The organism is Paenibacillus camerounensis, from assembly GCF_000723885.1.
Classification (GTDB): Bacteria; Bacillota; Bacilli; order Paenibacillales; family Paenibacillaceae; genus Paenibacillus_AQ; species Paenibacillus_AQ camerounensis.
In genome coordinates this window covers 1-46,981 of the sequence record NZ_CCDG010000058.1, presented here as the reverse complement: position 1 = coordinate 46,981, position 46,981 = coordinate 1, and the positions used below count along the sequence as shown (strand labels likewise).

Annotated in this window: 46 protein-coding genes, 1 tRNA gene, 1 rRNA gene, 1 other RNA gene and 2 riboswitches; of the genes, 35 read left to right on the top strand and 14 right to left on the bottom strand. The window is 50.7% G+C overall.

Annotation, left to right across the window (positions count from 1 at the left end):
• Positions 1-396 precede the first annotated feature (396 nt).
• The 9 genes from guaB (at position 397) to BN3772_RS21380 (ending at position 8,265) form a co-directional block, all read left to right on the top strand.
• On the top strand, positions 397-1,854 hold the full coding sequence (gene guaB, locus BN3772_RS21420; protein ID WP_042202105.1) for an IMP dehydrogenase: 1,458 nt from the start codon (positions 397-399) through the stop codon (positions 1,852-1,854).
• Between the two features lie 122 nt (positions 1,855-1,976).
• On the top strand, positions 1,977-3,380 hold the full coding sequence (locus BN3772_RS21415) for a D-alanyl-D-alanine carboxypeptidase family protein (RefSeq protein ID WP_042202103.1): 1,404 nt from the start codon (positions 1,977-1,979) through the stop codon (positions 3,378-3,380).
• A 40-nt stretch (positions 3,381-3,420) separates the two neighbouring features.
• Positions 3,421-4,302 (top strand): pyridoxal 5'-phosphate synthase lyase subunit PdxS, encoded by an 882-nt coding sequence (gene pdxS, locus BN3772_RS21410; RefSeq protein WP_042171909.1) that lies wholly within the window; start codon positions 3,421-3,423, stop codon positions 4,300-4,302.
• A 19-nt stretch (positions 4,303-4,321) separates the two neighbouring features.
• Complete coding sequence (gene pdxT, locus BN3772_RS21405) at positions 4,322-4,906, top strand: pyridoxal 5'-phosphate synthase glutaminase subunit PdxT (RefSeq protein ID WP_042202102.1); 585 nt, start codon at positions 4,322-4,324, stop codon at positions 4,904-4,906.
• 85 nt (positions 4,907-4,991) lie between these two features.
• Positions 4,992-6,281, top strand: coding sequence for a serine--tRNA ligase (serS, locus tag BN3772_RS21400; RefSeq protein ID WP_042202100.1), 1,290 nt, complete (start codon positions 4,992-4,994; stop codon positions 6,279-6,281).
• A 64-nt stretch (positions 6,282-6,345) separates the two neighbouring features.
• Positions 6,346-6,434: transfer RNA gene (locus BN3772_RS21395), tRNA-Ser, on the top strand.
• Between the two features lie 130 nt (positions 6,435-6,564).
• The gene (locus BN3772_RS21390; protein ID WP_042202099.1) at positions 6,565-6,906 is read left to right on the top strand and encodes a hypothetical protein; all 342 of its coding nucleotides are present in this window, start codon (positions 6,565-6,567) and stop codon (positions 6,904-6,906) included.
• A 13-nt stretch (positions 6,907-6,919) separates the two neighbouring features.
• Positions 6,920-7,069: a small acid-soluble spore protein P gene (locus tag BN3772_RS21385; protein ID WP_042202097.1), complete on the top strand. Its 150-nt coding sequence runs from the start codon at positions 6,920-6,922 to the stop codon at positions 7,067-7,069.
• 104 nt (positions 7,070-7,173) lie between these two features.
• A complete protein-coding gene (locus tag BN3772_RS21380; RefSeq protein WP_042202116.1) occupies positions 7,174-8,265 on the top strand; it encodes a hypothetical protein in 1,092 nt (363 codons plus the stop codon).
• Between the two features lie 69 nt (positions 8,266-8,334).
• Here the strand turns inward: BN3772_RS21380 and BN3772_RS21375 are convergent, their stop codons facing one another.
• Together BN3772_RS21375 and tadA are read right to left on the bottom strand one after the other, a co-directional pair.
• Positions 8,335-8,907: a GNAT family N-acetyltransferase gene (locus BN3772_RS21375; RefSeq protein WP_042202095.1), complete on the bottom strand. Its 573-nt coding sequence runs from the start codon at positions 8,905-8,907 to the stop codon at positions 8,335-8,337.
• Between the two features lie 81 nt (positions 8,908-8,988).
• Positions 8,989-9,498, bottom strand: a complete 510-nt coding sequence (tadA, locus tag BN3772_RS21370) for a tRNA adenosine(34) deaminase TadA (protein ID WP_042202093.1) — start codon at positions 9,496-9,498, stop codon at positions 8,989-8,991.
• Positions 9,499-9,816: 318 nt separating this feature from the next.
• Here tadA and BN3772_RS21365 point away from each other — a divergent pair, with 318 nt between their 5' ends.
• Together BN3772_RS21365 and BN3772_RS21360 are read left to right on the top strand one after the other, a co-directional pair.
• Complete coding sequence (locus BN3772_RS21365) at positions 9,817-12,096, top strand: ATP-binding protein (RefSeq protein WP_042202092.1); 2,280 nt, start codon at positions 9,817-9,819, stop codon at positions 12,094-12,096.
• A gap of 36 nt (positions 12,097-12,132) precedes the next feature.
• The gene (locus BN3772_RS21360; RefSeq protein WP_042202089.1) at positions 12,133-12,834 is read left to right on the top strand and encodes a pseudouridine synthase; all 702 of its coding nucleotides are present in this window, start codon (positions 12,133-12,135) and stop codon (positions 12,832-12,834) included.
• A 68-nt stretch (positions 12,835-12,902) separates the two neighbouring features.
• On the opposite strand, the gene motB is transcribed toward BN3772_RS21360, so the two are convergent.
• Positions 12,903-13,715, bottom strand: a complete 813-nt coding sequence (gene motB, locus BN3772_RS21355) for a flagellar motor protein MotB (protein ID WP_042202088.1) — start codon at positions 13,713-13,715, stop codon at positions 12,903-12,905.
• The gene (gene motA, locus BN3772_RS21350) at positions 13,699-14,496 is read right to left on the bottom strand and encodes a flagellar motor stator protein MotA (protein WP_042202086.1); all 798 of its coding nucleotides are present in this window, start codon (positions 14,494-14,496) and stop codon (positions 13,699-13,701) included. The genes motB and motA overlap by 17 nt, the downstream gene beginning before the upstream one ends.
• A 202-nt stretch (positions 14,497-14,698) precedes the next feature.
• On the opposite strand from motA, the gene BN3772_RS21345 reads away from it, so the two are divergent.
• Positions 14,699-14,992 (top strand): hypothetical protein, encoded by a 294-nt coding sequence (locus BN3772_RS21345; protein WP_039868947.1) that lies wholly within the window; start codon positions 14,699-14,701, stop codon positions 14,990-14,992.
• A 237-nt stretch (positions 14,993-15,229) separates the two neighbouring features.
• Positions 15,230-15,517, top strand: coding sequence for a 4a-hydroxytetrahydrobiopterin dehydratase (locus BN3772_RS21340; RefSeq protein WP_042202085.1), 288 nt, complete (start codon positions 15,230-15,232; stop codon positions 15,515-15,517).
• 94 nt (positions 15,518-15,611) lie between these two features.
• Here BN3772_RS21340 and BN3772_RS21335 read toward each other — a convergent pair whose 3' ends face one another.
• The 6 genes from BN3772_RS21335 to BN3772_RS21310 all read right to left on the bottom strand — a co-directional run bounded on the left by BN3772_RS21335 (position 15,612) and on the right by BN3772_RS21310 (position 21,589).
• Positions 15,612-15,968: a c-type cytochrome gene (locus BN3772_RS21335; protein WP_042202114.1), complete on the bottom strand. Its 357-nt coding sequence runs from the start codon at positions 15,966-15,968 to the stop codon at positions 15,612-15,614.
• A 127-nt stretch (positions 15,969-16,095) separates the two neighbouring features.
• Entirely contained in the window at positions 16,096-16,581 is a 486-nt protein-coding gene (locus tag BN3772_RS21330; protein WP_042202083.1) for a GNAT family N-acetyltransferase, read from the bottom strand.
• Positions 16,582-16,846: 265 nt separating this feature from the next.
• Entirely contained in the window at positions 16,847-17,338 is a 492-nt protein-coding gene (locus BN3772_RS21325; RefSeq protein WP_042202082.1) for a C40 family peptidase, read from the bottom strand.
• A 5-nt stretch (positions 17,339-17,343) separates the two neighbouring features.
• Positions 17,344-17,488, bottom strand: a riboswitch (cyclic di-AMP (ydaO/yuaA leader).
• 380 nt (positions 17,489-17,868) lie between these two features.
• Complete coding sequence (locus BN3772_RS21320; RefSeq protein WP_042202110.1) at positions 17,869-18,297, bottom strand: C40 family peptidase; 429 nt, start codon at positions 18,295-18,297, stop codon at positions 17,869-17,871.
• A gap of 72 nt (positions 18,298-18,369) precedes the next feature.
• Positions 18,370-18,508, bottom strand: a riboswitch (cyclic di-AMP (ydaO/yuaA leader).
• 223 nt (positions 18,509-18,731) lie between these two features.
• Positions 18,732-19,562, bottom strand: a complete 831-nt coding sequence (locus tag BN3772_RS21315; RefSeq protein ID WP_052380631.1) for a hypothetical protein — start codon at positions 19,560-19,562, stop codon at positions 18,732-18,734.
• 11 nt (positions 19,563-19,573) lie between these two features.
• Positions 19,574-21,589: a M1 family metallopeptidase gene (locus BN3772_RS21310; protein ID WP_042202080.1), complete on the bottom strand. Its 2,016-nt coding sequence runs from the start codon at positions 21,587-21,589 to the stop codon at positions 19,574-19,576.
• 158 nt (positions 21,590-21,747) lie between these two features.
• Here BN3772_RS21310 and BN3772_RS21305 point away from each other — a divergent pair, with 158 nt between their 5' ends.
• Positions 21,748-22,254, top strand: coding sequence for a YwhD family protein (locus BN3772_RS21305; RefSeq protein WP_042202077.1), 507 nt, complete (start codon positions 21,748-21,750; stop codon positions 22,252-22,254).
• A 103-nt stretch (positions 22,255-22,357) separates the two neighbouring features.
• On the opposite strand, the gene BN3772_RS21300 is transcribed toward BN3772_RS21305, so the two are convergent.
• From BN3772_RS21300 to BN3772_RS21290, 3 genes are all read right to left on the bottom strand, one after another.
• Entirely contained in the window at positions 22,358-22,825 is a 468-nt protein-coding gene (locus BN3772_RS21300) for an AbrB/MazE/SpoVT family DNA-binding domain-containing protein (protein ID WP_042202074.1), read from the bottom strand.
• 228 nt (positions 22,826-23,053) lie between these two features.
• Positions 23,054-23,722, bottom strand: a complete 669-nt coding sequence (locus BN3772_RS21295) for a DNA-3-methyladenine glycosylase (protein WP_042202073.1) — start codon at positions 23,720-23,722, stop codon at positions 23,054-23,056.
• 86 nt (positions 23,723-23,808) lie between these two features.
• A complete protein-coding gene (locus BN3772_RS21290) occupies positions 23,809-25,872 on the bottom strand; it encodes a transglycosylase domain-containing protein (protein WP_042202071.1) in 2,064 nt (687 codons plus the stop codon).
• A gap of 237 nt (positions 25,873-26,109) precedes the next feature.
• Here BN3772_RS21290 and BN3772_RS21285 point away from each other — a divergent pair, with 237 nt between their 5' ends.
• The 6 genes from BN3772_RS21285 (at position 26,110) to argS (ending at position 32,013) form a co-directional block, all read left to right on the top strand.
• Positions 26,110-27,276: a WD40/YVTN/BNR-like repeat-containing protein gene (locus BN3772_RS21285; RefSeq protein ID WP_042202069.1), complete on the top strand. Its 1,167-nt coding sequence runs from the start codon at positions 26,110-26,112 to the stop codon at positions 27,274-27,276.
• A 200-nt stretch (positions 27,277-27,476) separates the two neighbouring features.
• Complete coding sequence (locus BN3772_RS21280; RefSeq protein WP_042202067.1) at positions 27,477-28,334, top strand: carbon-nitrogen hydrolase family protein; 858 nt, start codon at positions 27,477-27,479, stop codon at positions 28,332-28,334.
• Between the two features lie 15 nt (positions 28,335-28,349).
• Complete coding sequence (locus BN3772_RS21275) at positions 28,350-29,018, top strand: GNAT family N-acetyltransferase (protein WP_042202065.1); 669 nt, start codon at positions 28,350-28,352, stop codon at positions 29,016-29,018.
• Between the two features lie 52 nt (positions 29,019-29,070).
• Positions 29,071-29,742 carry a hypothetical protein gene (locus tag BN3772_RS21270; protein ID WP_042202064.1) on the top strand — a complete coding sequence of 224 codons (672 nt, stop codon included), beginning with the start codon at positions 29,071-29,073 and terminating at the stop codon, positions 29,740-29,742.
• Positions 29,743-29,887: 145 nt separating this feature from the next.
• Positions 29,888-30,331, top strand: a complete 444-nt coding sequence (locus BN3772_RS21265) for a YwiB family protein (protein WP_042202063.1) — start codon at positions 29,888-29,890, stop codon at positions 30,329-30,331.
• Complete coding sequence (argS, locus tag BN3772_RS21260) at positions 30,328-32,013, top strand: arginine--tRNA ligase (RefSeq protein ID WP_042202062.1); 1,686 nt, start codon at positions 30,328-30,330, stop codon at positions 32,011-32,013. The genes BN3772_RS21265 and argS overlap by 4 nt, the downstream gene beginning before the upstream one ends.
• Positions 32,014-32,134: 121 nt before the next feature.
• On the opposite strand, the gene BN3772_RS21255 is transcribed toward argS, so the two are convergent.
• Entirely contained in the window at positions 32,135-33,310 is a 1,176-nt protein-coding gene (locus BN3772_RS21255; RefSeq protein WP_042202061.1) for a S8 family peptidase, read from the bottom strand.
• Positions 33,311-33,668: 358 nt separating this feature from the next.
• Here BN3772_RS21255 and rpoE point away from each other — a divergent pair, with 358 nt between their 5' ends.
• The 15 genes from rpoE to BN3772_RS21180 form a co-directional block, all read left to right on the top strand.
• Complete coding sequence (rpoE, locus tag BN3772_RS21250) at positions 33,669-34,226, top strand: DNA-directed RNA polymerase subunit delta (RefSeq protein ID WP_042202059.1); 558 nt, start codon at positions 33,669-33,671, stop codon at positions 34,224-34,226.
• A 293-nt stretch (positions 34,227-34,519) separates the two neighbouring features.
• Positions 34,520-36,127: a CTP synthase gene (locus BN3772_RS21245; RefSeq protein ID WP_042171957.1), complete on the top strand. Its 1,608-nt coding sequence runs from the start codon at positions 34,520-34,522 to the stop codon at positions 36,125-36,127.
• 279 nt (positions 36,128-36,406) lie between these two features.
• Positions 36,407-36,781: a response regulator gene (locus BN3772_RS21240; RefSeq protein WP_042171959.1), complete on the top strand. Its 375-nt coding sequence runs from the start codon at positions 36,407-36,409 to the stop codon at positions 36,779-36,781.
• A 220-nt stretch (positions 36,782-37,001) separates the two neighbouring features.
• On the top strand, positions 37,002-37,856 hold the full coding sequence (fba, locus tag BN3772_RS21235; RefSeq protein ID WP_042171962.1) for a class II fructose-1,6-bisphosphate aldolase: 855 nt from the start codon (positions 37,002-37,004) through the stop codon (positions 37,854-37,856).
• A gap of 187 nt (positions 37,857-38,043) precedes the next feature.
• On the top strand, positions 38,044-39,297 hold the full coding sequence (locus BN3772_RS21230) for a UDP-N-acetylglucosamine 1-carboxyvinyltransferase (protein WP_042202058.1): 1,254 nt from the start codon (positions 38,044-38,046) through the stop codon (positions 39,295-39,297).
• Between the two features lie 137 nt (positions 39,298-39,434).
• Positions 39,435-40,793 (top strand): transcription termination factor Rho, encoded by a 1,359-nt coding sequence (gene rho, locus BN3772_RS21225; RefSeq protein WP_042171967.1) that lies wholly within the window; start codon positions 39,435-39,437, stop codon positions 40,791-40,793.
• 25 nt (positions 40,794-40,818) lie between these two features.
• Positions 40,819-42,096 carry a radical SAM family protein gene (locus BN3772_RS21220; RefSeq protein WP_042202056.1) on the top strand — a complete coding sequence of 426 codons (1,278 nt, stop codon included), beginning with the start codon at positions 40,819-40,821 and terminating at the stop codon, positions 42,094-42,096.
• 114 nt (positions 42,097-42,210) lie between these two features.
• Positions 42,211-42,408, top strand: coding sequence for a 50S ribosomal protein L31 (rpmE, locus tag BN3772_RS21215; protein WP_042171971.1), 198 nt, complete (start codon positions 42,211-42,213; stop codon positions 42,406-42,408).
• A gap of 124 nt (positions 42,409-42,532) precedes the next feature.
• Positions 42,533-42,801: signal recognition particle sRNA large type (ffs, locus tag BN3772_RS21210), an RNA gene on the top strand.
• A 135-nt stretch (positions 42,802-42,936) separates the two neighbouring features.
• The gene (dnaX, locus tag BN3772_RS21205; RefSeq protein ID WP_042202055.1) at positions 42,937-44,709 is read left to right on the top strand and encodes a DNA polymerase III subunit gamma/tau; all 1,773 of its coding nucleotides are present in this window, start codon (positions 42,937-42,939) and stop codon (positions 44,707-44,709) included.
• Positions 44,710-44,755: 46 nt separating this feature from the next.
• Complete coding sequence (locus BN3772_RS21200; protein WP_042171975.1) at positions 44,756-45,067, top strand: YbaB/EbfC family nucleoid-associated protein; 312 nt, start codon at positions 44,756-44,758, stop codon at positions 45,065-45,067.
• A gap of 36 nt (positions 45,068-45,103) precedes the next feature.
• Positions 45,104-45,700, top strand: a complete 597-nt coding sequence (recR, locus tag BN3772_RS21195; protein WP_042171976.1) for a recombination mediator RecR — start codon at positions 45,104-45,106, stop codon at positions 45,698-45,700.
• Between the two features lie 234 nt (positions 45,701-45,934).
• The gene (locus BN3772_RS21190; RefSeq protein WP_052380630.1) at positions 45,935-46,192 is read left to right on the top strand and encodes a hypothetical protein; all 258 of its coding nucleotides are present in this window, start codon (positions 45,935-45,937) and stop codon (positions 46,190-46,192) included.
• A 38-nt stretch (positions 46,193-46,230) separates the two neighbouring features.
• Positions 46,231-46,494, top strand: coding sequence for a pro-sigmaK processing inhibitor BofA family protein (locus tag BN3772_RS21185; protein ID WP_042171978.1), 264 nt, complete (start codon positions 46,231-46,233; stop codon positions 46,492-46,494).
• A gap of 303 nt (positions 46,495-46,797) precedes the next feature.
• Positions 46,798-46,981, top strand: a 16S ribosomal RNA gene (locus tag BN3772_RS21180); the annotation flags it as partial.

The following is a 46,981-nucleotide window of genomic DNA, read 5'->3' as shown; positions in this document are numbered from 1 at the left end:
AGTAGGACGCTGCCAAGCACATGAAGTCATTGTTGAGTAATCAACAATGGCTTTTTTGTTGTTTTCTAAGGTGAGCTGATCGCAACGATACGAGTGATTTTATTAATGGGTGTCCACTCGATATGGACGTTCGTCCAAGAATTCGCTTACGCAGCGGGCTTTTTTGGAATACCTTCTATGATGATGTAATATTCTTGACAGTCCAAAAACCCTTTGCTAAGATGGCAATAATATATTTTTGGACAAGCATCTCAAACCTTAATTGAAGAGATATATTAATGCAGCTTCGATACTTACGCCGGTGTCTTTCGGATATGGACTCTGTCACTACCGAAGTTTCTTCATTTATAAAGTTTGCGGACGTCTAGAATGACAATTTGAGGAGGAATGACCCAGGTGTGGGAAGATAAGTTTGGCAAAGAAGGACTGACGTTTGATGATGTGCTGCTGGTACCGCGTAAATCCGAGGTACTGCCGAAGGAAGTCGATTTGTCCACGGTTTTGAGTAATAACGTTAAGCTCAATATTCCAGTTATCAGTGCCGGAATGGATACTGTTACAGAAGCTGCAATGGCCATTGCAATTGCCCGTGAAGGCGGGGTCGGCATCATTCACAAGAATATGTCTGTAGAGCAGCAGGCTGGTGAAGTAGACCGGGTTAAGCGTTCTGAAAGCGGCGTAATCACCAATCCTTTTTCTCTCACACCGGATCATCTCGTATCCGATGCGGAACTTCTAATGGGCAAATACCGTATCTCAGGCGTACCGGTTGTTGATGATAATAACAAGCTGGTCGGTATTATCACTAACCGTGATATGCGCTTTATTCATGATTACAGCGCTCCAATTAGCGATTATATGACTCGTGATAATCTGGTAACAGCCCCTGTAGGCACTACCCTTCAGGAAGCAGAGGTTATGCTGCAGCGCCATAAGATCGAGAAGCTGCCGCTGGTCGATGATAACAATATCCTCAAAGGCCTCATTACAATTAAAGACATTGAGAAGGCCATCCAGTTCCCTAACGGAGCCAAAGATGCGCAGGGCCGTCTTCTTGTAGGTGCGGCTATCGGTATATCTAAGGATGCAGCAGAACGCGCCCAGGCATTAGTTGAAGCTGGTGTTGATCTATTGGTCGTGGATTCCGCACACGGACACCACATTAATATTATTGAAGCAGTACGCAAACTGCGTGGACAGTACCCGGATCTAACCATCGTAGCCGGCAATGTGGCAACTGGTGAAGCAACCCGTGATCTGATTGAAGCAGGCGCTTCTATTGTTAAAGTAGGTATCGGGCCAGGCTCCATCTGTACAACCCGCGTTATTGCCGGTATTGGTGTACCGCAAATTACAGCAATCTATGACTGTGCAACAGTCGCACGCGAATATGGAGTGCCTATTATTGCAGACGGCGGGATCAAGTATTCTGGCGAGATTACAAAGGCGATTGCTGCCGGAGCCTCTGCCGTTATGATGGGAAGCCTGTTCGCGGGAACGGAAGAAAGCCCGGGAGAATCGGAGCTGTACCAGGGACGTAAGTTCAAAGTATACCGCGGTATGGGCAGTATGAGTGCTATGAAGCAGGGCAGTAAGGACCGCTACTTCCAGGATGATGATAAGAAGCTTGTTCCGGAAGGCATTGAAGGAAGAGTCGCATTCAAAGGGCCTCTTTCCGATACGGTTCACCAGCTGATTGGCGGACTCCGTTCAGGCATGGGGTATTGCGGAACCAAGAATTTGACTGAACTGCGTAATGATACCAGCTTTATCCGGATTACCGGAGCTGGGCTGCGCGAAAGTCATCCCCATGATGTGCAGATTACTAAGGAAGCACCTAACTATTCCTTATAATCGGGCTAATTTGCTAAAATACGGGCAGGCAGGGCGAAATTCGCACTGTCTGTCTTTTTTTGCAGATACCCCTGTGTTAGAATAGAACAAGCAATGGATATGAGGATTAAAGGAGAGTAGTAATTTTGAAGCACAAGCGTAAATTCAGCAGCAAGCAATTTGTGATCAAGACAGCGACAGTAGGTCTGCTTTTAAATATGTTAGCTTCTCCAGTAAGTTCCGCAGTTTTTGCATCCGAGGTACAGACTCCGGTAACCACCGAATCAGGCACGGCAGCAACAAGTACTCCCGCAGCAAATACGGCAGCTGTAAAGATTCCAACCGTAGAATCACTTGGACTGAACGTCAAATCTGCTGTGTTGATTGAGCCTACTACAGGTGAAGTCCTGCTCTCACTCAATGCAGATCAGGCTATGCCTCCGGCGAGTATGACCAAGATGATGACAGAATATCTTGTTACCGAAGCCGTTAATAATGGCCAAATTTCCTGGGACCAGGTCGTAACGGTTCAGGAGAATGCGGCTAAGCAGATCGGCTCAAGAATTTTCTTGGCGCAGGGGGACCAACATACGGTTAAAGAGCTTTACATAGCAATGGCAGTAGGTTCCGCTAATGATGCTACAGTTGCTCTGGCAGAGCTGGTGTCCGGCTCGGAGCAGCAATTCGTGGCATTGATGAACGAGACTGCCCAGAAGATGGGGATGAAGACAGCCTATTTCATTAATTCCACCGGTCTGGACCGGGCTGATATGCCTGCCAAGTACCGGCCGGAAATAGACCGGGAAACAGTGATGTCTGCAATGGATGCGGCTATTCTTGCTAAATTTATTGTAACGGAACATCCTGATTTTAATGAATTTACAACGATTCAATCCTATAAGTTCCGTGAGCGTGATGCCAAGCCGATGATTAACTACAACTGGATGCTCGAAGCCAATAAGGATATTGCGAACTTTAAGGCATATGCCTATCCGGGCCTTGACGGACTAAAGACAGGACATACTACCAATGCAGGTAACTGCTTCACCGGTACGGCTGTACGCGATGGCATGCGCCTGATCAGTGTGGTAATGGGGGCAGACTCTGAGGCGCACCGTTTCACAGAGACAAAGAAGGTGCTTGACTTTGGCTTTAATAATTTTGAAATCAAGCAGGTTGTAGCTGCAAAATCTGTTATCGCCGGGAATGAAACCGTGCCTGTGCAAAAGGGGAAAAGCGAAAGCGTACCGGTAGTCACAGATGCGGGTGTAACCTTCATGGTGCCAAAAGGAACAGTGAACCCGGCAGTGGAAACGGCGGTTGCTGTTAATGATGCCTCCACACTCGTTGCTCCTATTGCCAATGCTACTGCTGTTGGTAAAGTAACCTATACCTATAAAATTGAAGGCATGGAAAGTGTGCAGCAAAAAACAGTTAATCTGATTACAGCAGAGGAAGCAGAGAAGGCCGGCTGGTTCAAGCTGCTGATGAGAGCAATTGGTGATTTTTTCGGTGATCTGTTTACAGGGATTAAGGATCTGTTCTAAAATTAACTAGATACAGTTAGATAATCGGGGGGCTGGGGACATGGAAACAGGAACATCGCGGGTCAAAAGAGGTATGGCAGAAATGCAAAAGGGCGGCGTCATTATGGACGTCATGAATGCTGAGCAGGCGAAAATTGCCGAAGCTGCAGGTGCAGTAGCTGTAATGGCGCTGGAACGTGTTCCTTCTGATATCCGCGCAGCAGGCGGTGTAGCCCGGATGGCTGACCCAACCATTGTGGAAGAAGTACTCAAGGTTGTTAGCATCCCTGTGATGGCAAAGGCACGTATCGGTCATTATGTTGAGGCTAAGGTGCTTGAATCACTCGGTGTGGACTACCTTGATGAGAGCGAAGTGCTTACCCCTGCTGATGAGGTATTCCATATCGACAAGCGCGAGTTCACTGTTCCCTTTGTATGCGGAGCCAAAGACCTCGGAGAGGCGTTGCGCCGTATTAATGAAGGAGCTTCCATGATCCGTACCAAGGGTGAGCCGGGAACTGGCAACATCGTCGAAGCTGTGCGGCATATGCGCTTTATTAACAGCCAGATCCGCAAAGTCACCGGCCTGTCTAAGGACGAGCTGTACAACGAAGCCAAGACCCTTGGTGTACCTTATGAGCTGCTGCTCGAGGTTCATGAGCTTGGTAAGCTCCCGGTGGTTAACTTTGCCGCAGGCGGAGTTGCCACACCGGCAGATGCTGCACTGATGATGCATCTGGGTGCAGACGGCGTATTTGTCGGTTCCGGTATTTTTAAATCGGACAACCCTGAGAAATTTGCCCGTGCAATCGTTGAAGCAACCACTCACTTCACAGATTACAAGCTGATTGCTGAGGTATCCAAGAACCTGGGTACTCCAATGAAGGGCATTGATATTGCCACTCTGACCCCGGCTGAGCGCATGTCAGAACGCGGTCGTTAATAGAGAGAAGGTTGTCCGGATGAACATAGGAGTGCTGGCGCTGCAAGGCGCTGTTACTGAGCATATTATCAGCATAGAGAAGACTGGTGCACAGGGGCTGCCTGTTAAGCGCGTGGAGCAGCTTGAGGAAATTCAGGGCCTGATTATCCCCGGCGGTGAGAGTACAACCATTGGCAAGCTGATGCGCAAGTACGGTTTTATTGAAGCAATACGCAACTTTTCTAACCAGGGTAAGCCTATCTTTGGTACATGTGCCGGGATGATTGTACTGGCAAAGAGAATTGCCGGAGATGAAGCCGCTCATCTGGAGCTGATGGATATTACCGTGGCCCGGAATGCCTTTGGCCGTCAGCGGGAAAGCTTTGAATGTGACCTGGATGTAAAAGGAATTAACGAGCCCGTCCGCGCCGTCTTTATTCGCGCTCCGCTGATTAGTGAAGTAGGTCCTGGTGTTGATGTGCTGACAGTCTATAATAACGAGATTGTCACAGCACGCCAGGACAACCTGCTGGTATCCTCTTTTCATCCGGAACTGACAGATGATTACCGGCTGCATCAATATTTTGCCGATATGGTAGAGGCAAGGGCTGCAGCCAAACAATAGAACTGCATATAAGAACAATCTGACTCTTTCAATGCTGTAAACAGCAATTTGAAAGGGTTTAGGCTGTTTTCAGGAGGGAAACTTTGTGCTAGATGTAAAAGTATTGCGCAATGACTACGCTAAAGTAGAAGAAGCGCTTAACAACCGAGGTAAATCGCTTGACCTGATTGCCGGATTCCCGCAGCTTGACCTGCGCCGGCGTGAACTGCTGCAGGAAACAGAGGGCCTTAAGAACCGCCGCAATGTTGTTTCCGGCGATGTAGCCAAGAAGAAAAAGAATGGTGAGCCGGCTGATGATCTGATTGCAGAGATGCGTACTGTATCTGACCGGATTAAAGAGCTGGATGATGAAGTACGTGAGCTAGAAGTACAGATTGATGAACTGACGATGAGCATCCCTAATATTCCTCATGCTTCAGTGCCTGTAGGCAAATCTGAAGAGGAAAATGTCGAGGTCCGCCGCTGGGCTCAGCCGCGTGAGTTCGGATTCACGCCGAAATCCCATTGGGAGCTTGCGCAGCAGCTGGATATCCTGGATTTTGAAGCTGCGGCCAAGGTTACCGGCTCCAGATTCGTATTCTATAAAGGCCTTGGAGCACGCCTGGAACGTGCATTGATTAACTTTATGATGGATCTGCATAGCGGCGAGCATAACTATGAAGAGATGCTGCCGCCTCAAATCGTTAACAAAGACAGCCTGTTTGGTACAGGCCAGCTGCCGAAGTTTGAGGAAGATCTGTTCAAGCTGCGTGATACAGAATACTATCTGATCCCGACTGCTGAAGTACCGGTCACTAACTATTACCGCGAAGAGATTCTGACAGCTGCAGATCTGCCGAAATATTTTGTCGCTTATAGCTCCTGTTTCCGTTCTGAGGCAGGTTCGGCAGGCCGTGATACCCGCGGTCTTATCCGCCAGCATCAGTTTAACAAGGTAGAGCTTGTAAAGCTCACTACGCCGGATACCTCCTATGAGGAGCTGGAGAAGATGACAGCGGACGCTGAGCGCGTACTGCAGCTGCTGGAGCTGCCATACCGTGTACTGGGACTATGTACGGGGGACATGGGCTTCACTTCAGCTAAAACGTATGATCTGGAAGTATGGCTGCCGGAGAGCGGCATGTACCGTGAGATCTCTTCTTGCTCGAATACAGAGGATTTCCAGGCCCGCCGGGCCAACATCCGTTTCCGCAAAGAGCCTAAAGCAAAGCCGGAGTTTGTTCATACGCTGAATGGATCGGCACTCGCTGTAGGACGTACTGTGGCTGCTATCCTGGAGAATTACCAGCAGGAGGACGGCAGTGTGCTGATTCCGGAAGTACTTCAGCCGTATATGCGGAACGTAAAAGTAATCACTCCAAAAGTTTCTCAATAATACTTGCATATTAATCAGGTTATGTGGTATAATTCCTAATGCATGTGAAATTTGTATGCATTATGGAGAGGTACCGAAGCGGTCATAACGGGGCGGTCTTGAAAACCGTTAGGGTGCAAGCCCACATGGGTTCGAATCCCATCCTCTCCGCCATTTCCTTTAAAGTCATTGATATGCAGATAGAAGCCGTTCTCTCAGGAGAACGGTTTTTTTGTATTCGGCCGGCAGGAATAAAAATCCGCACTTCTCCGCAATGTAATAGAGAAGGAGGATGATACTAACAATGAACCGAGACATGCAGTTAGACCAAAACACGCTTGTTTCAGCCTGGCAGGAACGTTTGCCTGAGCTGATGAAAGACGGGGACAGCTTCAGTCTGCAGGGGGATGCGGCGGATCCGGGCAGCCTGCTTATTCATTTCAATGCGGCCGGCCATCAGGCTTATTCTCTCGACTTCCGCTGTACCTATGTGGACAGCCGGGAGGTTGCCGTAAATTTAATTGATGTGGAGCAGGGCGGACAGCATACGGATGAGCGTACTGATGCTGTCCCGCAGCTGGCGCAGCAATATACCAGACGGATTCACGAATGTGCCCAGGCACTGCAGAATTTGACCAACCCTTAGGAGGAGATGTAAAATGAGCAAGCCGAAAAGTATGCCCGTACCTGGAGCGGATAATAATCAGCAGTCCGGCAACGAGCGTCATTCACCCGGACCCAAGCCGTTATCCGGCTCCAAAAAGGTAAAACAGGCCAATCATGTGGACCATAATAACCCGCAGGGATAGAGTGAAACCGGGACGATATGTGAAACGTAATGTTTCTCGTATTTACTAATTGGTTTATCATTAACATGGGGAAGTAATATTTTTACATGGGAGAGGAGATCAATATGATTAAAAAGTGGGGGCTATCAGCTGCAGCATTGCTGCTAACGGCTGCAGTAATTCTACCTGGATGTGCAAGTAAAGAATCACCTAAAGAGGCAATATCGTCGTCTGCCAACAAGGCTTTAACGATGAACTCTTATGAAATGAAGAGTGTACTTACCGTAAACAAGCTGAGTATTGATGCACCAGCGGGCGCCAATGATGATACTACGGGTATGGTACTTAATATGCTGCAGAACGCAGATATTTCCATCAATGCCGTTCATCAGTCCGAGCCGATGCAGACTGAACTAACAATGGTGCTGAATCTGAAGGGGGACATGGCGATGTCCTTCAACATTCCAATGGTACTGACCGGTGACAAGATGTATGTCAAAATCCCGTCCATTCCGTTCCTGCCGCTTCCGGAGACGGTCGTAGGCAAGTTCCTGGAGCTTGATCCGCAGGAGCTGGCTGCGCAGCAAGGAGTTGCTGTAACACCGGGCACGACCATAGATACCAAAAAGGTTCAGGATCTCTCCAATGAAGTGCTGAGCACATTGCTTGGCGAATATGACGAGGAAACCTACTTCAAGAATGTAAAGCCTGAAGAAGCAGGAATACCGGAAGAGGTAGATGCCAAGCAGGTCGTTCAGTTCCAGGTGACGAACAGTAATGTCAAGGAAGCCTTGACCATCCTGGTAAACAATGCGCTTCCTAAGGTTATTGATGTTCTGAATAAAGAGGAGTACAAAGAGCTGCTGAAAATTGACGAGACCAAACTGGCAGAGGTCAAGCAGGAGCTGCAGTCCGGTGAAGCCCGGGCAGAGTTCGACAAGAGTGTAGCGGATCTGGATTCCTATCTGACCGTTAACAACTTCCAGCTGAATACAGCCCTTAACGGAGATGACTTCCCTGAGTATCAGAACCTGCTCATGGATGTTGTGGTTAAAAATCCGGAGCAAGGACAGAACATTAACCTGTCACTGACCGGAAGCAACCAGTACAGCAAAATCAATGAGAAGCAAACCTTCGTGATCGGTATCCCGCAGGACGGGGACGTCATAACAATGGAAGAGCTTCAGCAGCAATTTGGAGCAATGAGCACGTACTAATTTTTATCTATCAGAAAAGACCTGCAAGGTGCTGAAATGCACTTGTGCAGGTCTTTTCTTTTTGTTAATTCAGAGCACAGGCCTGTCTGCCGGAGAATCATCCGCGAGAATACCATACGTCCGGTGATCCTGCCATTCCCCGTTAATTTTAAGATACCGGCGGGCGGTACCTTCCGCTTGAAATCCGCTTTTCTCCAGCACCCGCCGTGAAGCGTCGTTATGTAGCAGTATTGATGCCTGAACCCTGTGCAGGGCAAGTGCACGGAAAGCATAATCCAAAACCATTCCTACGGCAGCGGTCATATGTCCCCTGCCTTGAATGGCATAATCAATAAAATATCCCAGGTCTGCATATTGCGCAACTCCGCGCACCAGATTGGAGAGGGTGATTTGGCCAATCAGCTGCCCATCGGCCAGGAAGATGCCGAACATGTAAGCCCTGTCCTGCTCGGCATCACTCAGACGCTGCCTTAACAGCAGCTTCTGGCTTTCAAGTGTATAATAGTCTGCTTCACGAAGCGGCTCATACGGCTGGTGATGTGCTTGGTTACGCAGGCGCAGCTGGAGCAGCTTATCGGCATCCTGCAGCTGCAAAAGAGAAAGATAAATACCTTGAGTATGATTGTTGAGCGTGAGCTCCATTGCGGGAAAACCTCCTTTTTAGCATGAATAATATTGTGTGACAAGAAGCTTAAGCAGTCAACCGCTACAGCTGTTAATCCGTTAAGACTTGGGCGGCTTCCGGCGCAGCTGGCGGAAAAAGGAGGTGAGCAGCTCAGCGCATTCCTCCTGAAGCACCCCCTGGATAATTTCAGTCCTGTGATTGAATCGCGGTTCTTCAAGCAGGTTCATAAGGGTGCCTGCACAGCCCGCTTTAGGGTCTGTGGTTCCATATACAGTAAGCGGCAGCCGGGATTGGACCATCGCCCCTGCACACATGGGACAAGGCTCTAGTGTAACATAGAGCTGGCAGTCCAGCAGCCTCCAGGAGTTAAGCGCAATGCTTGCCTGGCGGATTGCCACCATTTCGGCATGCGCAGTAGAGTCCAGTGTCGTTTCCCGCAGATTGTAGCCGCGCCCGATAATCTCCCCGTTGCGGACAATGACTGCACCGATAGGCACTTCGCCTAAGCTTTCCGCTTTATGCGCTTCTGCAATCGCCTCTTTCATCCAGAATTCATGAAGGCTCCGTTCATTCTCCGGCAATTCGCTGCTGTGAATATTCAAGCTCATCTTTCCTTTCCTATATCAATCCTTGTACAACGAACAAATATTCGTTCTGAACAAATTGTGCATAACTCTGTGGATAACAAGCTACTTATACACAATTTTGTACACACCTACGCTTAATAAAATGTTTATATGTGAATAGCCTGTGGATAGTGTTCATTATTTCCCTCATTATTGTAGAGAAACTGCCTCCAAAATACAACGTCTGCCCGGGGATAAGAGGCTCTTGAAGGCTCTTTTCAAATAGAGGGGCAGAAGGTATGATATTTATGAACCACCTGCTTGATTTTTTTACCAGCTGATAAGAGGTGAATATACAGCTTGTCCATAAAAACTAAATTGTCAGCGATCATTTTTGGTTCGGTATTATTGATACTGGGGCTTAATCTGACGCTGAATCTATATGCGGCACGTAATAACTTGCTTACAGAGAGCAAAAATAATATGAAGACCACGGCCATGCAAATCGCTGTTTCTGTCGAGCAGAGCAACTACAGCTCGAATTATGTCCAGCAGCAGATAGCCCAGAACCTGCGCCTTGCGGCCATTCTGGCAGCAGGAGAGCTTGATCCGGATATTAATAATGTAAGCAACTCACAGCTGAAGCTTCTGTCGGACAAGCTGGATGTATCTAACATCTCGCTTCTTGTCCAGACTGATGATGACATCATAGTGGCTAAATCCTCAGATCCTGCCGAGCTTGGCTTGTCTACCAAGGGCATGGGTTTTTGGTATGTGGCTTTTCTTGAGCTGTTTGCGGGACAGAGGGTATCGGTTCAGCAGGGACAGACGTTTGAGAACTTCTGGTCAGGGCCGTTTGAATTCTCAACCTCAAATCCTGAGTTTATAGAGAAGTGGGGATATTACCGTGACCCGTCAAGAAACTATATTATAGACCCTTATATCCGCAGCACAGCGGTTAGTGATTATGTGAGGATTATGGAGCCTGAGGAGATTGTCCGGCGCTCCAAGGAGGTCAATCCCGGACTTCTGGAGATTACGGGGATGAATCCGAAGACCTTTGGCTCTGAGTCTATGCAGCCGGACGGTACAGACAGCGTCAATCATAAGCTGCGCAACCGCCCCATCCGGTTCGGAACTTATATTTTCGGGAACATTGATGAAGATAAAACAGCTATGATGACGGCGATACGGAAGGAAGCTCCGGTTACAATCGATACTTCAGCCCTGGGGAAAAGAGTGCTAAAAAGCTTTATCCCGGTTGCTCTGCCGGGTAACGATGACTATGTCATCAGCGTAGTTATGGATTATTCGGTGATTTCCTCCGTAATCAAAGAGGAGCTTGTCAGTAATATTACAACCTCAGTGCTGCTGCTAATCATTTTTTTCATTTGCAGCTATGTACTGTCCGGGATTGTTACGAGACCGATTAAGGCCATTCTGCGCAAGGTTAATGATGTAGCCAAGGGGAATTACGAATCCCCGCTAAGCGTAGCAAGCGGGGATGAGCTGGGCCAGTTGGCCAGCCGGATTAATGCAATGACCGCTCACCTGCATGAGCATACCAATGAGCTTGGACGGGCGCTTGAAGAGAACCGGGCTGTAAAGGAGCACCTGGAGTCGGTCATTAACGGGACATCCGATGCAATCCACACAGTTGATATGGAGGGGCGGATCACCAGTACGAATAAGGCTTTTGAGAAGCTATACGGCTGGAATGCTGCGGATGCGAGGATTAAGCCGCCTTATCTGGTACCGGCAACCGTACAGAAGCAGGAGGATATAAGACTGCAGGAGCTGAGGGCTGGAGCTGTTCTGCCGCCGGTGGAGACGCTCAGGCTGAAGCGCGACGGATCGGTAGTAGAGGTCAGCGTGAGCACTTCCATGATTCGGGATGAGGAAGGCCAGCCCCAGGCCTTTGTTCATGTATCACGTGATATGACCGAACGTAACCGGATTGAAGAGCTGCTCAGACGCTCGGAGAAATTGACGACGGTAGGCCAGCTTGCGGCAGGAGTAGCCCATGAGATCCGTAACCCGCTGACCACACTTCGCGGATTCCTGCAGCTTCAGAAGGAGAAGGGCATTCTTGTACCTCTGCATATTGAGCTAATGCTGTCTGAGCTTGACCGGATTAACCTGATTGTGAGTGAGTTTCTGATTCTGGCCAAGCCGCAGGCGGTGCACTTTCAGGAGAAGGATGTGAGGCATATCCTGAATGATGTTATTTCCCTGCTGGACAGCCAGGCGCATCTGTTCGGAATCGAATTTGAATCACAGCTGTCCGGGAAGCCCGCAATAGTGCATTGTGAGGAGAATCAGCTGAAGCAGGTCTTTATCAATATCGTCAAAAATGCCATTGAGGCTATGCCCGAAGGCGGTACCATTACCGTTTCGCAGCGGATTGAAGGAAATTCTGTTATCATTGTAATCTCAGACGAAGGCGAAGGAATTCCGGAAGAAATGCTGCCTAAGCTGGGAGAGCCCTTCTTCACCAACAAGGAGACAGGAACAGGGCTCGGGCTGATGGTTAGCCAGCGGATCATCCATGCCCACAAAGGCGCTATGGAAATCAGCAGCGAGTACGGCAGCGGGGCTGAGATTACTATCATATTGCCAGTATTATATAATCAGGCCTAATGTAAGGATTGAAAAAAGAACGGAGTGAGGACAGAAATGAGAATTAATAAGTTCATCAGCGAGACAGGCTACTGTTCACGCCGTGAAGCAGACAAGCTGGTAGAGAGCGGAAGAGTTACTATCAACGGACAGACGGCTGTATTAGGCAGCCAGGCTGTTCAGGGAGATCAGGTGCTGATTGATGGCAAGGCGCTTGTAACGGGCAGCCAGGTGGTTTATATCGCCTTAAATAAGCCGGTGGGGATTACCTCAACTACAGAAGCCCATATTCAGGGCAATATTGTTGATTTTATCGGCCATCAGGAGCGGATTTTTCCAATCGGAAGGCTCGATAAGGATTCAGAAGGCTTAATTCTGCTGACTAACGACGGCGATATTGTTAATAGAATCCTGCGGGCTGAAGGCAAGCATGAGAAGGAGTATGTGGTCACTGTAGACAGGCCAATTACTGCATCCTTCCTTACAGGCATGTCCAGCGGGGTGAAAATTCTTGGCGGCAAGACTCTTCCCTGTGAAATAACACGGATATCGGAGCGGGAGTTCCGCATTGTCCTGACCGAAGGCAAGAACCGGCAGATCCGCAGGATGTGCAGTGCCTTTGGTTATGAGGTCAGAAGCCTGCGGCGTATCCGGATTATGAATATTCACCTGGGTGCCCTGAAGACGGGCCAATGGCGGGAGTTGAGTGCACAGGAGAAGCAGGAGCTGGGAGCCATGCTCAGTTATGAGCTGCAATAGCAGTAAATCAAAGAAAGAGCTGTTTTCACGGGTAATCCCGGAAAACAGCTCTTTTGCAGCTCTGTCTATTATGTCGGCGGAGTAACGCTTGTTGTTTCAGCTGAATCTGTGTACTTCCGCAGGATCGAGACTTCTACACGGCGGTTTTTGGCCCGTCCGGCAGCAGTTGCATTATCAGCTATCGGATGGTATTCACCGTAACCGATCGGGCTGAACTTAACCGGATCCAGATTCGGATTCAGCAGCAGGATTTTCATGAAATGCAGGGCACGGTCTACGCTGAGGTCCCAGTTGGATGAATAGTTACTGTTGGAAATCGGAATGTTGTCGGTATGTCCCTGAACCAGCACGTTGTAATCCGGGAATTGCTGCAGCATACTGGAAATCGATTTGGCCAGCTGCCGGGATTCATCCTTAACCACAGCCTGTCCTGAGGCGAACAGGGCGTTATCGCTGATTGTAATCATTAGCTGTGACTGGTTCAGCTTGGTGCTCAGCAGGTCAGTAAGCCCGTTCTTCTCAATATACTGGTCAAACTGCTTCTTGAGCTTCTCAAGGTCCTGCTGCTCCTGCTTACGCAGCTTGGCAATCTCGGACTCTCCGGTGTTCGGGGCGACAACATTGTCCATCTTATCATTCTTACCCTGATCCAGCTGGGACTCGGTAGGAGTAGCTGAACGCTGGTCCAATATACCTGTTCCGCCGTTCAGGGCGGAGCTGAATGCCTGACTCATCTCTTCAAACTTCTTGGCATCAGTAGCACTCATTGCATACATAACAAGGAACAAAGCAACCAGCAGAGTCATCAAGTCGGAATAAGGCAACAGCCAGGATTCGTCGGCATGTTCCTCATGTTCCTCATGCCTAGTCTTTTTGCTCACTAGCGCCGCCCTCCTTATTTAACTTGGCACGTTCTGTTGGTGTAAGGAAGACAGAGAGCTTTTGGTTAATTGCAATGGTTGAAACTCCTGACTGGATGGAGAGCAGCCCCTCGACCATCATCAGCCGGATCTGAATTTCCTTTTTGGAGATACGTTTAAGCTTGTTGGACATGGGATGCCACATTACATAACCGGTAAAGATACCGAGCAGCGTAGCAATAAACGCGCCTGCAATCGCATGGGCAAGCACATCCATGTCACTCATATCCGCAAGGGCGGCAATCAGACCGACAACGGCCCCGAGCACCCCGAGTGTAGGAGCATACATCCCTGCCTGGGAAAAGATCAGTGCACCCGCTTTATGTCTGTCTTCCGTAGCATGAATATCTTCCATTAATACATCGCGGACAAATTCCTGATCGTTGCCGTCGATGATCATCCGCATGCCGTTTCTCAAAAAATCGTCTTCAATCTCATCGACCTTTGATTCCAGCGCGAGCAGTCCTTCGCGGCGGGTAATGGATGCCCATTCCATGAAAGTGGTGATCAGCTCTGATTTCTGCACCATTTTTTGCTGAATGAAGAGCAGCTTGAACAATTTAGGAATATTCTTAATATCAGACATTGGGAAGGCCATAAATACAGACGCTGCTGTACCGAGAAAAATGATGACATAAGCTGCGGGGTTATTTAAGCTTGAGAGCGGAGCGTGCTTGAGCACCATGCCCCAGAGAACTGCAACCAGACCAAAGACTAAACCGAGTATTGTTGATAATTCCATTATGCACCTCGTCCATGAGAATTAAGAAGTGATCCGTTATATCCGCATATATCATCCTTGAACAGCGGTGGGACACCCTGTACTGCTATAAATCGTATATTCTTATTTATCGACAGCATTCCCTTTTTTGTGAAGTCATTTTTTCGGCTATAATAGATAGGGTAAGTTATTATTCATCTGTGGAGAAAACGGAGTGATAGACGTGGGTGTTAAGCATGGCAGAGATTACAGTGAGATCCTGAACGAGCTGACGGAGGCCGTTAGCCGGATTTCAGACAGTTATGTATTTTTTGAAATGGAGCCGGACGAGTGGCAGGAGCTGCCGCAGGAATCGAAGCTGGAGGTCTGGGAAGCGCTCGCAGAGGATTTGTTCTACGGGCTTGGCAATGAGCCTGTGATTCACGTGGGCAGCGGAGTTGTCATCTACGACAAGGAGACGCACCGGATCAACATTCTGCTCGGCGAACAGGACCTGGCTTCGGTCGTTTTGGTCTAAAAGTGCTGCAGCCAAGGGAGGCCGGTTTGCCCGCCTCCTTGCGCACGTGGTAAAATTGATGCGACGAGTGCTATTTGCCGGGAATTCAGAATACATTAAACCGAAAAAAAGCCTTCATCCTGGCGCATCCCTTGGACTTTCAGAAGCTGAGGGATGTTTTGTTTAAGGCTTATGGAGAACAGGTAAAGAACTGAGGCATACGGACTTTACTGCTAATTAAGTAAGGGAGGAAGCAAATTGCAATTATCAGTGGAAGAGCTGCATGAACAGATAGGTAAGCTGGAGGGCTGGAAGCTGGAGCAGGAGACTCTGGTGCGCAAGTACATGTTTAGTGAATTTATGAAGGGTATTGCTTTTGTGGACGAGGTAGCAGCCATATCGGAAGCCTTTGACCATCATCCGCATATCACCATTGACTACAAAACCGTCATCCTGCGCTTATCGGCAAAAGAAGAGAACGGCCTTGCGGCCCTTGACATCCGCCAGGCTAATGAATTCAATGAAGCCTTTGACAAAACACGTTAGGACACGGTCTTAATATAACGGCTACGCCAAAAATGCCCGTATGAGGACCGGTTGGAGTCCTTATACGGGCATTCTAAATGAATACGGGTAATTTTTACTTTTTCTCTGCAAGCCACAAGGCAATATTGGCAATCTCCTCCGGGGCCAGCTTATCCTTAAAGGACGGCATTTGCCCGCGGCCCTTAGAGACGATACTGTATATGCCCTCGGCGTCCCGCTCATTTCCTTCATGCTGCAGGCTTGGGCCGGCACCGCCCTGAAGCTGATCACCGTGGCAGGAAATACAATTGGCTTTGACCACGGCTTCCGCACCAGCGGCATCCAGGGTTACCTGAGGCATTACAGGCTTATTCTCTTCCGCGACCTCTTCTTTACCGGGCAATGTGAACAAGAGTACTACTGCAAAGGCGCAGGCGGCAAAAAACAATCCGCTCATGATCCATTTCTGCATCTTCATCCGTCCCCTCCATGTAAGCTGCTTCCTTCATTATACAGAATGGTAAAGCGTTATCATAGAGTTTGTGTCAAAAAAATGAACAAAATCCGCATTTGCAGACTACATAACGGAAGGTCCGCTGTCATTGATTATAGACCATGCAATAAAAGGGCTTATCCCCGGTGGGAGTGCGGCGTTCATATGTATCGGTGATCGTAAAGCCGCATTTCTGATAAGTTCGTATAGCACGCTGATTCCAGGTCAGCACCTCCAGATCAATCTCACGGTCGGGGAATCTGCTGAGGGCAGCCTGCACGATTACTTTCATAAAAGAATGACCCATACCATGTCCGCACAGCTCGGGACGCATGCCTATACCGAGCCGGACCACGCCTTCCATCGGGAACAGCTGCGCAAAGCCGCAGAGGCTGCCTGTCTTGTCTACAACGGATACATATTGCTCACTGCGTAGTACCGGGTCACCGAATTCAATACCGAGCGCCTGCATTTGCTCCCAGGGCAGCCAGCCGTAAATGTTATAGGGCGGCCTGTAATCCCAGGTACAGATATCCTCAGCATGGCTGGTGTCCATCGGCACAACGTGAAATGTAATAGGGGAACTGCTCATAAGGCCACAGGCCTCCTTCCAATGCTGCAATTTGCTATATGCGTATATTTAATTATATACAAAAGAGGGCGTGTTCAACTCAGAAATTTGCCGCAGGCAGCAGAAACTTGACAAACCGCCGAAAATATTTTATGAAAACGCAGAAAAATGGGTTTTAGGCTGTTTTATGCATGAGGGAAGGGGTAAGTAATTTTATAGACAAAAAAAACAGGAGCCCTCCAAGATTTCGGCAAAAATCCTGGAAAAGCGCCTGTCTTATCGTTACTTATTGAACATCATCGTTATCTTGGGCATCACTTGCAACTGCATGGTAAGCATCTGTGCTCATGATCCGTTTGGCGCCAACGTAGCGGTTGACGTAGTAGTTGTCACTCAGCGAGCTGATGGTTACGCCCTTTGAGCTTGAAGCATGTGCGAATTTGCCGTCACCGACATAAATGCCGACATGGGATACGCCGCGGCCGCTTGTATTAAAGAATACAAGATCGCCTTCCCGCAGATTATCACGGGAAATCGCAGTACCCATCTGGTATTGGGAGCCGGATTGATGCGGCAGGTTAATGCCGATCTTATCAAACACGTACATTGTGAAACCGGAGCAATCAAAGCCGTTAGTCGATACTCCGCCGGAAACATATTTGGTTCCGATGGCTTTATCGATGACTTTATCCATTTTGGAATCGGCGAAAGCGCTTCCTGCTCCAATGGTTAGCATAATAGAAAAACTGAGTAGTGCGGCGGCTAACTTCTTCTTCAAAAGTAAATACCCCTTCCAAATGCCTACGAGGTTAGCTTAAGGGTTCGGTTGAAGGTCCCCTATGACCCCTCTGTGAATAGGAGGTCAATTCACCCAAAATCGGTTCCCCCGTTTCCCTTATTTCGTAAGGGAACTCGGCACGACTGTTGATTAGGATTAGCTTGCAGAACATTATGACAAAACGTTTGTAAAACCCGGTTGAATAATTACAAAAATGTTACTAAAATCTCACTGCGATAATTGTAACAAAGACAGAGGCCGTTGGCAATCACTTAAAACATATTAGTGCATAATATTTACGTTATTTAAGAGAAAAAACTGCATATAAAGACTCAAATTTACGTGCAAAGTAAGCTTTTTTCTGAAAAAATGTGGAATTTTTAGTAAGAAGGGTGTTTCAGCACGCTTTGAAGTGTGTAAAAGGTATAATAAGGAAAAAAAGAAGCAACCCGGAGATGATTACGGCAATAATCACGTCCGGGCTGATATAATTTACAATTATGTGTCAGAGGTTATATGTGAGGGGAAGTTCAATCGTAAGCGACAGCCTGGTAAGCTGTTGTGCTCATTACGCGTTTAGCGCCAACGTAGCGGTTGGCCCAGTAAGCCTGACTCAGCGAACTGATGGTTACACCCTTTGAGCTTGAGGATTGTGCGAATTTACCGTCACCGACATAAATACCTACATGGGAGACTCCGTTACCCAGCGTATTGAAGAAGACAAGATCGCCGGCACGCAGATTGCTTTTAGAAACGGGCGTTCCTACACTATACTGCGCTTTAGAGGTGCGGGGCAGGGTGAGGCCGACGTTTTTAAATACGTATTTGGTAAAACCTGAACAATCGAAGCCGGAAGTGCTTGTACCTCCCGATTTGTACGAAACTCCGATGGTTTTGGAGATAACGGCGTCCATTTTGGAATCAGCTGACACGCTTGTAGCGCCCATAGTGAATACCATCACAAGACCCAGTGCTGCTGCGGTGCATTTCTTTTTGAGATGTGTACGAAATGATGTGTGACTTTTCAAAAGATGTACTCCTTCCAAGGCCTGCGAGGTTAGCTTAAGGATTCGGTAGAAGGTTCCCCTATGACCCCTCTAAAGCGAGATCAATTCACCCAAAATATGGTTCCCCCACTTCCCGGTGCTGGGAATTTGGCGTTTTATGCACCAGAACAGTGACTGTTAAATAACAATGTTGAAGTGTATAAGGTACATACAGTTAGTCGATTTAGTTTCAAAAGATTACAAAGTTGTTACCAGCGGTACAGGCATCATTGTATCAAAGGTTTTAATGTTTTGCAAATGCACTGTAAATTTATCGCTACGGACAAAAGAGCCACACCCCTGAATCAGGGGCAGTGACTCTTTTAATATGCCGTTTTGGCGGAAAATTATTGTGGAAATGTTTTACTGCTCCACAGATGGTATTGGGCGGCGATTCCCCACATTTTGAACAAGGTGGACGGGAGCGGTGATAGCTGGCGGAAGAGCAGCGCAGGCAGGCCGGGATAGAATAGTGCAGTTACAGCGCACAGCAGCCACGTCACCAGTCCTCCCGCACCAAGCACGATTGAAGCCCCGGTAGAAGGGGCAAGCAGTCTTAGGTATGCCAGCAGCCCGGAGAACATGCCTGTTCCTGCGGTATAACCGAATTGCATGTAGAGCAGCGCCGTACGGATGATATACAGGTAGAGCATCCAGGCCAGCAGATAGGGGAGGAGTCTCAGCAGCAGCTTATAATCCAGCAGCCCGCCTAACAGCAGTGAATACAGCTTGGGCAGCAGCCAATAAAGCGGGAGCGCAGAGAGCAGCCATTCAGCCAGGCTGAAGACAAATACCGGAAGCCCGTAAGTCTTCATTCCCGGGAAAAAGAACAGGCCGCGTTCACCTTTACGTTCCTGATGCAGCTCATGCAGCAGGCCGGCGCGGATCAAAGGGGAGACCAGCAGCCGCAGCAGAGCCAGAGCCAGCAGGAGCCAGAGCCAGCGCTGAACTGCAGGATCTCCGCTTAGTGCAGCCTGGCCCTCGATATAATACAGCAGTCTGCCTAGAGCGCTGCCCCCGGCATGTGTGTCGGGATAACGCAGGAGCATGGGAATAACGGCAGACCTGACAAACCTGTACAAAAAATAGCCCCAGAGCAGCCGGTAGATAAACAGCAGAATCAGAATATAAAATTGCTCCTTCATGCTGATCCAGCTGCGGGAAATTGCTCTTTTCACTATCCTTCACCTCACCAGACTAGAGTTCCGAGCAGAGTTTCAAGCAGTTTGGTTACACTTAGCGTCCAGCGCGAAAGTGTCTTCGGCGCAAGCTCAGCCAGCATGAAATTGTTAAGGTGCTTACTCTCAAGAAGTATGGAGTGCCCGGGATCGATATCCACCGAGGCAAGCGGAGCTTTATAGGACAGCTGAAAGGCAGTGGTTTTCTGCTCCCCGTTCCAGAACTGCTGTACGGAATAACCGTCCGAGAAGGTGAACTTAACCGGAACATCGGCATAGCTGCTGCCTTTATTGCTTATCTCCACCGTAGCTTCATAAAGGGCTTCCTCGTTATTAGTCTTATTTTTAGCAGGGCCGGTAGTGATGAGATCTACAGAGAAGTCAGGTGCTCCGCCGCTGTATACATACTTGTCAAAATAGTCCTGCCACGACTGCTTGGTTACTTTTTCAACAACCTTCTGAAAATCAGCAGTGGCGGGATGCTTGAATCTGTACTTACGGGCGTATGAGAGCATGATGGCATCCATGGTTTTGGTTCCGACCTGCTGCTCGATATCCTTCAGCACCAGCTTGCCGCGGATATATACATTGCGGGTATAGCCTTCAGCGGCCGTATATTTCCAGGTTTCCAGATTGAGCGGCTGAGGAGCAGATACCAGACTGGCCTGCAGGCTGTTGCTGGAGCTTATTCCGTATTCCTGCTCCATCAGCCGGTCCTCCGCATAGGACGTGAAGCTTTCATCGAGCCATGCCTCTTCAAATTCATTGTTTGCTACCATTCCGTAGAAGTACTGGTGACCGATCTCATGAATGACAGTACGCTCAAGCGACATACCCGGAGAGCTTTCGGCTGCGCCGAAGGCCGTGATCAGCGTAGGATACTCCATACCTCCTGCACCGTTGCCTTCACGGGGAGGGACCACGATTGACAGGGTGGAATATGGATACGGCCCATACCATTTGCTGAATGCGGTAAGCGCAGCCTTGGCGGCCTGGAAATACCGTTCCTGCAGATCCTTGTGCAGCGGGTCCAGGTAGAGCTTGATCCGTACACCGGGAACATTAGGCGCGGAGAAGGCCTCCTCGGCAACGACAAAATCAGGGGAGGCTGCCCAGGCAAAGTCATGGACATCATCGGCGTAGAACTGATAGATTTTCCTGTCCTGCTTGATCTGGGCACTTTTCACCGGAAAACCCGTAGCACCGACGATATAGCCTTCGGGAACAGAAATGGTTACATTGTAGATGCCGAAATCGCTGTAAAACTCTGAAGTGCCGTGATACTGGTGAAGATTCCAGCCCTCCTCCTTAACGCCTCTGGTTCCTTCAGGCTCATATACGCTCAGCTTGGGAAACCACTGCCCGGCCATTACAAAATTCCCGGCAGTCCCCATACGGGCGAATATTTTAGGCAGCTTGACCTCAAACTGGATCTTGAGTGTCACACTCTCGCCGCCGTTCACCGGCTGCGGCAGATGCACCTTTACAAGAGTCTGGTCATGAACATTTCCGTCATCAGGCTGCACATACTGCATGCGCTGCATAAGGGATACCCCGTCAGCAGTCCGCAGGTCAGTTATCGTCATGCTGCCGAATCCGTCCTCCGGCATCGCATCTCCGCGCAGCTCGCCGCCGGATTCCTTCATAAATGTTGTTTTTTCAGAAGCGAAAGCGTTGGGATAGAGATGAAAATAGAGCTCTTGTACAGGCTTCCTGCCGGGATGAGTCCAGGTGAGCGTCTCAGCAGCCTCCAGAGTCCGGGCATCTGTATCCAGCCGTACATTGATATGATACTCGGTTATCCGCTGGCTTAAGGCTTCAGAGACCGGAACAGGCTGGCTCTCGGGAAGATCAGGCTGCACCGCCTTAGCCTGAGACACGGCGGAGGGGGACTTGGCCTCTTTTGGGGCAGCGGCAGTCCGGGCGGCAGGGCTGTGCCCGCTCAGGAGCCAAAGGGAGCCTCCCAGCAGGATGAGGGCGGCCAGGGCCGCAGAGATGATCATGAACCTTAATAACAGTGGCTTCATACTGTGATTCCTCCCGTGACAAGCATCTACGGGATGTATATGTTTGCAATCGCCGCATTATTAGCTAAAATTAAATTATTGTAGAACGTGAACTTGAGAATGTTGGTTTTGGCATTCTCAAGTTCATCTTGAATAGTAAAAGGGAAGGATGTGCACTTGTGGATAACGTACAACCGGAGGGCAAAAAGCAGATTGCCTTGAATATTGTCAACGCAAAAAGCAAGCATAAAGGCTTTGGAGCCGGCTCCATTGATCTTAACAATGTATCGCCGGTCATTATCGACGGCGGTGAAGCCGTTATCGACATTGGTGCCATGCATGCCAAAAGCAAGGTGGAAAAGGGCATTAAATTCTCGATGAACCGTGATGAGGTACCGGACGGAAGACAGGTCTGGGTAGTCTGGGTTGCTGTTGACCGTACACCTGAGGGACAACTTTACGGTGGTATTACCGCCTGTGAAATGTGGATTGACTCCGCAGCGCGCCGGGGCTGGAAAATTCTTGCCGATCATGTGAACAAGCTGGATGCTGCCCTAAAGCGCAAGATTATTCTGGAGGGCCTGGGAGCGGCAGAGAAGGCTGCGCTGAAATCGCTGCTGATCTCGCACAATGCCGACTGGTGGGCCGCTACCTCCGATGAGCTTAAGGATGCTCTGGGAGAATAGCAGCGAAAGGTGACAACGGACAAAAGGGCTTGAACCTTCAGAGGAAGAAGGTTCAAGCCCTTATTATATTTCATGAGGGGTCATGGATGTCTGGCAGGTACTTCTATTTCCCGGACGAGCTAAGCTTGCGCTTGAGCTGGCTTACTCTGGCCTGGCTGATGCCAAGCACTTCAGCGAGCTCCTTCTGGTTGGCATAAGGGTGTTCGGCTATTGCCTTCTCCAGCCGCCGGCTCATCTCCTCGGTCTTGGTCCGGCGGCTGCCGGCCGGTTCTGCACTGTCCTCCGCGGGATTCTGCAAAGACTCGCCTGCCTCCGGAATGCGTCCCGGGTCGCCCAGCTCCTTGAGGCATGTGTTGCAGATGAACTGATCTTTATAGTAGGTCACGTGGTCCAGGCTCCGGCAAAATGTGCATTCTGTTGAGGTGTATTTCCGGAGTACAATAATCTCATCATTCAAAATGAAAAATTCGATCGGATCCCCGATGTCGATGTTGCGGGTCATGCGGATTTCTACGGGAACCACAATTCTGCCAAGACTGTCTAAACTCCGGATCATGCCTGTATCCTTCATCTCATGTCCCTCATTTACATCTTCATATTTTTTTGCGGATATATTCGATTATAGCAGTAATTGTAAGTTTAGAGAACGGGGAAGCGCATTCATTTATATGTATATTCTCAGATAATTACATAAGGGAAGCCGCCTGCTCCGGTTATCCGGAGCAGGCGGCTTATTAGGGTTCTATTCTTTTTACCCAAAATACCGGCAGCGAAACAATCAAAGGATGACACTGGAAGGTCAGCTCCATATAAAGGGCTGCTCCATCTTATCTTTAACTGAGACATACGGGCTATTCCGCAGGTAAAAACGCCAGGGCAGCGGGGCATACTCCTCAGCGTAGGGAATATTGATACGCGGGGACTGGACGATATCAAGGGATTCAGGTTCTTCACCCTGCTCCAGCCTCAGCGGGCTGTCCGCACGATCAAGCCTGAGCCCGTTCAGGCGCTTATCGATCTGCAGTGCCCGGCACAGCTTGCCCGGCCCGCCCGAGAGTCCGCGGGGTGTGCTCCCGGCAGTACCGCGGTAACTGCGCATGAAGCCGGCATCGGCAGCGGTCAGAGGCTCAACAGCCCGTATCAGTACAGCATGCGGATCGCCTTCCCCGGCAGTAACAATATTTAGGCAATGATACATACCGTATATCAGATAAATGTAGATTGTTCCGCCCTCGCGAAACATTACATCGGTCCTTGCAGTCCGGCGTCCGCCGAAAGCGTGGCTGCCCTTGTCCTCCGCGCCTCCGTAGCTCTCCGTTTCCACAATGCGGCAGCGGATCTCCCCGTCCTCAGTGCTCCGGACCAGATGCCGGCCAAGGAGGAGCGGCGCTGCCTGCAGAGCCGGAAGGCTGTAAAGCTCAGACCCGATCAGCTGCTTTTTTACGGGTTTGTTCTCGTTATGGTTCATTTCCGTCGGGCACCTTTCCCGGCAAGCGCGGCCTGCCGCTAATGGGCTCATCGTACCCCAGGGCTGTGCTCGCTGCAACAGCAGCCTTAGTTCAGCCACCAGCGCTTGATGTCACTCCACAAGGAATGCTCTTCCTTGGCCGGATCAGCAGGTGACTCTTCAACCGGTGCAGTATCCCCGCCGGTGCTGTGCTCATCACAATATTCTGTCGGCTCTGTACCGCTGATAAAGGTCTCCAGCTCCTTCTCCGGGCAGGCGGCTGTAGCCAGCTTGCCTGACTCCGGATTAATGTAGACACTCACGACTCCGTCAGGAATCGGAAAAATCTTCGGCGGCACATTGGACAGGGCTTTTTCTGTAAACTCTGCAAAAATCGGCGCCGCCCGCCTTCCGTCAGCTGTGGCAATATCGCGGCCCTTATCATACCCGACCCAGACTGCGGTAGACAGCTCGGGCGTAAAGCCGACCATCCAGCCGTCGGTGTCTGTGGTTCCGGTCTTGCCCGCTACAGGGCGCTTGATAATGGAGGCTACACGGTTACCGGTGCCCCCGCTCTCAAAGACACCTTCCATCAGCCGGGTCAGCACATAGGCAGCCGCAGGCTCGACAACCTGCTCCCCTGAAGTCTGCGCGGCTTCGTAGATCAGATTTCCCTTAGAATCAGTAATCTTCAGAATGGCCGTAACCGGCTGTCTGATGCCGCTGCCGCCGATTACGGCGAAGGCGGAGGCCATCTCAAGCGGGCTGACCGGTGACGTGCCGAGTGCAAGAGAAGGAACGCTTTGCAGCGGACTGCCGATACCCAGCTTAGCTGCCATATCTGCGACCTGGTCTGCACCGATTTTCATAATCGTATTTACGGCGTAGATATTGTCGGAAGCGGCAATGGCCTGGCGCATATTAATTTCGCCAAGATACTTGTCGCCGAAGTTTTTAGGCTGGTACGTTTTGCGGTTATTGTCGTAATGGAACAAGGTGGGCTGGCTGTTGAAGACGGACAGGCCGGTCATTGTTTTAGTAGACAGGGCGGTCAGGTACATGATCGGCTTAAAGGATGAACCGGGCTGGCGGGTGGTTGCAAGCGCATGATTGAACTGATTGGCCCGGTAATTCTTGCCCCCGACCATTGCTTTGATATAACCGGTGCGCGGGTCAATTGAGACGAGCGCCGTTTCCAGCTCACTGGCGGAATCCATTCCCTTATCCATTGCCTCCTCGGCTGCCCGCTGCATATCGGGATCAAGCGTGGTGTATACATCCAGTCCGCCCAGCTCCAGCTCATCGCTGCTGATCCCGAGTTTATCGGTGACAAGCCCCCGCACATAATCGCGGAAGTAAGGGGCCAGCACAACGGTATTCTTCTCGCCCTGCGGCTTGAAGCTGAGCACAGTTCTGGCAGCCTCCTCTGCCTGTGCTGCTGTAATATCACCCACCTGGATCATTGAGGATAAAATAATGCCCTGCCGTTTCTTGGCATTGTCCAGGTTAGTGTATGGAGAATAATACGTCGGGCCCTTGGGAATGCCGGCCAGAAGTGCACTTTCTGCAAGGCTCAGGTCTACCGCCGCTTTGCCGAAATACATGCGTGAGGCAGCCTCGATCCCGTAGGCACCGTGGCCGTAATAAATCTCATTTAAATACATGTTTAGAATCTCGTCTTTACTGTATTTCATCTCAAGCTGCATCGTGTAAAGGGCTTCCTTGGCCTTACGTGTCCAGGTTTTTTCATGGGTAAGGTACAGATTACGGGCGAGCTGCTGTGTAAGTGTGCTGGCCCCCTGGGAGCGTTCACCCGTCTCCAGATTGGCCAGCACAGCCCGTGCCATACCCTTTAGATCAAATCCGGTGTGCTCAAAAAATTTGCGGTCCTCTACGGCCAGAGTAGCCTTGATCAGCTCGGGGGCGATTTTATCCAGCGTAACCGGAGTGCGGCTGCGTCCATCCGTTGTAAAGGTGGCCAGCACATTGCCTCTGGCATCCAGCAGCCGGGAGCGGATATCATCACCGACCGGCGGAAGCGGTTTGTTATACAGGTAGCCAAGCAGTGCTCCGGCAGCGAGCACCAGCAGTATAGTCAGGGCGGCCAGCAGCCGGGCCAGCCGGCGGAGCCGGTGTTTTTTGACTTTCGGGTTAGATAAATCGCGCGGCATGGCTTTGGGCTCCTTGTCCTCGGGAATATGAAACGGCCGGCGCTGGCATTTCAGAAAAGCTTCGGCCGGTTAATTTCATTATGGGATAGGAAGATGGCAGATATTCAGGCCGGGAGCAGAGAGATAACCAAATTGTCTTCTTTTTGTGACCTTCCGGGGGTAGATAGAACTGCGGCCGGAGAGTATAACAGAGTAGTGTTTATACAAAAGGGTATATATATCACAGGAGGTGTCATCATGAATTGGACTAAAAAAGTACACTTAACAGCACTAACGCTTCTCTCAGCCGGACTGCTTACAGTCTCGTCCTGGGGGATGGCTGCTCCGGCGGCACAGGCGGCAGCGCCTGCCGCCGGAGACCACGGGCTGCTGCAGCAGCTGCAGGCCAAGCACCTCGCTGCTGAAGATACGCCGCTCAGCTTCAATGATCTGGCGTTTCTCAGCGCAAATACAGGACGGGCTGCAGGTAAAGGCTTTATGATCGGCACATCGGACGGCGGCGGCCATTTCCAGAAAATATATGAAGGCCAATGGAATTTCCGGCAGATCTCCTTCCCGGACAATGTGCATGGATGGGCGTTAGCATCCGTTCAGGAGCAGAACGGGGTCTACCTTATCGGTACTGCTGACGGCGGATCAACCTGGACAAGAATTTCAGAGTCGCAGGTCGGCTTCGAGCGGATCAGCTTTACAGACAGCAAGCACGGCTTCGGATATGTCCGTGCTTTTACGTATTATACGGAGGACGGGGGGCGGAGCTGGAGCCAAATTAAGACTCCGGCTAACACGCGCGGTGCAGAGTTTACCAGCCGCAATAACGGCTGGGCAGTAGTAGTGGCACCGGGCGAAGGCTACCGGGTTATGAAAACTACGGATGGCGGAGCGACCTGGAAGCTGGCGCTTAAGTCGGCTTTTGCGTACCCTGAATATGGACAGCTTTACGCGAAGGGTGACCAGGTATATGCACTTCTGTACGGAGGCTCAGGCATGTCCCAGACCTCCTATTCCCTGTATGCCAGCGGAGATCAGGGAAAGAGCTGGACACGTGTAATTGCCCAGGAAACTGCCGGCGGCGGGCCGGCACCGGGCAGCGGTTCAGCCCAGCTGAAGAAGGGGCCGGCGTCCGGCAAGCCGGGGAATATGCAGCTGGCCGGCAGCAGCACAGCTTTCCTGGTTGGATTCTCGCCTGCGGGGGAACAGGTAGCTGTCGGCCGTACAGTGAATAGCGGCAAACAGTTTACGAACCTGCCGGCAATCGCCGGATATGAAGGAATCATCTCCTTCCCTGACAGCAAAGCCGGCTGGATGGCTGTCAGAGGCGCCAATACCTCTTCCCTTTATGCCACCAGCGACGGGGGCATGACCTGGACCGAGAAGTTTACCTTTAAAGGAAATGAGCAATAGAAGCCTAATAGGATCATCCTGACAAGTAGAATATAAGGCTGCCTTTCCGCAAGATTTTGCCGATCTTCCGGAAAGGGGCCTTTTTACGTTTCCCCGCCGAGTGTGATTTTGGCTGCCAGTATGATAAAATTTGATTTACTTTAACAGGACCGTGCCGCGTATCTGCGGAGCCTGTGGACAATTGCTAGGAGGAATGCAGAGTGGCCTTTCGCGTATCCGCGGTTCAGTATCATTTGCATACGATTACCTCATTTGAGGAGTTTGCCGCCCGGTGTGAGCATTATATTAAGACCGCTGAGGAATTCAGCACCGACTTTATCCTGTTTCCGGAGTTCCTTACGACTCAGCTGATGTCCATCGGGGACGGACAGGGAAATGCCCTGGGCATTGAAGGCCTGCCGCAGTTTACGGAGCAGTACCGGGAGATGTTCTCCGGCTATGCCAGAAAGTATAATGTCCATATCATCGGAGGCACCCATGTGCTGCGGCGGGAAGGCAAGCTGTATAATGTGGCGCATCTCTTTTATCCTGACGGCAGGATCGCTGAGCAGGCCAAGCTGCATATTACCCCGGCTGAGGTAGAGGGCTGGAATATGGGGGCGGGCGAGGGTCTGGAAGTATTTCAGACGGACAAAGGCACCATCGCTATGCTGACCTGCTACGATATTGAGTTTCCTGAAATTGTGCGGATGGCCCGAGCCAAGGGGGCTGATGTGATTTTTTGTCCTTCCTGCACGGATGACCGCCACGGGTTCCACCGGGTACGCTATACCAGCCATGCGCGTGCAATTGAAAATCAGATTTACGTTGTGCTGACAGGAACCGTCGGGTCGCTGCCGACTGTTGATCTCATGCGTGCGAACTTTGGGCAGGCTGCTGTGATCACACCTAATGATGTTCCCTTTCCGCCAAAAGGGCTGCTGGCCGAAGGAGAGATTAACGATGACATGATCATAACCGCCGATCTGGATCTGGAGCTGCTGTACCGGGTGCGAGAGCGCGGGTCAGTGACCACCTGGCGCGACCGGAGAACGGACCTCTACACAGACTGGACATAAAGGAGTCAGGCAAAGATGTATAATAAAAGCTTTTTTGCTTTTGACGGTAAAACGCCCGTTCCCGCGGTTATCCGAAATTACACAGCGGCTGATTTCGGCGAGCTGATTACGATACAATCGGAAGCTTTTCCGCCCCCTTATCCCGCGGAGCTTCTATGGAACCGCGAACAGCTGCGTAATCATGTAGAGCGATTCCCGGAGGGGGCACTTTGTGCGGAAGTGAACGGGGAGCTGGCCGGTTCGGTCACGGGCCTCAAAATTCATTTTAATGAAGAATCGGCGCATAACGGTCATACCTGGTCTGAAGTAACAGCGGACGGATACCTCACTACGCATCAGCCTGACGGCAATACGCTGTACATTGCGGATCTCTGCGTACGCCCTAAATTCCGCAAGCTGGGACTGGGCAAGGAGCTGGTGCAGTCACTGTATCATGTGGTTGTGGAGCAGAAGCTGGAACGGCTGCTGGGTGCGGGAAGAATGCCTGGTTATCATAAAGAGGCTTCCCGCCTGTCGGCGCAGGCGTACCTTGCTGAGGTTATCGGCGGGCAGCTGGCTGATCCGGTCATAACGTTCCTGCTGCGCTGCGGACGGTCGCCGCTTGGTGTGACAGCAGACTACCTGGAGGATGAGGAGTCCTGCAATTACGCCGCACTGATGGAATGGCGGAATCCCTTTTTATAGAAAAGACTGGCTAAAGGCAGAACCCAATCAGAGTACCGGAGGAGATTCTAGTATGGAATATGTAAGAATTACGAGCCTTTCTGATCCGTTGTTCAGACAAGTACATAATCTGCTGAGTGAGGTATTCCCGCCTGAAGAGGTGCTGGAATACAGCCTGTGGAAGGAGCCGCTGGAGGATCAGGGAATCCGGGTATTCGCAGCTGTCCATGAAGGTACCGTTGTCGGGACTACCGAATACCGTTACTATCCGGACTGGAACGTGGCAATGACCGACTTCACTGTAATCGGCCGTGAAGGCCTGGGAATCGGGCGTTTTCTGGCCAAGAGCCGGCTGAAGGATCTGAAGAAGCTTGCAGCAGACAACGGCAAAGAGCTGTACGGCATGTTTGCGGAAATCTACGATCCATACCGGGTGGAGAATTTCGGATTTGGCGGCGTTAAGCCGATGGACCCGTTTGTCCGCCGTGAGGTGTTGTCCCACCTCGGTTATGAACGGCTTGATTTCCCTTATGTACACCCGTCCTGGCAGGGTGACGGTGAGGCTGTAACCGGGCTGGACCTCTGCTTCATGCCCGGACAGGAAGGACAGGAGACGGTAGAGGCAGCGCTGGTGGCCGACTTCCTGACCCGCTACTATACGGTACTCGAAGATAAGCCTGTCGCCTGGCATGCGATGGTGGAGCAGCTGCGCTCCACAGACAAGGTGCGGCTGCTGCCGTTGTAACGAATGAAATAGATTGAACCTGAATACCATTCAAAGGGAAAAATAAAAGTTCAATTGTATTGCTCACCCGAACTGGATATAGTGTACAATGGGTAAGCGAATATGCCTTGAATCTATGAATTGAACGATAAGCGAGGAACAGAGAATGTCTGAATTACAGTCCGGCAAATACGGTGTTACTGTAACTTTGGAAAGCCGGCAGGACGGGCAGAAGAATGTAATTACGGCTGCCGGAGAAGCTGTCTCCAAAGGGGAGCAGCTGTTTATCCGTTATGAAGAAACGGAGCAGGGGCCTCAGGGAGAGGCCGTATCCGTCCGTACGATGATAAAGATTACAGGCCGCGAACTGAAGCTGATCCGGCACGGGAGTATCGAGTCTGAGCAGTCCTTTGAGACAGGGAAGCAGTTACCCGGCTTCTACCGCTCCCCGTACGCCCAGTTTAATCTCTCTACCGCAACACGGAAGCTGGATATTATGCGTAATGGACGTTCGCTGGAGGTCTCGTGGGAGTATGACTTGTACGTCTACGGGGAGTTATCAGGACAGTTCGCTATCAGTTTGTATATACAGGAGGAACCACAATCATGACACAAAGTTCAAATCCGCTGCAGCTTGCGAATGAGCGGGTCAAAGAAGCGGTAGCAGGTGCTATTCTGGCTGCCGGTCTCGTAACGCAGGAAGAGCTTCCGGCCATTGCGCTGGAGGTGCCGAAGGACAAGGCTCACGGAGATCTGGCTACCAATGCCGCTATGCAGCTCACCAAGATTGCCAAGCGCAACCCGCGGCAGATTGCGGAAGCTATTATTGAGCATCTGGATACCGCTTCCGCCTCTATTGAAAAAGCGGAAATCGCCGGCCCGGGTTTCATCAACTTCACGCTCTCCAAGAGCTACCTGTACCCGGTCATCGGTCTTGTCACAGAGCAAGGCGACAACTACGGGCGGATTGAGACAGGCAAAGGCAAAAAGGTAGAAATGGAGTTTGTCAGCGCCAATCCTACCGGCAGCCTGCATCTCGGACATGCCCGCGGCGCGGCTGTCGGCGATGCCCTCTGTAATGTACTGGATTTTGCCGGTTACCAGGTGACCCGGGAGTACTACATTAATGATGCCGGTAATCAGGTAAACAATCTGTGCAAATCAATCGAGGCCCGTTATCTGCAGGAGCTCGGCCAGCCGGCGGAAATGCCGGAGGACGGTTACCACGGTGAGGACATCAAGGGATTCGCCAAGGATCTTGTTGCTGAGAAGGGTGACACCCTGCTGGAGCTGGCTCCGGGAGACCGTGCGGCATTCTTCCGTACCTACGGGCTTACGAAGGAGCTGGGCAAGATCAAGCGCGACCTTGAGCGCTTCCGCGTAAATTTCGACATCTGGTACAGCGAGACCTCGCTCTACGAGAACGGGCAGGTGCTGCGCTCGCTGGATGAGCTGCGCGACCGCGGCGAAGTGTACGAGCAAGACGGGGCTACCTGGCTGAATACGACCAAATACGGCGACGACAAGGACCGCGTACTGATTAAGAACGACGGCACCTACACCTACCTGACGCCGGATATCGCTTATCATAACGATAAGTATGAGCGCGGCTACGATACTATGATCAACATCTGGGGAGCTGACCATCACGGCTACATCCCGCGGATGAAGGCTGCGATGTCCGCACTCGGCAACGACCCTGAGAAGCTGGTCGTGCTGATTGCCCAGATGGTCAGCCTGTTCCAGAACGGCGAAAAGGTCAAAATGTCCAAGCGTACCGGCAAAGCCGTTACGATGGAGGACCTGATGGAGGAAGTCGGACTCGACGCGATCCGCTATTTCTTCACCATGCGCAGCATGGATTCGCATCTTGATTTCGACATGGATCTGGCCATTTCCACATCCAATGAGAATCCTGTCTATTATGTGCAGTATGCGCATGCGCGGATCTGCAGCATTTTCCGCCAGGCTGAGGAGCAGGGCATTGCCTTGCCTGCCATTGATCAGATTGACTTCAGCAAGCTGACAGCTGTTCATGAATATGATCTGCTGCGCAAAATCGGCGAGCTGCCTGCTGAAATTGCCATTGCTTCCGAAGGCTATGCACCGCACCGCCTGATCCGCTACGTATACGATCTGGCGGCACAGTTCCATAGCTATTACAAGGCTGAGCGCGTCATCACTGACGACGCTGCCCAGACCGTTGCCCGCCTCGCCCTGCTGGGCGCGGCCCGCACCACCATCGCCAACGTCCTGCGTCTCGTTGGCGTAACGGCACCTGAGCGGATGTAACACCCGCTCAGCACACCAAGCACCGCCTCCCCGTGCCCCGGGGAGGCGGTGCTTTTTGCTGCCGCCGGCGCTGCGCCCGGCGGCCTTCCCCGCCGCAGTACGCGGCGGGGCCCTTACGGGCCTACGCCTTCGCGGCAGCGGCGGCGGCCCGTTTGGCTCTTGCGCCTGCGCGCAGCAGGCGCAGGGCATCGGCTGCGCCGCCGCCGAGGGCAGCGCGGCGCTGGCCCTTGCGCAGCCGCACCGGCATGGCCGTGCGGCGCAGGAGCTGCTTCAGCTCGCGCGGCGTCAGCGCCGGGCGGAGCGCGAGCAGCAGGGCCGCGGCACCGGTGACATGCGAGGTCGCCATGGAGGTGCCGCTCATTTCCTTGTAGCCCTCCCGCAGCCAGCAGGAGGGCACACCCTCGCCGGGCCCGTATACGTCGATATACGGGCCGCGGTTGCTGAAGGCCGCGACGCGGTGCCTCCGGTCAAGGGCGCCGACGGCAATCGTCTCGGGATAACGGGCCGGATAATCCCCGCCCCGCTTGCCGTCGTTGCCGGAGGAGGCGATGATGGCAATTCCGGCCCGGTAGGCCTTGATCACCACATCATGCAGCGCCTTGCTCCGGGTCTTCATGCCGAAGCTCATATTGATGATATCGATCTTGTTCTGCACGCACCAGTCGATGCCGAGCACAATATCGGATACATAGGCGGAGCCGTTATGGTCGAAAGCCTTAACCGGGTAGAGCAGGGCCCGCGGCGCAACGCCCATCATGCCGCGCGTACCCCCGGCGGCGGCCAGCGTGCCGGCAATGTGTGTGCCGTGCCCGTTGTCATCCAGCGGCAGCATGCCGCGGTGGAGCAGATTAACGCCGGAGGCGAGGGAATGCTTCAGGTCAGGGTGGCGGTAATCGACCCCGGTATCAATAACACCGATTTTCACATGGACGCCGGTGGATTTGGACCAGGCCTGGGGGGCATGAATCGCCTTCACGCCCCAGGGCATCATCGCGGTGCCTGTTTTTTCGCCCGCCAGAGAGTGAACCTGGATTCTGAAATCTTCTTCTATGCTTAAGGAGCCGGCGAATTTGTCCATCAGCTTCTCCGCTCCTGCAGCGGGTACAAAAAACGCCTTAATCAGGCTTGAGACCTGCACCTGCCGCAGCCCCGGGCGCTTGGCCTTCAGGGATTTCCACTGCGACAGGGCCCCGGCATACTGACGGTGGTCATTGAAGGTCACAATGCGCCGCTCCGCATTTTTGGGGGCAGCTGATATCTCTTCAAGCAGCAACTGCCAAAATCCGTAATAATCCATAGGTTACGCCGTCCCCTCCTCGCTGCCGTGCTGCCATATTGTATGAGGGAAGGCGGGTGTCCGAATGGGAACTTGCCCTTTTTTAGCGAAATAGGCTGCCCATCGTGTCAAAAAGCGGAGCTTCACATAAACTAAACAGAAGAGATCTTAAGCTCTCTTTGCAACATCCCGTAAGGAGCCGATCCTTGGCGCGGATACAGTCATGTGCGGAGGAATTTCCTCCGCCTTTTTAACGACCGCCTGCATTTTACATATTATCCCTGATAATTTCGGCCTTCCTGCCGCATTTGACTTGCATTTTGTACTCAAATAGGTTTTACTTAGTTTTGTTAATATGCGTGAGAGGAAGTGTCCCTTAGTGAGTACGCCACTCAATTTAAAGCTGGACCCTGAGAAATTAAAAGAAATGCCGATGGTCGACCTGGCCTTCCTGGTGCTTAAAGCGGCCAATACGCCTTATTATTACCGTGACCTTATGGTCGAAGTGGCCAAGCTGCGCGGTATGACCGAAGAACAAACCAACGATACGATTGCCCAGTTATATACCGAGATCAATATCGACGGGCGTTTTGCCTGTGTCGGAACCAACCTGTGGGGATTGAAGCGCTGGTATCCGCTTGAGCGCTCCGATGATCCAGTCGGCAACTCCAAACGTCCGCGTATCATCAACGATGAAGACGATGATCTCGAAGATGACGACTTTACTGAAGAGGAAGATAACTACGCTGCCGAGGAAGAGGATTTCGATGCGATCGACGAAGACCGCGACGACCTCTATTCCGACGACGACAGCGAAGAGGAAGTTGACGAAGATGTTGTCATTGATGATGATGACATTGACGAAGACGAGGATGAAGAGGATTCTGAAGACGGTGATAATGAGGACGCTGACGGTGACGGGGAAGACGGTTATTAATATCGCAGAACCGCGTAATTCCTCCCTTGACATGGGTGGGATCGTCAGAGTAAACTATTGCATGGGCTTCTAATGAAAGTTAATATGTTTTCTAAAATAAAAAGTGCCCCGGCTCTACGGGTGTCACTTTTTTTATTTTTTTAGATGGTTTTTCCGTGGTTTTTAGTGATTATCGCCTTTCATTTTAGGCGGCGGAAGTAACTTTAGTTTCCCCCGTTTTGATGATGGAAAAAAGGGTTACGATAAACAAAGCGTCGCCTGAATTTCTGGACTTTATTTAGGAGGGTTTTACAGTGACAAAGTATATTTTTGTAACGGGTGGCGTAGTGTCTTCCCTGGGCAAAGGCATCACTGCCGCTTCGCTGGGCAGGCTGCTCAAAAACAGAGGTCTAAAGGTGACAATCCAGAAATTCGATCCTTACATTAACGTAGACCCGGGAACAATGAGCCCTTATCAGCACGGGGAAGTATTCGTTACCGATGATGGAGCAGAGACAGACCTTGATCTTGGACACTACGAACGGTTTATCGACATTAACCTGTCCAAGAACAGCAATGTGACTACAGGCAAAATCTATTCCTCGGTTATCAGCAAGGAGCGGCGCGGTGAGTACTTGGGCGGAACCGTTCAGGTTATCCCGCATATCACGAACGAAATCAAAGAGCGCGTATTCCGTGCGGGACGCGAGACGGGTTCTGATGTAGTTATTACTGAAATCGGCGGTACTGTGGGTGATATCGAGAGTCTGCCGTTTATGGAAGCGATCCGTCAGATTAAGAGCGATATCGGCCGTGAGAACGTAATGTACATTCACGTAACCCTGATTCCTTATATTAAGGCTGCCGGTGAAGTGAAAACCAAGCCGACACAGCACAGTGTAAAAGAGCTGCGCAGCATCGGGATTCAGCCGAATGTGATCGTATGCCGCACAGAGTATCCTTTGACCGATGACATGAAGGCCAAGCTTGCCCTGTTCTGTGATATTGATGCTAATGCTGTTGTGGAATGCCGTGATGCTTCTACATTGTACGAGGTTCCGCTGAACCTGCGCGATGAAGGCCTGGATGAGATTGTAGTCAATCACCTTAAGCTGACTACACCGGCGCCGGATATGCGTGAATGGGAGAGCATGCTGAGCCGCATCCAGCAGCTGGAGCGTACAGTTGAAATTGCGATTGTCGGCAAATATGTAGCTCTGCATGACGCCTACCTGAGTGTAGTGGAGTCGCTCTCCCATGCCGGATTTGCAGCTAATGCAGAGGTTAAGATCCGCTGGGTTGACGCTGAGCTGATTACGGATGAGAATGTGGACGGGCTGCTTGGCGGCATCGGCGGCATCCTTGTTCCGGGCGGCTTCGGAGACCGGGGAATTGAAGGTAAAATCTCCGCAATCCGTTATGCCCGTGAGCAGTCTATTCCGTTCTTCGGCATTTGCCTGGGTATGCAGGTATCGGTAATCGAGTATGGCCGCTCCATCCTTGGACTGGCCGGAGCGAACAGCTCGGAGATTGATCCGGCTACACCGCATGCTCTGATCGACCTGCTGCCTGAACAGAAGGATATCGAGGACATGGGCGGAACGATGCGCCTGGGCCTGTATCCTTGCAAGCTTTTACCGGATTCCCTGGCAATGTCCTGCTATGAGGATGAGCTGGTGTATGAGCGTCACCGTCACCGGTATGAATTCAACAATGCTTACCGCGATGAGATTGAAAAAGCAGGCCTGGTGATCTCCGGAACCTCACCGGATGGGCGTCTGGTGGAAATTGTTGAGCTTCCGGGACATCCTTGGTTCCTGGCAGTACAATTCCATCCGGAATTCATTTCCCGTCCGAACCGTCCGCAGCCGCTGTTCCGTGAGTTCGTCAAGGCTTCCCTGACACATTCCGAGCAGATGTAATTCTAATCCAACGCATATGTATACCGGTCTGTACAGGCCGGCTGAAGGCCTCCGCAAGGAGGCTTTCTTTTGGATACAGGAGCATAAATGCTCTATACGCCGACACTAAAAGTCCACCATTAAATGGAATGTTTTTACCCTTTTTATCCAATTAGCAGGATTTTGGCTGTAAATCACGAATAATAGGTTTCGTATAGACTGAGTACCGAGTCATAACGGGCCGTTAACTGTGAGAGGGCACGGCATAGACAATCTGCCTTAAATCTGGGAGGGTATGATATGGAAAAGAGAAAAGTGTTAATCGTCGATGATCAGAACGGAATCCGGATTCTCCTGATGGAAGTGTTTAATAGTGAAGGGTATGCCACCTATCAGGCTGCTAATGGAAAAACGGCGCTGGAAATTGTACAGAAGGAGTCACCGGATCTGGTTCTGCTTGATATGAAAATTCCGGGAATGGACGGGCTGGAAATCCTTAAACACCTGAAGGAGCTAAATCCGGCTATTAAGGTCATTATGATGACAGCATACGGGGAACTGGACATGATCAAGGAAGCAACTAAATTGGGCGCACTGATGCATTTTACCAAGCCGTTTGATATTGATGAAATGCGGGTGGCGGTGAATACGCACCTTCAGGGGCAAGCCGGTTAAAGTCCGGGGCTATTTCCCTTAATAATGGTTTGGTGCACGTCTTTTGTGGATATCCTAAATAGGATCAGACAGCCTTTTTTGAAGGTTGGATAAATATCGTCCCACCGGGACATTTTTTTGTGTACCCTATTTAGTATTTGACACAGGATGTGCTATAATAAGCCTGTATGTGATGTGGGCTTATATATAGGCAACCAACATTCTTAGGAGGATTGAAACCATGCCATTAGTATCTATGACTGACATGTTGAACAAAGCACTTGAAGGAAAATATGCAGTAGGCCAGTTCAACATTAACAACCTGGAGTGGACTCAAGCGATTCTTGGCGCAGCTGAAGAAGAAAAGTCCCCGGTAATCCTTGGTGTTTCTGAAGGCGCAGCGCGTCACATGGGCGGATTCTTCACTGTAGTGAAGATGGTTGAAGGACTTGTTCACGACATGAAGATCACTGTTCCTGTTGCTATTCACCTGGACCACGGCTCCAGCTTTGACAAATGTAAAGAAGCTATTGATGCCGGATTTACTTCCGTAATGATCGACGGTTCACACCATCCGATCGCTGAAAATATCGAAATGACCAAAAAAGTTGTTGAGTATGCACATGCTAAAGGCGTTTCCGTTGAAGCTGAAGTTGGTACTGTAGGCGGACAGGAAGATGACGTTATCGGCGGTATCCAATATGCAGACCTTAACGAATGTGTTGAACTGGTTAATGCAACCGGAGTAGACACTCTGGCTCCTGCGCTTGGTTCTGTACACGGTCCTTACCTTGGCGAGCCTAACCTCGGATTCAAAGAAATGGAAGAAATCCGCGATGCTGTTAAGCTTCCGCTCGTGCTTCACGGCGGTACCGGTATTCCTTTGCATGACATCCAGAAGTCCATCTCCCTGGGAACTTCCAAAATCAACGTAAACACTGAGAACCAGATCGCATTTGCTAAAGTGGTTCGTGAAGTGCTTGCAGCTAAACCGGATGCTTACGATCCGCGTACTTTCATTGCACCAGGCCGTACTGCAATTAAAGAAACCGTTATTGGCAAAATCCGCGAATTCGGCTCCAACAACAAAGCCTAAGCTAGTATCGCCTGAGGCGGACGAGCTATTTATCTTTGCAGCATATATAATATGGATATCCTTTTTATTGAAACGTGTGCCGTCCTTATTCCAAGGGCGGCGCAGCCGTTTCTGCTTCACACTACTAAGCCACAGCAGATATTGCCTGGGCAAGCTGCAATACACGTAGGGGGAAACAGATAATTCTATGGAAAAATTAATGATTGGCGGTGGACGTCCGCTAAAGGGCGTTGTGACCATCAGCGGTGCAAAGAATAGCGCCATCGCGCTTATTCCTGCAGCTATTTTAGCTGAATCTGAAGTTGTTCTGGATAATTTGCCGTCCCTTAGTGATGTAGCCGTTTACTCCGAAATTTTGGAAGAGCTTGGCGCGACTGTCTCCTGGACAGGCAGCCAGATGAGAATCGACCCCTCCCGTATCGTATCCATTCCCATGCCTAACGGACCAGTCAAAAAACTTCGCGCCTCTTATTATATGATGGGTGCACTGCTTGGAAGGTTTAAAGAAGCGACTATAGGTCTGCCCGGAGGGTGTAATTTTGAGCCCCGTCCGATTGATCAGCATATTAAGGGATTTGAAGCGCTTGGGGCAACTGTGACCAATGATCACGGTTCCATTCATTTGTATGCCAAGGAACTTCGCGGTGCAAAAATTTACTTAGACGTATCCAGCGTCGGCGCGACTATTAACATCATGCTGGCGGCTTCACGGGCCAAAGGCTCTACAATTATCGAAAATGCGGCTAAAGAGCCTGAGATTATAGATGTTGCTACCCTGTTAAACTCCATGGGCGCTGTTATTAAGGGCGCCGGTACTGAGACCATCCGGATCGAAGGCGTCACTGAGATGCATGGCTGCCGCCATTCCATCATTCCTGACCGGATTCAAGCTGGAACATATATGATTGCTGCGGCGGCAACGCGCGGCAATGTGTTAATAGATAATGTTATCCCTAAGCATCTTGAGGCATTAACAGCCAAGCTGCTGGAGATGGGTGTCGGTATTGAGGAGCTTGACGAGAGTATCCGGGTTATCGGCAGATCCAGATATGAGCATGTCGATGTAAAAGCGCTGATCTATCCCGGCTTTGCAACCGATCTGCAGTCTCCGATGACAAGCATGCTGACCCAGGCTGAAGGTGTAAGTGTACTGAGTGATTTTGTCTACAGCAACCGGTTCAAGCATGTACCGGAACTGGTACGCATGGGCGCCAAAATCCGTGTCGAAGGACGCTCGGCAATTATTGAGGGCGGCAGGCTTAATGCAGCCAAGGTAAAAGCGGCTGATTTGCGTGCAGGTGCAGCGCTTGTTATTGCCGGATTGACTGTAGAAGATGGGATTACAGAGGTGACAGGTGTTGAGTATATCGACCGGGGTTACGACAACCTGGTGACTAATATGCGTGATCTCGGCGCAGAAATCTGGCGCGAGGAAGACTAAGAGGATGGGATTATCCGGTCCTGGAAGACGGTTTTTTTGTATATGCTCTGCATATCTTCTTCCAGATTGGGTAATCCTATCCTAATGAGCAATTTACTAGATTTATATTTTATAAAAATTGAATAGGTGGTTATTACATGGATCTTCAAATTTCCGATCTGGAAGAAATGAAGCTGACCGAGCTTTACAAGCTGGCCAAGAAATACCAGATTCCGTACTACGGACAGCTGAAGAAACGGGAACTGATCTTTGCTATCCTCCGGGCACAGGCGGAGCAGAGCGGGCTCATGTTTATGGAAGGCGTGCTGGAAATTTTGCCGGAAGGCTATGGGTTCCTGAGGCCGATTAACTATTTGCCCAGTCCGGAAGATATTTATATTTCAGCCTCACAAATCCGCAAGTTTGATCTGAGAAGCGGCGATCTTGTATCAGGCAAATGCCGTACGCCGAAAGAAAATGAACGGTACTTCGGTTTGCTGCAAGTCAATGCCGTCAATGGCGAGAACCCTGCCAGTGCAGCGGAACGCTTGCATTTCCCGGCGCTAACACCTCTTTATCCGCAAGATAAGCTGCCGCTTGAAACATCCCCTACTCATCTGTCTACCCGTATAATGGATTTACTTGCTCCTGTAGGCCTGGGGCAGCGCGGATTAATTGTAGCACCTCCCAAAGCAGGGAAAACGCTCCTCCTGAAAGAAATTGCCAACAGCATCTCCACTAACAATCCCGAGATTGAACTGTTTGTACTGCTGATTGATGAACGCCCCGAGGAAGTAACGGATATGCAGCGCTCCGTAAAGGGCGAGGTGGTTGCTTCAACCTTTGATGAGCTTCCTGAGAACCACATTAAGGTTGCAGAGCTTGTACTGCAGCGTGCACTCCGTCTGGTTGAGCATAAAAAGGACGTTGTGATTCTGATGGACAGCATAACGCGGCTCGCACGTGCATATAACCTTGTTGTTCCGCCATCCGGACGTACACTTAGCGGAGGGATTGACCCTGCGGCGTTCCACCGTCCAAAGCGTTTCTTTGGTTCTGCGCGGAATGTGGAGGAAGGCGGAAGTCTTACAATACTCGCTACAGCGTTGATTGATACCGGGTCACGGATGGATGATATTATTTACGAAGAATTTAAAGGTACAGGTAATATGGAGCTCCACCTGGACCGTAAGCTGGCAGAACGGCGTATTTTCCCGGCGATCGATATCCGCCGCTCGGGAACACGCCGCGAGGAAGTACTGCTGAGCAAGGAAGAGCTCGATACCATTTGGGCTATCCGCAAAAATATGAACGAATCCTATGATTTTGTAGAAGGCTTCCTCAAGAAGCTGCGTGACAGCAAGACTAACGCTGAATTCCTGGCCTCATTCGATGTATCCGGCAGTAAAGATTCCTCATCGCCAAACGGTACGGCCAGCAATGGAGGAACCTCTAACAGCGGTGCATCCGCGCGCAGGACCTCACGTCCCAAGACACCTTCTGTCCCTACAACCTGAGAATAGAGAATAAGAGGAGATTAACATGTATCTGGTATATGCCGATGAACAAGGAAATGTATATGATCATCCTGAGCTGTATGGTCTGGCCCGCAGCGGGGATATGATCGTTGAGATGCTGGAAGAGGAGCTTATTCCGCTTCCGGAAGGGGCAACTCTGGTCGGGCTTCCGTGCACCCGTGCGGTAGGCATGAATCCCGCAACAGGTGAAATGCTGCCGCTGCCGGAGGGCTCCCAGGCTGTCGGGGCCCTGCTGCCGCAGGGATTTACAAGGCTGTGCCTTCCCGGTTATGTCAAGACGGACAAGTCATATAAGCTTCCGCTCTTCGGCTACTCTGCTGTAGTATGGAAAGACGGCAGCTTCTATGTTGCCGCTGATCCGACGGATGATCCGGAGCAGTGGAATCCCCTTAATTGTGACAGGGGAGAGGTAGAGGTAGGAGTAGGCCATCTAAAAGCCAAGTACCCGGAGAACCGCTTATATGACCATCTGTCTAACTGTGCACTGGGATATGAGTGTCTTACTTCATCTAATACTTTCCTTGGCCGTTGGGAAGGGGCTGTGCCTGTTTCTTATTCCTGTAATGCCGGCTGCTTCGGCTGTATTTCAGAGCAGCCTGATGATAGCGGGTTCGTCTCTCCGCAGACCCGGATGAATTTCCGGCCTACAGTAAGCGAGATCTCGCAGGTTATGCTGGAGCACCTGAAGACGCCGCAGTCCATTGTCAGCTTTGGCCAGGGCTGCGAGGGCGAGCCTTCCACCCAGGCTAAGCTAATTATTGAAGCGATCCGGGAAGTGCGGGCGGTTACTGATCTGGGATATATCAATATTAATACAAACGCCGGACTGAGCGATCATATCCGGGGAATCGTGGATGCAGGGCTTGATCTTATGCGGGTCAGCACCATTAGTGCGCTGGATGATCATTATAATGCCTACTATAAACCGCGCGGATATACGCTTGCCAACGTGGAGAAATCATTGAAGTACGCGGCCTCCCAGGGAGTCTATACATCAATTAATTACCTGATCTTCCCCGGAGTTACAGACCGGGAGGAAGAGATCGAAGCGATGGTTGAATTCTGCCGGCGTACTGATCTGAAGCTGATTCAGATGCGTAATCTTAATATTGACCCTGAGAGCTATCTGGGGTTAATCCCTCCTGCCCGGGGGGAGATTCTTGGCATGAAGACGATGCTGGATATTTTCCGTGAAGAGCTTCCGGATGTAGTGATCGGTTCGTATACGCACATCCCTCCAGCTGAGCTGGCCCGGGTGAAGGAACGCCGGGTGCATCTCTAGAAGCGACACGGAATTTAAAAATATTGCAGTGTCCGATATTTCGTGCTAGAATGTCGTTGTGCGTTTAATAACTCTGGGTCCGCATGAGGCCTAGGGCAAGAGAGGTGAAATGAAATGCAAGAAGCTATTCAACCAAAGTACCACATCACAACTGTGACCTGCGCTTGCGGCAACACTTTCGAAGCTGGTTCTGTTAAGCAGGAACTGCGCGTCGAAATTTGTTCAAGCTGCCATCCGTTCTTCACTGGCAAGCAGAAGTTCCTGGATGCTGGTGGTCGTGTCGATAAATTCAAGAAGAAATATGGTATCTAATTACCAGCGCCGCGCTGCGGCTTAGCATTGGAGGACTCCCCGGATAGATTATCCGGGGAGTTTTTATTTGCGGTTTCGGAGCAGAGGTTGATTTTTGGCAGAGCGTGAGCTATACTTAACTTCGCCGTGCTAGACGGGGAGGTAGCGGTGCCCTGTAACTCGCAATCCGCTGTAGCGAGGTTGAATTCCTGTTAGAGGTGCTGTCGATGTGAGGCCTTGGTTCCTATGGGCTGTGTTGACGGTTGGGTCCTCCGCAATGAGTGCTTGTGAACCTGGTCAGGTCCGGAAGGAAGCAGCCATAAGCAAGTTTACTCTTGTGCCGGAGGGTGGCCTAGCCCGAGCAGTTTCGTAGGGTTGCCGCTTGGATCGCAGCCATCAATAACAGGTGCACGGTTTAATAACATCCAGTAATAGCATCTTTGCCACAAGCGAAGATGCTTTTTGTTTTTGGTCAAATTCCCTGGAATATAGTATAATAAATTAGCGATAAATGCCGGAAAGCGGCAGTCTAAGAGAGGGTAATGCATAGTGGAACATATCGCGCTGTACCGTGCTTGGCGGCCGCAGTCATTCCAGGACATGGTAGGACAGCAGCATATTATCCAGACGCTGCAGAATGCAATCCGTGAACAGCGGGTTTCTCATGCCTACCTGTTCAGCGGACCGCGCGGAACAGGTAAGACGAGTGCAGCTAAGGTACTCGCCAAAGCGGTCAATTGCGAGCGCGGCCCGGGTCCTGAGCCGTGCAATGAATGTCCTTCCTGTCTAAGAATTACTGCAGGTAATATAATGGACGTGCAGGAGATTGACGCCGCGTCCAACCGCGGGGTCGAAGAAATACGCGACCTTAGGGATAAAGTGAAATACGCACCTACAGAGGTGCGCCGTAAAGTGTATATTATTGATGAAGTGCATATGCTGACAACAGAAGCATTCAATGCGCTGCTGAAGACGCTGGAGGAGCCTCCTCCGCATGTAATGTTTATTCTGGCGACAACTGAGCCTCATAAATTGCCGGCAACTATTATATCCCGCTGCCAGCGCTTTGACTTCCGGCGGGTATCCCTTGAAGAGCAGAGCGGCCGTCTTGCTGAAATCTGCCTCAAAGAGGGCATTACGGCAGATGCTGATGCCCTGCAGTATATCGCAAGGCTCTCCGATGGCGGTATGCGTGATGCACTCAGCATACTGGATCAGATCTCTTCCTTTACTGACGGTCAAGTAACCTATCAGCAGGTGCTCGGCATGACAGGAGGAATTCCTTCGGAGCAGTTCGCAAGGCTTGCCACCGCCATTCTGGATGGGGATATGGGGCGGCTTTTGGAGCTGGTAGAGCAGCTGATGCAGGAAGGGAAGAGCGCAGATAAATGTCTCGAGAATCTGCTGTACTATTTCAGGGATCTTCTGATGATTAAGATGGTTCCAAATGCGGATAAGCTGACTGACCGAGTGCTTAATCCGGCAGATTTCCGGGATATGGCCGCCGGCTTCTCGCGTGGACGGCTGTTTCAGATTGTCGAAACCTTGAACCGCTATCTTGGTGAAATGAAATACGCTACGCACCCCCAGACGTTGTTTGAGGTGGCTCTAATGAAGCTGTGCACAATGCAGCAGGAGGCTGAGCCGGCGGTAACGTCATCCGCGCAAGCGGGGGTGTCGCGTGATTCTTCAGCTGCCGGGCAGCCGGCGGCAGGTGAGCTAGACGCTCTGAAACGGCAGATTGCCGCTCTGGAGAAGAAGCTTGAGCAGGCTATTCAAGCGGGCGGTGTTTCCGGAGGAGGGCGGGATCAGGCTGCTGGACAGCGCCAGACCCCTGCTGCAGCCCCGTCACCGCGTGTCTCTTCAGGCTCCAAGCTGCCTCCGCAGCTTGATAAGTTTATTGCCAGCAAAGATAGCTCAGACTCTAATGCTGTCTATAAGCAATGGAGTACAGTACTCCAGGCCGTGAAGGAAGAACGGGTGACTGTTCATGCCTGGTTTGTTGACGGCGAGCCGGTATCTGTTATGGATGACGCGGTACTGGTAGCCTTTAAAAATACGATCCACCGGGATACAACCGAAAAGCCCGCTAACCGCCAGGTGATTGAGCAAGTGTTTGCTACGCGTCTGGGCAAGCCTTACCGGCTGGTGACTATGATGCTCCGCGACTGGACTGATGCTTCCCAGAAATCGGCTGCCAAGCCGGGAACTGAGGAGCTGCGTCTGGAGCATGAACACGATACTGCGGAAGAGAAGACTGAACCATGGATTGACGAGGCCATCCAGCTGTTTGGGGAAGACCTTGTTGTCATAAAAGAGTAACCCTTAGCCTATCAGCGCATAAGCGCATCCAAAGGAGAGACGACTAATGAATAATATGAACCAAATGATGAAACAGGTTAAAAAAATGCAGGAGCAAATGCTCAAGGCTCAGGAAGAGCTGGGCAGCAAAACAATGGAAGGAACATCCGGCGGCGGCGTAGTTACTGTTCAGGTTAACGGTCACAAGAAGGTGCTGTCCATTCAGATCAAACCGGAAGCAGTAGATCCGGATGATGTTGAAATGCTGCAGGATCTCGTGATTACTGCGGTTAACGATGCGCTTACCAAAGCCGAAGAGCTGGCTAACAATGACATGGGCAAATTTACAGGCGGAATGAAGATCCCGGGACTGTTCTAAGCCCGCTACACTCTAGCCTAAAGGAGAATCATCGCTTTGTATTATCCAGAACCGCTAGCCAAGCTGATTGATGCGTTTACACGTTTGCCCGGTATCGGGCCGAAGACGGCAGCCCGGCTGGCCTTTCATGTGCTTCACATGAAAGAGGACGAAGTTATTGATTTTGCCAAGGCGCTGGTCAGCGTCAAACGAAATCTCCACTACTGCTCTATCTGCTGTAATATTACTGATACTGATCCGTGCCGGGTGTGCCAGGATAAGACCCGTGATGCTTCGGTCATATGTGTAGTTCAGGAATCTAAGGACCTTGTGGCTATAGAGCGGACCAAGGAGTTTGACGGTTATTATCATGTGCTGCAGGGCGCGATCTCTCCAATGGAGGGGATCGGTCCGGATGATATCCGCCTGAAGGAGCTCCTGACACGCTTAAGTGACGAAAGGGTCAAGGAGCTTATTATGGCTACTAACCCGAATATTGAAGGGGAAGCTACAGCTATGTATATTTCCCGGCTCGTCCGCCCGTTTGAAATTAAGATCACAAGAATAGCCCATGGCTTGCCTGTAGGCGGCGATTTGGAGTATGCGGATGAAGTAACCCTGTCCAAAGCACTGGAAGGCCGACGCGAGCTGTGAGGCGTCTTCAAAAGGAATCGCTATAACTGACTTTATAAGGGAAGCCCTCGGGCTTCTCTTTTTTTGATTAATCATTGATTGCGCACGTGCCCCGTATTCTCCTTGATCCTTCAAGAGATAGTTGCGACCGCTTTTTGGTTCTAAGTTTGTCCTCCCGCTGATATGAATGAGAATATGCAGTGATGCGGATGTAGCGACTGCGAAGGATGGATATTTCATAAAGGGGGAGTAGTTATGCGCTGGTGGGGAAGTGCTCGGCAAGAAGAAGGGGTAAAAAGCTTAAATCAATTAAACATGGACGAGGATTGGAGTGTGTTCCTGGAGGTGCGTAACGCGCAGGTGGAATGGGAGAGGGCACATCTGATGTTTGATGAGGCATTAGGCCAGGACCAGATTGATTATGCGATCTTCATTCTGGAGGCAGCTGAGCGGAAGTACCAGATACATCTTAAGCACGCAAAGAGTTTGGGTATTAACCGGAGCCGGTTGTAGGGCCGCAGTTATTTTTGTCTGAAAGGGGAAGAGGCGGAATGAGGAATGTTGCTTTGGCGGTTCTAATTGGTTCGGTGATTCTGCTTGGCGTAATTGTGTTCCGTAAAAAGCTCGGCTTTGCCTGGCTGACTTTATTCGGAACTCACCTGGTATTAGCTGCACTTGGCATTTATATTGTTAATTTTTCAGGTTTGCTTACTGAAATTTATATCCCTCTGAATCCGGCGACAATAGGCGCAGTAACGGTTTTGGGTCTGCCCGGCGTACTGATGCTGCTCGGGCTGAAAATAACTTTGTTCTAAAAGGTTGACGGGGCCTAAGGATTTATGGTACATTAATTCTCGGCCCTTCGGACAAGAAGTTAACTAACAACTTGTTACCGAGTAAAGCGAAAAAAGAAAATAAAAAAACGCTTGACTTAATCGAAGAGGTTATGATATATTATAAAGGTCGCTGCTGAAAAAGACAACGACAAGCAAAATGAACAAATTGGTCTTTGAAAACTGAACAACGAGTGAGTGGAAATCACCTTGGTGATTTCAAAAATAGAGAATGCAAATTCTCGTCAGATGTTTCAAAATGAGCAATCGCTCGTTCGAAAAACCTAATTGGAGAGTTTGATCCTGGCTCAGGACGAACGCTGGCGGCGTGCCTAATACATGCAAGTCGAGCGGAGCTTATCCTTCGGGATAAGCTTAGCGGCGGACGGGTGAGTAACACGTAGGCAACCTGCCCCTTAACCTGGGATAACTACCGGAAACGGTAGCTAATACCGGATAATTTCTTTTT

What these genes read in the sequence shown, in the direction of transcription:
- tadA (WP_042202093.1), bottom strand. Translation starts at nt 9,498, where the DNA reads ATGAGCTTGAATATTCACAGCAGCGAATTGCCGGAGAATGAACGGAGC.
- pdxS (WP_042171909.1), top strand. Translation starts at nt 3,421, where the DNA reads ATGGAAACAGGAACATCGCGGGTCAAAAGAGGTATGGCAGAAATGCAA.
- BN3772_RS21320 (WP_042202110.1), bottom strand. Translation starts at nt 18,297, where the DNA reads ATGGTATTCACTATGGGCGCTACAAGCGTGTCAGCTGATTCCAAAATG.
- BN3772_RS21285 (WP_042202069.1), top strand. Translation starts at nt 26,110, where the DNA reads ATGAATTGGACTAAAAAAGTACACTTAACAGCACTAACGCTTCTCTCA.
- BN3772_RS21270 (WP_042202064.1), top strand. Translation starts at nt 29,071, where the DNA reads ATGGAATATGTAAGAATTACGAGCCTTTCTGATCCGTTGTTCAGACAA.
- BN3772_RS21360 (WP_042202089.1), top strand. Translation starts at nt 12,133, where the DNA reads ATGAGAATTAATAAGTTCATCAGCGAGACAGGCTACTGTTCACGCCGT.
- BN3772_RS21310 (WP_042202080.1), bottom strand. Translation starts at nt 21,589, where the DNA reads ATGAAGCCACTGTTATTAAGGTTCATGATCATCTCTGCGGCCCTGGCC.
- BN3772_RS21275 (WP_042202065.1), top strand. Translation starts at nt 28,350, where the DNA reads ATGTATAATAAAAGCTTTTTTGCTTTTGACGGTAAAACGCCCGTTCCC.
- BN3772_RS21185 (WP_042171978.1), top strand. Translation starts at nt 46,231, where the DNA reads ATGAGGAATGTTGCTTTGGCGGTTCTAATTGGTTCGGTGATTCTGCTT.
- BN3772_RS21290 (WP_042202071.1), bottom strand. Translation starts at nt 25,872, where the DNA reads ATGCCGCGCGATTTATCTAACCCGAAAGTCAAAAAACACCGGCTCCGC.
- BN3772_RS21295 (WP_042202073.1), bottom strand. Translation starts at nt 23,722, where the DNA reads ATGAACCATAACGAGAACAAACCCGTAAAAAAGCAGCTGATCGGGTCT.
- BN3772_RS21385 (WP_042202097.1), top strand. Translation starts at nt 6,920, where the DNA reads ATGAGCAAGCCGAAAAGTATGCCCGTACCTGGAGCGGATAATAATCAG.
- BN3772_RS21335 (WP_042202114.1), bottom strand. Translation starts at nt 15,968, where the DNA reads ATGCAGAAATGGATCATGAGCGGATTGTTTTTTGCCGCCTGCGCCTTT.
- BN3772_RS21220 (WP_042202056.1), top strand. Translation starts at nt 40,819, where the DNA reads ATGTATCTGGTATATGCCGATGAACAAGGAAATGTATATGATCATCCT.
- fba (WP_042171962.1), top strand. Translation starts at nt 37,002, where the DNA reads ATGCCATTAGTATCTATGACTGACATGTTGAACAAAGCACTTGAAGGA.
- BN3772_RS21390 (WP_042202099.1), top strand. Translation starts at nt 6,565, where the DNA reads ATGAACCGAGACATGCAGTTAGACCAAAACACGCTTGTTTCAGCCTGG.
- BN3772_RS21375 (WP_042202095.1), bottom strand. Translation starts at nt 8,907, where the DNA reads ATGGAGCTCACGCTCAACAATCATACTCAAGGTATTTATCTTTCTCTT.
- BN3772_RS21200 (WP_042171975.1), top strand. Translation starts at nt 44,756, where the DNA reads ATGAATAATATGAACCAAATGATGAAACAGGTTAAAAAAATGCAGGAG.
- BN3772_RS21380 (WP_042202116.1), top strand. Translation starts at nt 7,174, where the DNA reads ATGATTAAAAAGTGGGGGCTATCAGCTGCAGCATTGCTGCTAACGGCT.
- BN3772_RS21265 (WP_042202063.1), top strand. Translation starts at nt 29,888, where the DNA reads ATGTCTGAATTACAGTCCGGCAAATACGGTGTTACTGTAACTTTGGAA.
- pdxT (WP_042202102.1), top strand. Translation starts at nt 4,322, where the DNA reads ATGAACATAGGAGTGCTGGCGCTGCAAGGCGCTGTTACTGAGCATATT.
- BN3772_RS21230 (WP_042202058.1), top strand. Translation starts at nt 38,044, where the DNA reads ATGGAAAAATTAATGATTGGCGGTGGACGTCCGCTAAAGGGCGTTGTG.
- rho (WP_042171967.1), top strand. Translation starts at nt 39,435, where the DNA reads ATGGATCTTCAAATTTCCGATCTGGAAGAAATGAAGCTGACCGAGCTT.
- BN3772_RS21300 (WP_042202074.1), bottom strand. Translation starts at nt 22,825, where the DNA reads ATGAAGGATACAGGCATGATCCGGAGTTTAGACAGTCTTGGCAGAATT.
- BN3772_RS21330 (WP_042202083.1), bottom strand. Translation starts at nt 16,581, where the DNA reads ATGAGCAGTTCCCCTATTACATTTCACGTTGTGCCGATGGACACCAGC.
- argS (WP_042202062.1), top strand. Translation starts at nt 30,328, where the DNA reads ATGACACAAAGTTCAAATCCGCTGCAGCTTGCGAATGAGCGGGTCAAA.
- BN3772_RS21190 (WP_052380630.1), top strand. Translation starts at nt 45,935, where the DNA reads ATGCGCTGGTGGGGAAGTGCTCGGCAAGAAGAAGGGGTAAAAAGCTTA.
- BN3772_RS21240 (WP_042171959.1), top strand. Translation starts at nt 36,407, where the DNA reads ATGGAAAAGAGAAAAGTGTTAATCGTCGATGATCAGAACGGAATCCGG.
- BN3772_RS21255 (WP_042202061.1), bottom strand. Translation starts at nt 33,310, where the DNA reads ATGGATTATTACGGATTTTGGCAGTTGCTGCTTGAAGAGATATCAGCT.
- rpmE (WP_042171971.1), top strand. Translation starts at nt 42,211, where the DNA reads ATGCAAGAAGCTATTCAACCAAAGTACCACATCACAACTGTGACCTGC.
- motA (WP_042202086.1), bottom strand. Translation starts at nt 14,496, where the DNA reads ATGGAATTATCAACAATACTCGGTTTAGTCTTTGGTCTGGTTGCAGTT.